The sequence below is a fragment of the Achromobacter sp. ACM03 genome, from assembly GCF_014851665.1.
Taxonomy (GTDB): domain Bacteria; phylum Pseudomonadota; class Gammaproteobacteria; order Burkholderiales; family Burkholderiaceae_B; genus Achromobacter; species Achromobacter aegrifaciens.
Genome location: NZ_JACVAD010000008.1, coordinates 1 through 56,470 on the forward strand (window position 1 = coordinate 1; position 56,470 = coordinate 56,470).

At 64.4% G+C, this 56,470-nt stretch carries 53 protein-coding genes and 1 pseudogene (1 of these 54 cut by a window edge); 24 read left to right on the top strand and 30 right to left on the bottom strand.

Annotated features, from left to right (window positions below):
- Positions 1-106: pseudogene (locus IB257_RS26520) on the bottom strand (branched-chain amino acid ABC transporter permease); the annotation flags it as partial.
- Positions 107-277: 171 nt separating this feature from the next.
- Here IB257_RS26520 and IB257_RS26525 point away from each other — a divergent pair.
- From IB257_RS26525 to IB257_RS26535, 3 genes are all read left to right on the top strand, one after another.
- Complete coding sequence (locus IB257_RS26525; RefSeq protein ID WP_054455566.1) at positions 278-907, top strand: LysE family translocator; 630 nt, start codon at positions 278-280, stop codon at positions 905-907.
- Between the two features lie 111 nt (positions 908-1,018).
- Complete coding sequence (locus IB257_RS26530) at positions 1,019-2,626, top strand: peptide chain release factor 3 (RefSeq protein WP_054455568.1); 1,608 nt, start codon at positions 1,019-1,021, stop codon at positions 2,624-2,626.
- Between the two features lie 24 nt (positions 2,627-2,650).
- Complete coding sequence (locus tag IB257_RS26535) at positions 2,651-3,337, top strand: hypothetical protein (protein WP_175164340.1); 687 nt, start codon at positions 2,651-2,653, stop codon at positions 3,335-3,337.
- Between the two features lie 80 nt (positions 3,338-3,417).
- Here the strand turns inward: IB257_RS26535 and bfr are convergent, their stop codons facing one another.
- On the bottom strand, positions 3,418-3,894 hold the full coding sequence (gene bfr, locus IB257_RS26540; protein WP_013390908.1) for a bacterioferritin: 477 nt from the start codon (positions 3,892-3,894) through the stop codon (positions 3,418-3,420).
- A gap of 366 nt (positions 3,895-4,260) precedes the next feature.
- Positions 4,261-5,175: a DMT family transporter gene (locus IB257_RS26545; protein WP_054455572.1), complete on the bottom strand. Its 915-nt coding sequence runs from the start codon at positions 5,173-5,175 to the stop codon at positions 4,261-4,263.
- Between the two features lie 128 nt (positions 5,176-5,303).
- Here IB257_RS26545 and IB257_RS26550 point away from each other — a divergent pair, with 128 nt between their 5' ends.
- Positions 5,304-6,161: a LysR substrate-binding domain-containing protein gene (locus IB257_RS26550; RefSeq protein ID WP_054455574.1), complete on the top strand. Its 858-nt coding sequence runs from the start codon at positions 5,304-5,306 to the stop codon at positions 6,159-6,161.
- Between the two features lie 30 nt (positions 6,162-6,191).
- Here the strand turns inward: IB257_RS26550 and IB257_RS26555 are convergent, their stop codons facing one another.
- Both IB257_RS26555 and rpoN read right to left on the bottom strand, forming a co-directional pair.
- Positions 6,192-6,473 (bottom strand): bacterioferritin-associated ferredoxin, encoded by a 282-nt coding sequence (locus IB257_RS26555; RefSeq protein ID WP_054455575.1) that lies wholly within the window; start codon positions 6,471-6,473, stop codon positions 6,192-6,194.
- 133 nt (positions 6,474-6,606) lie between these two features.
- On the bottom strand, positions 6,607-8,052 hold the full coding sequence (gene rpoN / locus IB257_RS26560) for an RNA polymerase factor sigma-54 (protein ID WP_054455577.1): 1,446 nt from the start codon (positions 8,050-8,052) through the stop codon (positions 6,607-6,609).
- Here rpoN and IB257_RS26565 point away from each other — a divergent pair.
- Positions 8,051-8,668 (top strand): hypothetical protein, encoded by a 618-nt coding sequence (locus tag IB257_RS26565; RefSeq protein ID WP_054455579.1) that lies wholly within the window; start codon positions 8,051-8,053, stop codon positions 8,666-8,668. The genes rpoN and IB257_RS26565 overlap by 2 nt on opposite strands.
- Positions 8,669-9,196: 528 nt before the next feature.
- On the top strand, positions 9,197-10,909 hold the full coding sequence (gene leuA, locus IB257_RS26570; protein WP_054455581.1) for a 2-isopropylmalate synthase: 1,713 nt from the start codon (positions 9,197-9,199) through the stop codon (positions 10,907-10,909).
- Between the two features lie 66 nt (positions 10,910-10,975).
- On the opposite strand, the gene IB257_RS26575 is transcribed toward leuA, so the two are convergent.
- Positions 10,976-12,304: an amidase gene (locus IB257_RS26575; RefSeq protein ID WP_054455583.1), complete on the bottom strand. Its 1,329-nt coding sequence runs from the start codon at positions 12,302-12,304 to the stop codon at positions 10,976-10,978.
- A gap of 315 nt (positions 12,305-12,619) precedes the next feature.
- Here IB257_RS26575 and IB257_RS26580 point away from each other — a divergent pair, with 315 nt between their 5' ends.
- The 6 genes from IB257_RS26580 to IB257_RS26605 all read left to right on the top strand — a co-directional run bounded on the left by IB257_RS26580 (position 12,620) and on the right by IB257_RS26605 (position 18,651).
- Positions 12,620-13,633, top strand: coding sequence for a LacI family DNA-binding transcriptional regulator (locus IB257_RS26580; protein WP_088143668.1), 1,014 nt, complete (start codon positions 12,620-12,622; stop codon positions 13,631-13,633).
- Between the two features lie 38 nt (positions 13,634-13,671).
- A complete protein-coding gene (locus IB257_RS26585; protein WP_054455587.1) occupies positions 13,672-14,469 on the top strand; it encodes a phosphodiesterase in 798 nt (265 codons plus the stop codon).
- 116 nt (positions 14,470-14,585) lie between these two features.
- Entirely contained in the window at positions 14,586-15,641 is a 1,056-nt protein-coding gene (locus IB257_RS26590) for an ABC transporter ATP-binding protein (protein WP_175181658.1), read from the top strand.
- Between the two features lie 27 nt (positions 15,642-15,668).
- Positions 15,669-16,964 (top strand): ABC transporter substrate-binding protein, encoded by a 1,296-nt coding sequence (locus IB257_RS26595; RefSeq protein WP_054455591.1) that lies wholly within the window; start codon positions 15,669-15,671, stop codon positions 16,962-16,964.
- 14 nt (positions 16,965-16,978) lie between these two features.
- The gene (locus IB257_RS26600; protein ID WP_054455593.1) at positions 16,979-17,854 is read left to right on the top strand and encodes a carbohydrate ABC transporter permease; all 876 of its coding nucleotides are present in this window, start codon (positions 16,979-16,981) and stop codon (positions 17,852-17,854) included.
- Positions 17,851-18,651 (top strand): carbohydrate ABC transporter permease, encoded by an 801-nt coding sequence (locus IB257_RS26605; protein ID WP_042795754.1) that lies wholly within the window; start codon positions 17,851-17,853, stop codon positions 18,649-18,651. Before IB257_RS26600 ends, IB257_RS26605 begins: the two co-directional genes overlap by 4 nt.
- 75 nt (positions 18,652-18,726) lie before the next feature.
- On the opposite strand, the gene IB257_RS26610 is transcribed toward IB257_RS26605, so the two are convergent.
- Both IB257_RS26610 and IB257_RS26615 read right to left on the bottom strand, forming a co-directional pair.
- The gene (locus IB257_RS26610; RefSeq protein WP_054455595.1) at positions 18,727-19,044 is read right to left on the bottom strand and encodes a hypothetical protein; all 318 of its coding nucleotides are present in this window, start codon (positions 19,042-19,044) and stop codon (positions 18,727-18,729) included.
- A gap of 89 nt (positions 19,045-19,133) precedes the next feature.
- Positions 19,134-19,481, bottom strand: coding sequence for a DUF1840 domain-containing protein (locus IB257_RS26615; RefSeq protein WP_054455597.1), 348 nt, complete (start codon positions 19,479-19,481; stop codon positions 19,134-19,136).
- A gap of 321 nt (positions 19,482-19,802) precedes the next feature.
- On the opposite strand from IB257_RS26615, the gene argS reads away from it, so the two are divergent.
- The 5 genes from argS (at position 19,803) to IB257_RS26640 (ending at position 25,262) form a co-directional block, all read left to right on the top strand.
- Positions 19,803-21,485, top strand: a complete 1,683-nt coding sequence (argS, locus tag IB257_RS26620; protein WP_192493066.1) for an arginine--tRNA ligase — start codon at positions 19,803-19,805, stop codon at positions 21,483-21,485.
- Positions 21,486-21,494: 9 nt separating this feature from the next.
- Complete coding sequence (locus IB257_RS26625; RefSeq protein WP_175181656.1) at positions 21,495-22,247, top strand: SPOR domain-containing protein; 753 nt, start codon at positions 21,495-21,497, stop codon at positions 22,245-22,247.
- 81 nt (positions 22,248-22,328) lie between these two features.
- A complete protein-coding gene (locus IB257_RS26630) occupies positions 22,329-22,958 on the top strand; it encodes a thiol:disulfide interchange protein DsbA/DsbL (RefSeq protein WP_054455603.1) in 630 nt (209 codons plus the stop codon).
- Positions 22,959-23,094: 136 nt separating this feature from the next.
- Complete coding sequence (locus IB257_RS26635; protein ID WP_119449842.1) at positions 23,095-24,306, top strand: ABC transporter substrate-binding protein; 1,212 nt, start codon at positions 23,095-23,097, stop codon at positions 24,304-24,306.
- Positions 24,285-25,262: an alpha/beta fold hydrolase gene (locus tag IB257_RS26640; protein ID WP_192493067.1), complete on the top strand. Its 978-nt coding sequence runs from the start codon at positions 24,285-24,287 to the stop codon at positions 25,260-25,262. Before IB257_RS26635 ends, IB257_RS26640 begins: the two co-directional genes overlap by 22 nt.
- A 21-nt stretch (positions 25,263-25,283) precedes the next feature.
- Here the strand turns inward: IB257_RS26640 and metC are convergent, their stop codons facing one another.
- Both metC and IB257_RS26650 read right to left on the bottom strand, forming a co-directional pair.
- On the bottom strand, positions 25,284-26,477 hold the full coding sequence (gene metC / locus IB257_RS26645) for a cystathionine beta-lyase (RefSeq protein WP_054455607.1): 1,194 nt from the start codon (positions 26,475-26,477) through the stop codon (positions 25,284-25,286).
- An 82-nt stretch (positions 26,478-26,559) separates the two neighbouring features.
- Positions 26,560-27,285 (bottom strand): nitroreductase, encoded by a 726-nt coding sequence (locus tag IB257_RS26650; RefSeq protein WP_119449839.1) that lies wholly within the window; start codon positions 27,283-27,285, stop codon positions 26,560-26,562.
- Between the two features lie 134 nt (positions 27,286-27,419).
- Between IB257_RS26650 and IB257_RS26655 the strand changes: the two genes are divergently transcribed.
- Both IB257_RS26655 and IB257_RS26660 read left to right on the top strand, forming a co-directional pair.
- Positions 27,420-28,046, top strand: coding sequence for a LysE family translocator (locus tag IB257_RS26655; RefSeq protein ID WP_054455611.1), 627 nt, complete (start codon positions 27,420-27,422; stop codon positions 28,044-28,046).
- Positions 28,047-28,228: 182 nt separating this feature from the next.
- Entirely contained in the window at positions 28,229-29,257 is a 1,029-nt protein-coding gene (locus IB257_RS26660; RefSeq protein ID WP_192493068.1) for a tripartite tricarboxylate transporter substrate binding protein, read from the top strand.
- 104 nt (positions 29,258-29,361) lie between these two features.
- Here the strand turns inward: IB257_RS26660 and IB257_RS26665 are convergent, their stop codons facing one another.
- Genes IB257_RS26665 through IB257_RS26685 form a run of 5 tightly spaced genes read right to left on the bottom strand, consistent with a single transcriptional unit; the run spans position 29,362 to position 35,202 of the window.
- Positions 29,362-30,333, bottom strand: coding sequence for a tripartite tricarboxylate transporter substrate binding protein (locus tag IB257_RS26665; protein WP_192493069.1), 972 nt, complete (start codon positions 30,331-30,333; stop codon positions 29,362-29,364).
- A gap of 12 nt (positions 30,334-30,345) precedes the next feature.
- The gene (locus tag IB257_RS26670) at positions 30,346-31,824 is read right to left on the bottom strand and encodes an aldehyde dehydrogenase family protein (RefSeq protein WP_225589252.1); all 1,479 of its coding nucleotides are present in this window, start codon (positions 31,822-31,824) and stop codon (positions 30,346-30,348) included.
- Positions 31,779-32,771: a 2Fe-2S iron-sulfur cluster-binding protein gene (locus IB257_RS26675; RefSeq protein WP_370540129.1), complete on the bottom strand. Its 993-nt coding sequence runs from the start codon at positions 32,769-32,771 to the stop codon at positions 31,779-31,781. The genes IB257_RS26670 and IB257_RS26675 overlap by 46 nt, the downstream gene beginning before the upstream one ends.
- Positions 32,768-34,057, bottom strand: coding sequence for a cytochrome P450 (locus IB257_RS26680; RefSeq protein ID WP_175212865.1), 1,290 nt, complete (start codon positions 34,055-34,057; stop codon positions 32,768-32,770). The genes IB257_RS26675 and IB257_RS26680 overlap by 4 nt, the downstream gene beginning before the upstream one ends.
- A gap of 41 nt (positions 34,058-34,098) precedes the next feature.
- On the bottom strand, positions 34,099-35,202 hold the full coding sequence (locus tag IB257_RS26685; protein ID WP_192493070.1) for an NAD(P)-dependent alcohol dehydrogenase: 1,104 nt from the start codon (positions 35,200-35,202) through the stop codon (positions 34,099-34,101).
- A 384-nt stretch (positions 35,203-35,586) separates the two neighbouring features.
- Here IB257_RS26685 and IB257_RS26690 point away from each other — a divergent pair, with 384 nt between their 5' ends.
- From IB257_RS26690 to IB257_RS26705, 4 genes are all read left to right on the top strand, one after another.
- A complete protein-coding gene (locus IB257_RS26690; RefSeq protein ID WP_370528716.1) occupies positions 35,587-36,582 on the top strand; it encodes a tripartite tricarboxylate transporter substrate binding protein in 996 nt (331 codons plus the stop codon).
- 89 nt (positions 36,583-36,671) lie between these two features.
- On the top strand, positions 36,672-38,843 hold the full coding sequence (locus tag IB257_RS26695; protein ID WP_192493071.1) for an acetate--CoA ligase family protein: 2,172 nt from the start codon (positions 36,672-36,674) through the stop codon (positions 38,841-38,843).
- A gap of 6 nt (positions 38,844-38,849) precedes the next feature.
- On the top strand, positions 38,850-39,626 hold the full coding sequence (locus tag IB257_RS26700) for an enoyl-CoA hydratase/isomerase family protein (RefSeq protein ID WP_175212869.1): 777 nt from the start codon (positions 38,850-38,852) through the stop codon (positions 39,624-39,626).
- An 82-nt stretch (positions 39,627-39,708) separates the two neighbouring features.
- Complete coding sequence (locus IB257_RS26705; RefSeq protein ID WP_225589253.1) at positions 39,709-40,737, top strand: tripartite tricarboxylate transporter substrate binding protein; 1,029 nt, start codon at positions 39,709-39,711, stop codon at positions 40,735-40,737.
- A 48-nt stretch (positions 40,738-40,785) separates the two neighbouring features.
- On the opposite strand, the gene IB257_RS26710 is transcribed toward IB257_RS26705, so the two are convergent.
- From IB257_RS26710 to IB257_RS26745, 8 genes are all read right to left on the bottom strand, one after another.
- Positions 40,786-41,055 (bottom strand): CoA transferase, encoded by a 270-nt coding sequence (locus IB257_RS26710; protein WP_370540130.1) that lies wholly within the window; start codon positions 41,053-41,055, stop codon positions 40,786-40,788.
- Between the two features lie 48 nt (positions 41,056-41,103).
- Positions 41,104-42,663, bottom strand: coding sequence for an acyl-CoA synthetase (locus tag IB257_RS26715; RefSeq protein ID WP_192493072.1), 1,560 nt, complete (start codon positions 42,661-42,663; stop codon positions 41,104-41,106).
- Positions 42,664-42,803: 140 nt separating this feature from the next.
- A complete protein-coding gene (locus IB257_RS26720) occupies positions 42,804-43,949 on the bottom strand; it encodes a thiolase (RefSeq protein WP_192330636.1) in 1,146 nt (381 codons plus the stop codon).
- Positions 43,946-44,386, bottom strand: a complete 441-nt coding sequence (locus tag IB257_RS26725; RefSeq protein WP_192493073.1) for a Zn-ribbon domain-containing OB-fold protein — start codon at positions 44,384-44,386, stop codon at positions 43,946-43,948. Before IB257_RS26725 ends, IB257_RS26720 begins: the two co-directional genes overlap by 4 nt.
- Positions 44,383-45,246, bottom strand: a complete 864-nt coding sequence (locus IB257_RS26730) for a MaoC family dehydratase (RefSeq protein ID WP_192493074.1) — start codon at positions 45,244-45,246, stop codon at positions 44,383-44,385. Before IB257_RS26730 ends, IB257_RS26725 begins: the two co-directional genes overlap by 4 nt.
- A 3-nt stretch (positions 45,247-45,249) precedes the next feature.
- On the bottom strand, positions 45,250-46,191 hold the full coding sequence (locus IB257_RS26735) for an SDR family oxidoreductase (RefSeq protein WP_175213163.1): 942 nt from the start codon (positions 46,189-46,191) through the stop codon (positions 45,250-45,252).
- Positions 46,192-46,259: 68 nt separating this feature from the next.
- Entirely contained in the window at positions 46,260-47,117 is an 858-nt protein-coding gene (locus IB257_RS26740) for a MaoC/PaaZ C-terminal domain-containing protein (RefSeq protein WP_192493075.1), read from the bottom strand.
- A gap of 12 nt (positions 47,118-47,129) precedes the next feature.
- On the bottom strand, positions 47,130-48,056 hold the full coding sequence (locus IB257_RS26745) for an SDR family NAD(P)-dependent oxidoreductase (RefSeq protein ID WP_175213164.1): 927 nt from the start codon (positions 48,054-48,056) through the stop codon (positions 47,130-47,132).
- A 240-nt stretch (positions 48,057-48,296) separates the two neighbouring features.
- Here IB257_RS26745 and gcvA point away from each other — a divergent pair, with 240 nt between their 5' ends.
- Positions 48,297-49,193 carry a transcriptional regulator GcvA gene (gene gcvA, locus IB257_RS26750; protein ID WP_192330643.1) on the top strand — a complete coding sequence of 299 codons (897 nt, stop codon included), beginning with the start codon at positions 48,297-48,299 and terminating at the stop codon, positions 49,191-49,193.
- Positions 49,194-49,223: 30 nt separating this feature from the next.
- Here gcvA and IB257_RS26755 read toward each other — a convergent pair whose 3' ends face one another.
- The 7 genes from IB257_RS26755 to IB257_RS26785 all read right to left on the bottom strand — a co-directional run.
- A complete protein-coding gene (locus IB257_RS26755) occupies positions 49,224-50,387 on the bottom strand; it encodes an acyl-CoA dehydrogenase family protein (RefSeq protein ID WP_192493076.1) in 1,164 nt (387 codons plus the stop codon).
- Positions 50,384-51,547 carry an acyl-CoA dehydrogenase family protein gene (locus IB257_RS26760; RefSeq protein ID WP_192493077.1) on the bottom strand — a complete coding sequence of 388 codons (1,164 nt, stop codon included), beginning with the start codon at positions 51,545-51,547 and terminating at the stop codon, positions 50,384-50,386. The genes IB257_RS26755 and IB257_RS26760 overlap by 4 nt, the downstream gene beginning before the upstream one ends.
- A gap of 63 nt (positions 51,548-51,610) precedes the next feature.
- Positions 51,611-52,759: an acetyl-CoA acetyltransferase gene (locus IB257_RS26765; RefSeq protein ID WP_192493125.1), complete on the bottom strand. Its 1,149-nt coding sequence runs from the start codon at positions 52,757-52,759 to the stop codon at positions 51,611-51,613.
- Positions 52,759-53,151: a Zn-ribbon domain-containing OB-fold protein gene (locus tag IB257_RS26770; RefSeq protein WP_192493078.1), complete on the bottom strand. Its 393-nt coding sequence runs from the start codon at positions 53,149-53,151 to the stop codon at positions 52,759-52,761. Before IB257_RS26770 ends, IB257_RS26765 begins: the two co-directional genes overlap by 1 nt.
- A 45-nt stretch (positions 53,152-53,196) precedes the next feature.
- A complete protein-coding gene (locus tag IB257_RS26775) occupies positions 53,197-53,856 on the bottom strand; it encodes an alpha/beta fold hydrolase (RefSeq protein ID WP_225589255.1) in 660 nt (219 codons plus the stop codon).
- Positions 53,853-55,949 (bottom strand): acetate--CoA ligase family protein, encoded by a 2,097-nt coding sequence (locus IB257_RS26780; RefSeq protein WP_370540131.1) that lies wholly within the window; start codon positions 55,947-55,949, stop codon positions 53,853-53,855. The genes IB257_RS26775 and IB257_RS26780 overlap by 4 nt, the downstream gene beginning before the upstream one ends.
- Before the next feature lie 53 nt (positions 55,950-56,002).
- On the bottom strand, positions 56,003-56,470 hold the final stretch of the coding sequence (locus tag IB257_RS26785; RefSeq protein ID WP_192493080.1) for an acyl-CoA dehydrogenase family protein. 690 nt of this gene lie beyond the right edge of the window; 468 of the gene's 1,158 nt are visible here — the last part of the coding sequence; the start codon falls outside the window, past its right edge; the stop codon is at positions 56,003-56,005.

Genomic DNA, 56,470 nt, shown 5'->3' on the forward strand with positions numbered 1-56,470 from the left:
CCACCCCGCCGCGCCAATAGCGGAACACCACCAGCACCAGCAGCGCCAGCACTACCGCCACCCAGAAGCCGTAGAACACCTTGGGCGCGACGGCAAGCCCGCCGACCGTCCGGCCCACGCCGGCCGCAACGAAGGCCGTCCGCAGCAGAATCATCGCCGTCCGGAGGGCTCCGGCCGCCCGGCAGGCAATGGCGGTTCCGGACGCCCCTCGGGCGCGCCGCGCGCCGCGTTGCTGAGCAAGTAATATCACCGCAACCGCTACCCACGGACCCGCGCCATGCCCTTATCTACCTGGTTGACGTTCTTCCTGGCCTCCTGGGCCATTTCGTTCTCGCCTGGCGCGGGCGCGATCTCGGCGATGTCCTCCGGCCTGAAGTACGGCTTTGCGCGCGGCTACTGGAACACGGCTGGCCTGATCATGGGCATCCTGTTCCAGTTCGTGGTGGTGGCCGTGGGGCTGGGCGCGGTGCTGGCCACCTCCGAGGTGGCCTTCAACGTGGTCAAGTATCTGGGCGTGGCCTACCTGATCTACCTGGGCGTGCGCCAGATCCGCACGGATGCGGCGCCCGTCACAGTGGATTCCGGCGATCCCAAGCGCGCCACGATCCGGGAACTGGTGCTGCGCGGCTTCCTGATCAACACCATGAACCCCAAGGGCACGGTGTTCCTGCTGGCCGTGGTGCCGCAGTTCGTGGATACCGCGCTGCCGCTGACGCAGCAGTATGCGGCGATCGCCGCCACGCTGGCGTTCACCGACCTGGTGGCCATGGGCGTGTACACGCTGCTGGCGGCGCGCGTGCTGCGCCTGCTGCGCAGCGCCAAGCATATCCGCTGGATGAACCGGACCTTCGGTTCGCTCTTCATCCTGGCCGGCGTGTTCCTGGCTTCGTTCCGCCGCCATTCCTGAACCCCATGCGCGGGGCATGCGTTGGCGACGGCGCATGCCCCGCGCGTTTTTCATGCCCGATACCGGACCGCGCCGGGCCCAAAAGCGGCGCCAAGTAAAATCCTTCCGATCATGAACATCCCTCACGAAGTAGCGCGGCGCCGTACGTTCGCCATCATTTCCCACCCCGACGCGGGCAAGACGACACTGACCGAAAAGCTGTTGCTGTTCGCAGGCGCGATCCAGATCGCCGGCAGCGTCAAGGCGCGCAAGGCTTCGCGCCATGCATCGTCCGACTGGATGGAAATCGAGAAGCAGCGCGGCATTTCCGTGGCGTCCTCGGTGATGCAGATGGAATACCGCGATTGCGTCATCAACCTGCTCGACACCCCGGGCCACGCGGACTTCTCCGAAGACACGTACCGGGTGCTGACGGCCGTGGACGCCGCACTCATGGTGATCGACGCCGCCAACGGCGTGGAGCCGCAAACCATCCGCCTCTTGCAGGTCTGCCGCGCGCGCAACACGCCCATCATTACGTTCATCAACAAGATGGACCGCGAAGTGCGCGAACCTTTGGAACTGCTGTCCGAAATCGAAGGCCACCTGGGCATGGACGCGGTGCCGTTCTCCTGGCCGGTCGGCATGGGCAAGGCCTTCGGCGGCGTATTCGACATCCGCCAGGACCGCATGCGCGTGTTCCGCCCCGGCCAGGAGCGCCGCTCGGACAAGGACGACTTCATCGAAGGCCTGAGCAATCCCGAAATCGCCCGGCGCTTCGGCTCGGCGTTCGAGCAGGCCAGCGGCGAGATCGAACTCATCAACGAAGCCGCGCCCGCCTTCGACCGCGAACAATTCCTGGCCGGCAAGCAGACGCCTGTGTTCTTCGGCTCCGCCATCAACAACTTCGGCGTGCAGGAAGTGCTGGACGCGCTGGTCGAACAGGCGCCGCCCCCGGGCCCGCGCGAGTCCATGCAGCGCCTGGTGCAGCCCGTGGAACCCAAGTTCACCGGCGTGGTGTTCAAGGTGCAGGCCAACATGGATCCGGCCCACCGCGACCGCGTCGCGTTCGTGCGCGTAAGCTCCGGCCGCTTCGAACGCGGCATGCGCCTGAAGGTCGCGCGCACCAACAAGGAAATGCGCCCCAACAACGTGGTGTCCTTCCTGTCGCAGCGCCGCGAGCTGCTGGACGAGGCCTATGCCGGCGACGTGATCGGCATTCCCAACCACGGCGTGCTGCAGTTGGGCGACGTGCTGACCGAAGGAGAGACGCTGCAGTTCACCGGGCTGCCGTTCTTCGCCCCCGAGCTGTTCCAGGCCGTGGAAGTGAAGGATCCGCTGCGCACCAAGCAGTTGCGCACCGGTCTCACCCAATTGGGCGAGGAAGGGGCCATCCAGGTGTTCCGTCCCGAGGCTGCCGGCGGCTCGCTGCTGCTGGGCGCGGTCGGACAACTGCAGTTCGAAGTGGTCGCCCATCGCCTGAAGACCGAGTACGGCGTGGACGCGCGGATGCTGCCTTCCCGCTACACAATGGCACGTTGGATTACGTCTGAAAACCCCAAGGCGCTGCGCAAGTTCATGGATGCCAATGCCGCCCATATCGCCTATGATGTTGTGGATGCGGCGGCGTTTTTGATCGGTTCTCCCGCGCAATTGCGCGTGGCCGAGGAACTGTATCCCGATGTGAAATTCCATGCCATGCGCGAGCACGGCGGCAAGGTTTTCGGAGACAAAGCGTAGACCCGTTCGGGTTCCGCACGGCAGATGAGGGTAGCAATGTCTTGGCGTTTCTTATTCGCAACGCTCCTGATCGCGCTTGGCGCGTCGGCCTGGGGCGGTATTCAACTGGGTGATTGGCTGGTGGCGCATGCGCCGGTGGCCGCGCCCGCTCCTGGCCAGGATGCCGCGGCATCCCAGCAGCCCGTACTGGATGCCAACGGCCGTCCTTACGTGGCCCAGCCTCCGCAGCCGCGCATCGACGGTACCTTGGGCGTGCCCGACAAGCCCGCCGACCGCGAATGGCAGGTCAACACCGTTTCGCTGTTCGACAGCGTCAGCGACCCTGCGGTGAAGATCTCGCGCGAACGCATCAGCCCGGACCAGGCCCGCGAAATCGCGGCAGCTTCGCAAGTGCCGCTGCCTTCGGGCACTTCGGACGTCAGCACCCTGGATCTGCAGGCTCCCGGCACGTCCACCGCCATCAACGGCGGCCAGGTCCAGGCAGGCGGCTACGGCACTCCGCAGATGGTGCAGGCGCCCCCGCCGCCCCCGAACACCGCGCAGGCGCCCGGCGCCCTGGGCTGGCAGGACGCGCTCAAGCGCGAACTCGCGCATTGCGCCACGCAAGGCTTCTTCGAACGCCCCTCGTGTTCCTGGGCCGCGCGCAACAAGTACTGCGGACCCAACCGCGCCTGGGGCACCATGGCCGAGTGCCCGGCTCGCCCGAACTGAAATATCGGCGCGCGGCATGCGCCGCATGACACCGACAAAAAAATGGCGCCCCTTAGGGCGCCATTTTTATGACCGGAACATTACTCCGGCACGGACATCTGGCTTTGCAGATAATTCTGGATACCGACCTTGTCGATCAGGTCGATCTGCGTTTCCAGGTAGTCGATGTGCTCTTCGGTGTCGTCCAGGATGTCCTGGAACAGATCGCGCGAGACATAGTCGCGCACCGATTCGCAATGCGCGATCGCTTCCTTCACGGTCGCCTGCGCGCCTTGCTCCAGCTTCAGGTCACAGGCCAGCAATTCCGGCACGTCTTCACCGATCAGCAGCTTATGCAGGTCCTGCAGGTTGGGCAGGCCGTCCAGCATGAAGATGCGCGCGATCAGGCGATCCGCATGCTTCATTTCGCCGATGGACTCTTCGTACTCGTGCTTGCCCAGCTTGTCGAAGCCCCAATGGTTCAGCATGCGGGCATGCAGGAAATATTGGTTGATGGCCGTCAGTTCGTTGGTCAGTTGCTTGTTCAGAAACTGGATGACGGTTTTGTCGCCTTTCATGATGGACTCCTTGCAGTCAGGCGCGACGCAGATGCATCGCGACAAAGGAGCGCACGATGCCGCGCGTACGCAACCCCGGCAGACTACCACCTGGCGCGGGGCCGCGCCTAGCCTTGCGCTGCATTTGGTAAACCGCTTTAGGAGCGCTACAAGAAAGCGACACGCCAATGAGAATGAGTATGCGTGCGTGATGCCTTGCATGCCGGCATCAGCAATGATGCGGCCTGACGGCGCGCGATGTCGCCGAATCCGCCGCGCGATCCACGCGATCGCTGGCAACGATGCGTCCCTCGACCGCGTGAAACGCGCCGGCTCGTGGCCGGCGGCATTTCGTTGCGGATCGGCAACCTCGGCTGGGGCTGCGCGTTACTCGGCGCGCCGCGTGGCCAGCCAGATGCCCAACGCGATCGGGACGATGCCCAGCAGATCCAGCCACGATACGTGCTCGCCCAGCACCAGCCACCCGAACAGCAGGCCCAGCGGCGGCATCAGGAAGTGCAGCGCGCTTGCCGCAGTAGCGCTGGCGCGGCCGAGAATCATGAACCACAGGTAGTAGCCGCCCATCGACACCGCGACAATCATGTAGGCCATGCTCCAGAACAGGCTGGCCGTCATGCGCGCATCGCCGATGTTCTCGTGCATCAACGCGAAGGGCAGCAAGGCTACGGCGCCGGCCAGGGACTGTATGCCCGTGGACGTCCACAGGCCGGAGGACGGCTTCAAACGCTTGTAGAGCAGCGTGCCGGCCACCAGCGCCACCAGGCCGCCCGTCACCAACAGCGTGCCATGCAGGTCCTCCTGCATGCCCGACAAGCGTGAACGCAGCACCAGGGCCACGCCCGCCAATCCCAGGCACAGGCCCAGCAGTTTGCGCCATCCCAGCCGTTCGCCCAGCACCGGGCCGGCCAGCACGCCGATGAGCAGCGGGTTGGTGCTGATCAGCACCGCGGTAAACGCCGACGACACCGTCGTCATGCCCGACCAGCTCAGGCCGAGGTACAGCGCGTTGTTCAGCACCCCCAACAGGATCAGCGCGGCCAGATCGCGCGCGCTTGGCATCTTCCAGCGGCCGCTCGCCGCCGCCAGGCCCAGCATCAAGGCTCCCGCGATCACGAAACGGATGGTCAGCAAGGTCAGCGGCGGACAGTCCCGCACGGCGATCTTGGCCGCAGCGAACGCCGAGCTCCACAGAAAGCAAAAAGCTGCGATGGGCGCCCAGCTGATGCCCGGCGAGGCTTGAGCTGGAATGGCGGCGGCGGAAAGGGTCGAGGTGGCCTTCATGATGAGTCCGGAAGGTGGCGCTAAGCCGCAATGGCGGCGGATGGACGAATTCTGCGCGGCCGCCCATCCATTGACAAACTCTTTATTCGGATCGAAAGTATTTAAAAAATGAATGCATGGAGCCGGCGATGCCTGACCTCGATCTTTTGCACAGCTTCGTGTCCGTCGTGGATGCCGGCGGCTTCACGGCGGCGGGCGAACGCGTACACCGCAGCCAATCCACGGTCAGCCAGCAGATCCGCAAGCTGGAGGAATCCCTGGAATGCGCGCTCTTCATCCGCGAAGGCCGCCAAGTCTTGCTGACCGAGGACGGCGAGCGTCTCCTGGGCTATGCCCGGCGGATGCTGGCCTTGTCGACCGAGGTCCGTGAAGCCGTCAGCGGGCGCAAGCGCGTGGACGTGATCCGGCTGGGCATCCCGGACGACTTCGCGGCTGACGCGCTGACCATTCTGGTGTCGGAATTTGCGCGGACCCGCCCAGGCGTGCGGCTATCGGTCCGCTGCGACCTGACTTCCGCGCTCACGCGCGCACTGGAGCGGGGCGACCTGGACGTGGCGCTGCTCAAACGCGAGCCCGGCGCGGGTGCCGCGTTGGCCGCCTGGCCCGAACACTTGCATTGGATCGGTGCACCCGGAATGGAACTCGCGTCCGCCGAGCCGGTGCCGCTGGTCGCGTTTCCGCAAGGCTGCATCTACCGCAATCGCGCCATCCATGCCCTGGAAGCTTCGGGCCGGCACTGGCGCATCGCCTACGAAAGCCCGAATCTGATGGGCCTGCAAGCGGCATTGACGGGAGGGTTGGGCGTGGCGCTGCTGGAGCGGCGTTGCCTCTTGCCGGACCATCGGATCATCGACGCAGGGCTGCCGTCCGTGCCGTCGACCGAATTGGCGTTATGCCTGGCCGATACGCTGCGCGAACCTGCGCGCCAACTGGCGATGACTATCCGGGAATTTTGCGAGAAAGAAGCAACGCGGCCCGCTGCGTGACGGCAGCGAGCCGGTAAGAGACGACCATCCTCAGGCGATGGCGACCAGGGGAATCGGGAAGCTGCTGTTGGCAGCAGGCGCGCCCGACTCGACCAGAGCGGCCGGAGGATTGACCGGAACGGCTATGGAACGCACGTCGCATACGCTGGAACAGCGTCCACCCGGCAGGTATTCGGTCGCGGTAGCCGCGCAGCAGCCGCAGCACGTGGCCACGCCCAGCTCGAATTGCAGGTCGGAAAGCGTCGTCGCGCCCGCGTCCACGCTGGCGCGGACTTGGCGTTCGGTGATGGCATTACATACGCAAATGTACATGAGAATAATTATCGAAAATTATTCCGCTACTGACAAGCCCCGCATGCAAATAAATTTGCAACCAAAGTGTCACGCAAGTCTTTGAAATTAGGGACGAATTTTCATAACCCCGTCCCTCATTTCATGACCCGGGTCAGCGGGCTGCCGCCTGCGCCTTGCGCAACGCCGCCGGGGCTATCCGCAGCGCTTCGCGGTACTTTGCCACCGTCCTTCGGGCGATGACTATCCCCTGATCGGCCAGCTTTTGCATGATCTGGCTGTCAGACAAAGGCTTGGCCCGGTTCTCTTCGGCCACCATCTGGCGGATGAAAGTCTGCACTGCCGTGGCCGAGGTGGCATCCCCGCCGTCCGTCGAAACCCCGGTGCCGAAGAAGCGCTTGAGTTCCAGCGTGCCAAACGGAGTGAGCATGTACTTCTGTGTTGTGGCCCGTGAAATGGTGGATTCATGCAAACCGAGCTCGCCGGCGATGTCCTTCAGGATGAGCGGCCGCATGGCGGCCGGCCCCTGGCTGAAGAAGGCCGTCTGGTGCTGCACGATGGCCTGGGCCACCCGCAGGATGGTGTCGAAGCGCTGTTCCACGTTGCGGATCATCCAACGGGCCTGCTGCAGCTGCGATTGCAGGCCCGCATGCGCGGATTCCTTCTGGTTGCCCAGCATCTGGGCGTACAGCCCGTTGATCTGCAGCTTGGGCACGGCGGCGCTGTTGAGGGTGACCTGCCAGCCGCCGCGCGTCTTGCGTACGATGACGTCCGGCACCGCGTAATCGGCCGCGGGCACGGTCCAGGCACGCCCCGGGCGGGGCTCCAGGCGCAGGATCAGGGCATGGGCGGAGCGGAACGTGGCTTCGTCGCAGCCCACGGCCGCGCACAGGCGCGCGGCGTTGCCCGTCGCCAGCAAGGCCAGGTGCTGCGCGCAGATCTGGCGCGCGCAAGCCAGGACCGCGGCATTCGCGGCTTCAGGCAGTCGATCCAGATCCGGGTTGCGTAGCTGCAACAGCAGGCATTCCGCCATGTCGCGCGCGCCTATGCCGGGCGGATCGAAAGACTGCAAAAGCGACAAGGCCGCCTTCAGCTCGTCGATGTCTGGTTCCAGTTCGGGCGGCAACCAGTCCAGGATTTCCTCCAGCGGTGATCCCAGGTAGCCGTTTTCGTCCAGCTCGTCGATCAGAAGACCGGCGAGCGCGGCGTCGCGCGGCGCGGCGCGCGTCAACATCAGTTGGCCCAGCAGGTGCTCGCGCAGCGTATCCGGCCGAGCGGCCTCGGGCCGGCTGGAGTCTTCGTCGGGGTAGACCCCGCCCGAACCCGGCATTTCATCCACCGGCGAGTCGCGTTCGGCGGCGGGCTCGTCATCCTGCACCGAGGACTCGCGGTCGGACTCGGCCGGCGCCTCGGCCGACGGCGCTTCGTCCTGCCGCTCCAAGAGCGGGTTCTCCGCCAGCACTTGCGAAATCTCGGCTTCGAGGTCGAGCGTGGACAGCTGCAACAATCGGATCGATTGCTGCAGTTGTGGCGTCAGCGTCAAATGCTGACCTGGTCGCAGTTCTAAAATTGGACGGGTCATAGGTACAATATTTTGCATGATGAATCTGACTTCGCCCGCAAGCGTCCGCCAGGACTGCCGCCTCATTGGCCAGACCCTGCTCAAACTGGCGCTTCCCCGACTCGTAATGCGTGCGATCGTCATCGCCGTCGCTGTGGTCATCTGGTATCTCGCCGCCAACTGGATACTGAATTTCGGCCGCACCGTGAACTACGAGTTCCTGCATTCCCTGGGGCAGCCGACCGTGGACATGGTGCAGAAGGTCAACCCCTACATCTGGTGGGTGGTGGCCGGCATCTGGACCCTGATCGTGTTCTTCACGCTGCGCGCCTGGCTGTCCGCCAGCCTGGCTTCCGGCAGCGCCACCCCGGTCGAAACCAGCGTGCTGGCTGACCTGGCGCCCAACCTGACCGAGGAAACGCTGGGCGTGCTGCGCTGGACCTGGGGCGATCGCCAGGAGCCCTTCACGGTGGGCGATCTGCGCCGCTCCCTGTCTGAAATCCGCCACAACCGCGCCGGCAAGATCGCCATGGTCGCGGAACAGGCCCGCATCCTGGAGTCGTCCGACCGCCAGCCGCGCGATCCGCGCGACGAGGTCCGCCGCGAAGCACGCAGCGAACGCTACGTGGAACCGCGCATCGGCCCGGCCCGGTAAGCCCGTCCGTCCTCCCTCCATTGCCATAGCAGGCCGCCGACAGGCGGCCTGTTTTTTTTGCTTCAACCGTACGCCTGGCCTGGCAACCCCGTAGCGTGCCTCCCGCCCCCCCGTCCAACCTCGTTTTGCCGAATATTCTTCAGCAAAATGCGTTGCCACCAGCGTATATTTCACCCCAACACAAAAGAGTGTTCAGTTGCGCATTCGGCAAAAATGTGTTTGACTAGCAACCTATGGCCGCTCACCGCACCCCCTTCGCGATTGCCACCGGACGCTACGACGCTCCGGTTGCCGGCCTGCGCGCTCGTTTCTCCTCCTACGCGCTATCGCTATACCTACCGATCGGTTGCCGGGCCTAGTGTCCCCGTGGTAGCTCGGCAACCACGCTTGCCACACGCGATTTCCCCCTTTTATCTCTGAATCCTGCCGGTCAATCACGGCAAATCCTGGCGCAAGACCGCAATCCGGTCGCGCAGCCGCCTAGGGAAGCATTCCCGGGATTCAAAAGAAACCGATCGAGGTGTAGTAATGATGCTTGCCAACCCCGCCACCAAATACGTCCCCTTCGCGCCCTTTACCCGCGACTTTTCCGAACGCACCTGGCCCAGCCGCCGCATCACCAAGGCGCCGATCTGGATGAGCACGGACCTGCGTGACGGCAACCAGGCCCTGATCGAACCGATGAGCGTCGAGCGCAAGCTCCGCTTCTTCGAACAGCTGGTGAAGATCGGCTTCAAGGAAATCGAAGTGGGCTTCCCGTCCGCTTCGCAGACCGACTTCGATTTCGTGCGCAAGCTCATCGACGAAAAGCGCATTCCTGACGACGTCACCATCATCGTGCTGACCCAGTCGCGCGAAGACCTGATCAGCCGCACGGTGGAATCCGCCGCCGGCGCCAAGCAAGCCATCGTCCACCTGTACAACGCCTGCGCCCCGGCGTTCCGCAAGGTCGTGTTCAACATGAGCAAGGACGAAATCAAGAACATCGCCACCACCGGCACGCGCCTGGTGAAGCAGTACATGGCGCAGCACCCGGAAACGCAATGGCGCTACCAGTACTCGCCCGAAGTCTTCAGCACCACCGAACCCGAGTTCGCGCTGGAAGTCTCCAACGCCGTGGCCGACGTATGGCAGCCCACGCCCGAGTGCAAGATGGTGCTGAACCTGCCCGCCACCATCGAGGCCACCAGCCCCAATCTGTACGCCGACCAGATCGAATGGATGCACAAGAACCTGGCGCGCCGCGACAGCATCGTGCTCAGCGTGCACCCGCACAATGACCGCGGCACCGCCGTGGCCGCTGCCGAATTCGCCGTGATGGCCGGCGCCGACCGCATCGAAGGCTGCCTCTTCGGCAGCGGCGAGCGCACCGGCAACGTCGACCTCGTCACCCTGGCCTTGAACCTCTACACGCAGGGCGTGCATCCGGGGCTGGACTTCTCGGACATCGACGAAGTGCGCCGCTGCGCCGAGTACTGCAACCAGTTGCCCGTTCACCCGCGCCACCCGTACGCGGGCGACCTGGTCTTCACCGCGTTCTCGGGCTCGCACCAGGATGCCATCAAGAAGGGCTTTGCCCAGCAACAGGCCGACGCCGTCTGGGAAGTGCCTTACTTGCCGATCGACCCGGCCGACCTCGGCCGCAGCTACGACGCCGTCATCCGCGTGAACAGCCAGTCGGGCAAGGGCGGCGTGTCGTACCTGCTGGAACAGGAACACGGCCTGGTGTTGCCGCGCCGCCTGCAGATCGAATTCAGCCGCGCCATCCAGCGCGTCACCGACGAAACCGGCCGCGAAGTCACGGCCGACGACGTGCACACCATCTTCAACCGCGAATACCTCGAGCAGAAGTCGCCGTGGAAGCTGGTGCGCCACCGCATCGACGGCAATCCGTCGGCAGGCGAAGGCCAGCACTTCAGCATCGAAGCTGAATTGGAATACAACGGCGAACGCCGCATCGTGACGGGCAAGGGCGACGGCGCCATCTCGGCCTTCGTGGCCGCGCTGGACGTGCCCGTGCGCATCATGGACTACCACGAGCACGCCATCGGCACCGGCACCGACACGCGCGCCGCTTCCTATGTCGAACTGCGCGTCGGCGAATCCAGCACGGGCTTTGGCGTGGGCATCGATCGCGACATCGTGACGGCTTCCTTCCAGGCCGTGCTGAGCGCCGTCAACCGCCACATCAATGCCGGCGCTGTGACCGCAACCGAGCAAGAAACCGCCGAAACCGCGTGATCCGCAATCCGGCGTAAAAAAAGCCAGCCTTATCGGGCTGGCTTTTTCTTTGGACGCGCGCCGCGCTTATCCGCGTGGCCAGATGTCGGCCGCGCCGATATCTGGCGCGGTGGCCGCAAGGAGCCGCTGATGGACCCAAGCGGCGATTGCCAGCGTGCGGTGGTCGCTATAGCGCGCGCCGACCAGCTGCAACCCGACGGGCAAGCCCTGCGGGCCGGTGGCGAAGGGCAGGCTGAGGGAAGGATGGCCGAATACCGTCCACGCGCGCGAGAACTGCGGATCGCCCGTACCCAGGTCCGCGAACGGCGCCTCGCCGCTGGCGCTGGGCGCAAGCAGCACGTCGTATTTGTCGAACCACGTGTCCACGCGCGCGCGCGACTCGGCGACGCGCATCAGGTTCTTCTGGTGTTCTTCAGCAGTGATGCGCGAGCCCGCTTCCAGGATGGCCTGGATCTTGGGGCTGAGCTGCGCCGCATGCTCCAGGCGCTCGTAGGCCAGCGCCTGCGAAGCTTCAAACGCCATGATGTCCGCATGCAGCTGCACCAGAACGCAATGCTCGGGCGGCAGCGGCAGTTCTTCGACCACGGCGCCGGCGCGCGACAGGATGGCCGCGGCCTGCGCGTAGGCTTCCTTGGTTTCGGGCAGCGCATGCCGCCATTGCAGGCTGCGGTACATGCCGATACGCGGCTTGCCGTCATAGGCCAGATCAAGCATGCGCGGATCGCGCATCAGGACGGAAGCAAACAATGCCACGTCCGGCACCGAACGCGCGAAACCGCCGATGGTGTCCAGGGACTCCGCCAGGCTTTTGACGCCCGCGCGGGAAATGCTGCCAAAGGTGGGTTTGAAGCCCACGATGCCGCAATAGGAAGCAGGGCGGATGATGGAAGCCGCGGTCTGCGTACCCAATGCGAAGGGCACCATGTCGTCGGCCACCGCCGCGGCCGAACCGCTGGACGAACCGCCGGGCGAGTAGGCTTCGTTGCGAGGATTGCGCGTGGGGCCTGCCAAATAGGTGGCGAATTCAGTCGTCACGGTCTTGCCGACGACGATCGCGCCTGCGCCCCGGCACAGCGCCACCGAGGCCGCGTCCAGGCCCGGATGGTGGCGTTCATAGATGGGCGAGCCATAGCGCGTGGGCAGGTCGACAGTGTCGAACAGGTCCTTCACGCCCATGGGCAGGCCATGCAGCACCCCGCGCAGCGCGCCGCGGTCCAATTCCTGCGCGCGATCCAGCGCGGCCTGCTTTTGCAGCGCGGTCCAGGCGTGGATGGTGCTTTCGCGTTGCTCGATGCGCGCAAAGCATGCGCGCACCAATTGCTCTGCGGTCAATTCGCGCCGTTGCAGCTTGCGCGCGGCTTCCAGCGCGCCAAGTCTGTTCAAGGCAGTAGACATGGTCCTTTCCTCTTTACCGGTACCGCGCGTGTCGCACGGCAGCTAAATACGCACCCGGTCCCCTTTGACCGAGGATCCGCCTTTATGCGCGGCATATTGCCGCGCAGTTCGGATGGACCGACTCCAGCCATTGTGCGCGCTGCGTCAATTGGGATAAACACCGAAAAAGCCGCTTTTTCCCGGGAAAATCGCATGCCGCGCCATGGCAATTTATTGTTGCGTCGGCATCAGCATAGCGCAAACCCGTGCAATACAAAGGTCATATTTGTCGAGTAATATGAAATCGTTTTCACGAATCCCGGCAGCACTCCCGCCATGGCCTCGCGCTCGTCGCCCCGCTTTTCCATCATTGAAGTGGCCCGCAAGGCCGGGGTCTCCCCGGCAACGGTTTCGCGCGCGTTCAACCAGCCCGAGATCGTCCATCCCGACACGCTCGCGCATATCCGCAACGTCGCCAAGCGCGCGGGCTTCCGGCCCAATCGCGTGGGCCGCAGCCTGCGTTCAGGCAGCACGCGCACCATCGGCCTGATACTGCCCACGCTGTCCAATCCCGTGTTCGCCGAGTGCTTCGAAGGCGCGGAACGGCGCGCGCGGGAATCGGGCTACAGCGTCATGCTGACCGCCACAGGCTACGATCCTGCGGTGGAATCCGCCGCGGTCCAGGGCCTGATGGACCATCAGGTCGACGGCCTGATCCTGACGGTCGCCGACGCCGCCAAAAGCGCCACGCTGGATGACCTGGACCATGCCGGCATACCCTACGTGCTGGTCTACAACGAGTCCGGTGCCCATCCCTTCGCGTCGGTCGACAATCGCGCCGCCGCCAGCGACATGGTGGCCCACCTGGCAGCGCTGGGCCATCGCCGCATCGCGCTGGTCACGGGTCCGCTGACTGCATCGGACCGCGCCCGCCGCCGGCTGACGGGCGCGCGCGCCTGCGCCAAGCGCCTGGGCCTGGACGACATCCAGCACATCTCCATGAGTTCGCACACAGGCAGCGACCTGGATGCCCTGAAGGCTGCGCTGCGCGGCAAGCAGGCGCCCACCGCCTTGTTCTGTTCCAACGACCTGCTGGCCACGGCCGTCATCGCGGACCTGGTGGGCCTGGGGCTGTCCGTGCCCGCCGATATCTCGGTGTGCGGCTTCGACGGCATGCGCTTTGGCGCCTTGCTGACGCCGCCCCTGACCACCGTAGCCCAGCCCAGCGACGGCATTGGCGAGACGGCCTGCTCGAACCTGCTGGCGCAGATCCAGGGCCAACCGCCGCATTCGGACCGCCTGCCGCACTGCATCGTCGTAGGCGGCACCGCCGCGCCGGTGCGCCGCTGAGGTCTTTTCCTACAACACTATTCTTCGGTACATGCGTCATGCTCATCGCACAAATCACCGACCTGCACATGCGCACCCCGGGCGACAAGGCCTACGGCATCATCGATCCGGCGGCGTTCCTGGCGCCCGCGGTGCGCGCGCTCAATGCCCTGACCCCGCGCCCCGACTGCGTCCTTATCACGGGCGATCTGACTGACCTGGGCCGCCCGCACGAATACCAAGTTCTGCGCGACCACTTGCAGGCGCTGGAGATTCCGTATTTCCTGCTGCCCGGCAACCACGACGACCGCGCCCAGCTGCGCGCGGCCTTCCCCGACCACGGCTATCTGCAAGGCGAAAGCCCGTTCATCCAATACACCATCGAGACCTATCCGTTGCGCATGCTGGCGCTGGACACGGTGGTGCCCATGAAGAGCCATGGCGAACTCTGCCAGGACCGCCTGGACTGGCTGGCCGCGCGCCTGGCCGAACAGCCCGAGCGGCCCACGTTGGTTCTGATGCACCATCCGCCTTTCCTGACGGGCATCGAACATATGGACGCCATTGGCCTGCTGGCTGGCGCGCCCGAGCTCGAACGCATCGTGGCGCGCTTTCCCAACGTGGAGCGCGTGCTTTGCGGCCACCTGCACCGCACGATCTTCCAGCGCTTCGGCGGCACCATCGCGTCCACCTGTCCAGGCACCGCGCATCAGCTTGCGCTGGAACTGGGGCCGCGGCCGACGCTGCAATACATCATGGAACCGCCGGGTTATCAGTTGCATTGGTGGCAAGGCAAGAACCTGGTCACGCACCACGCGGTCATTGGGGAATACCCCGGCCCGTACCCCTTTGCCTGAGGCCCTAGACTACGAAAGTTTGTCCTGCCATACATCCGTCATGTTTGCGCTGCACAATGAAAAGGTTTTCATAACAGGCAACAATGCGGATCTAACTATTAGATCTTCGAGACAGCATGTCATCCATCGTTCTGGATAACCTCACCAAACAATATGGCAACGCCGCCGCGATCCATGGGGTGAGCTTCACGGTTCCCGCCGGCAGCTTCACGGTCCTGCTTGGCCCGTCCGGCTGCGGCAAATCCACCACCTTGCGCATGATTGCCGGGCTGGACACGCCGACCTCTGGCACCATCCACATCGGCGACCGCGACGTCACCCAGCTGCCGCCTGCCAAGCGCCGCATCTCGATGGTGTTCCAGTCGTACGCCCTGTTTCCGCACCTGTCGGTGCGCGAGAACATCCTGTTCGGTCTCAAGGTGCGCAAGGAGCCGGCGCGCGACTACGACCGCCGCCTGCAACGCGTGGCTGGCCTCTTGGGCCTGAACCATCTGCTGGACCGCAAGCCCTCGCAATTGTCGGGCGGCCAGCAGCAGCGCGTGGCGCTGGGCCGCGCCGTGATCTCCGAAGCGCCGGTGTGCCTGATGGACGAACCGCTGTCCAACCTGGACGCGCAGCTGCGCCATGAAATGCGCCGCGAGATCCGCGCCTTGCAGCAAGACCTGGGCATCACCATGGTCTACGTGACGCACGACCAGACCGAAGCCATGAGCATGGCCGATCAGGTAGTGCTGCTGCGCGGCGGCAAGATTGAACAGCACGACACGCCCGACGGCCTGTATGCGCGGCCCGCCACCGAATTCGCCGCGCGCTTCATCGGCACGCCGCCCATGAACCTGATCGGCCTGAGCTCCGCGCAGGGCGCCACCATCATCGCCGGCACGCAGAGCCGCGCCATCGCCGGCGCCCCCGCGGGCGCCGTGAAGCTGGGCGTGCGTCCCGAACACATCCGCATCGACGCCAACGGCGTTCCCGCCACCGTGGAAAGCGTGGAGTACTTCGGCGCGGACTCCATCGTGGTCTGCCGCGTGGGCGACACCAGCGGCGTGGCCGTGCGCGTGGGCGGTCACTTGCGCGCCGGCACGGGCGAAACACTGGGCCTGTCCTGGCAGGACGGCCAGCAGCACTTCTTTGCCGCCGATTCGGCGGTCATCAACTCCGCTGGCCGCTAGGGCCCGTACACAGGAAAGGAAACCAACATGCGTCGCATCGTACTGAAAACCCTGGCCGCCAGCCTGGCCGCCGCCTGCCTGTCGCTGCCTGCGCAGGCGCAGAACAAGCCCGTCGAGGTGGAGTTCTATTACCCCGTCGCGGTCGGCGGCCCGATCACCAAGATCGTCGACGACATGGTTGCGGATTTCCAGAAGGAGAATCCCGACATCAAGATCAAGCCGATCTACGCCGGCTCCTACCAGGACTCCATCGCCAAGGCGCTGACCGCGCTCAAGGGCGGCACGCCGCCGCAGCTGGCGGTGCTGCTGTCCACCGACATGTTCACGCTGATCGACGAGGACGCCATCGTTCCGATCGACAGCCTGGCCAAGAGCGACGCCGACAAGAAGTGGCTGGGCGGCTTCTATGACGCCTTCATGCAGAACAGCCGCACCGGCGGCCATACCTGGGGCGTGCCGTTCCAGCGTTCGACCATCGTCATGTACTACAACAAGGACCTGTTCAAGGCCGCGGGGCTGGATCCCGAGCGCGCGCCGGCGACCTGGGCCGAACTGGTCGAATACGGCAAGAAGCTGACCAAGCAGGACGCCTCCGGCAATACCACGCAGTGGGGCATCGAGATCCCTTCGGGCGGCGCCTTCGCCTACTGGCTGTTCCAGGCGCTGACCACGCCCAACGGCGCGATCCTGATGAACGAGGCCGGCAACGAGGTCTACCTGGACAAGCCCGCGGTGGTGGAAGCCGCGCAATTCTGGCGCGACCTCTCGGCCAAGCACAAGATCATGCCGACCGGCACCATCGACTGGGGCACCACGCCCAAGGACTTCCTGGAAAAGAAGGCCGCCATGGTCTGGACCACGACGGGCAACCTGACCAACATCCGCAAGAACGCGGACTTCCCGTTCGGCGTGGCCATGATGCCGCAGCAAAAGCGCGGCGGCAGCCCGACCGGCGGCGGCAACTTCTATATCTTCAAGAGCGGCACGCCGGCGCAGCAGCAGGCCGCGCTGAAGTTCGCGCAATGGGTCACCACGCCCGAGCGCGCCGCCGACTGGAGCATCGCCACGGGCTACGTGGCCGTGACCCCGGCCGCCTGGCAGACCGAAAAGATGAAGAAGTACGCGCAGGAAGTGCCGGCCGCCGCGGTCGCGCGCGACCAGCTGGAAGTCAGCGTGGCGGAGTTCTCCACGCATGAAAACCAGCGCGTCACCAAGACCCTGAACGACGCCCTGCAGGCGGCCCTGACCGGTTCCAAGACGCCGCAACAGGCCCTGACCGACGCGCAACGCGAGGCCGACCGCATACTGCGTCCCTACAAGTAAAGCCGACAAGCACGATGAGCCGCTCTTTAAACGCGCTTTATGGCTGGCTGCTGTTGCTGCCAGCCATCGTGCTGCTCGCCGCCTTCACGCACTACCCGGCGGTGGCGACGCTATGGCACAGCTTTTTCTCCACCCCCAAGGGCGCGCGCCCCGCGCGCTTCGTGGGGCTGGACAATTACGCCGTCATGCTCGACGACCCGGTGTTCTGGCAGTCGCTGTGGAACAACCTGTGGTTCGCGCTGGGCACCATCCCCACGTCCATCGGCATCGCGCTGATCATGGCGCTATGGGTCAACCGCAACCTGAGCGGTCGCGGTTTCCTGCGCATGGCCTACTTCACGCCCACGGTGCTGCCCATGGTCGCGGTGGCCAACATCTGGCTGTTCTTCTACACGCCGCAGTACGGGCTGATCGCCCAGGTGATGCAGCTGTTCGGCTCGCCAGGCCCCAACTGGCTGGGCAACCGCGAGACCGCGCTGCCCGCGCTGATGCTGGTGACGGTCTGGAAGGAGTCCGGCTTCTTCATGATCTTCTACCTGGCCGCCCTGCAGACAGTATCGCCGTCGCTGCGCGAGGCCGCGATGCTGGAAGGCGCGTCGCGCTGGCAGTACTTCCGCCGCATCCTGTGGCCGCTGCTGATGCCCACCACCCTCTTCGTGCTGATCAATGCCCTGATCAACGCGTTCCGGCTGGTGGACCACGTCGTGGTCATGACGCGCGGCGGGCCGGATAACGCCAGCACGCTGCTGCTGTACTACATCTACCAGGTGGGTTTCAGTTTCTGGGACACGGCTTACGCCGCCACGCTGACCGTCGTGTTGCTGGTGGTGCTGGCGCTGACCGCGCTGGTCAAGTTCCGCTGGCTGGACCGCAGGACGCACTATCAATGAAAGACAAGCTCGATACCCTGGGCGCCTGGGCGCTCGGCCTGCTGTGGATCCTGCCCCTGGCCTATGCCATGTGGGCGGCGTTCCATCCGCCCGCCTACGCAACCCGCTTCGACCTGTTCGCCCCGCTGACGCTGGACAACTTCGTGCGCGCCTGGCACGCGGCGCCGTTCCCGCGTTATTTCCTCAATACCTTCCTGCTGGTCACCATGGTGCTGGCGGCGCAACTGGTGCTGTCGACGCTGGCCGGCTACGCCTTCGCGCGCTTCGAGTTCCGCGGCCGTGATTTCGTCTTCATGCTGGTGCTGCTGCAGCTGATGATCATGCCGGACGTGCTGCTGGTGGAAAACTACCGCTCCATGAGCCAGCTGGGCATCCGCGACACGGTGTTCGCCATCGGCCTGCCTTACTTTGCATCCGCCTTCGGCATCTTCCTGCTGCGCCAGACCTTCAAGACGGTGCCTCGGGAACTGGAAGAAGCCGCGCGCATGGAAGGCGCCAACGCGCTTCAGGTGCTTTGGAAGGTTTATGTGCCGCTGGCCAAGCCGATCTACGTGGCCTACGGGCTGGTATCGGTCAGCCACCACTGGAACAACTTCCTGTGGCCGCTGATCATCACCAACTCGGTCGAATCGCGGCCGCTGACGGTGGGTCTGCAGGTGTTCTCGTCCACCGACCAGGGCATCGACTGGTCGGTCATCACGGCCGCAACGCTGATGTCGGCGGCGCCGCTCCTGATCGCCTTCCTGCTGTTCCAACGGCAGTTCGTGCAATCTTTCATGCGGGCTGGCATCCGCTAGTCCCGCCTGCGGGACCGGCTCAAATGAAAACTGCCCCTACGGGGGCAGTTTTGCTTGGAGATGAGGCCGGGTCGCTCAGTAACCTACCGTCAGCCCCGGCAAATCCACCGTGATGCGCGGGCGTTCCAGCGCCAGCGCCAGGTGCTCCGCGAACTCGCGAGCCTCTTTTTCGTCGGTGGACAGGGTGTCGTAGCCCAGCGCGTCGGCCACGCCCAGCACCTTGTCCAGCAGCAGGACCTTGCCGCTGGGACGCAGCGGTTCGCAACCCAGCGTTTCCCAGGCGCTGTCGAACCAGTCGCGCGCATCGCTCTGGCGCTGCGGCGAGGGCTCGACGCTGGCCGAGAGGTCAAGCGAACGGCGGGAGTCGAAAACGATGGTGATGTCGCTGCGCATGTCAGGGTTCCTTGGGGTGGCGTCAGGCGAGTAGGGTAGGCAAAAAACGCCGGGCAGATTGTCCGCCCGGCGACATTGGGCTCGCCGGCTTACCAGCCGCGCGACACCTCCCAGGTGACTTCGGCGTTTGCCGCCAAGGACTGGCGCATCATGTCCAGCAGGGGAAAGGCGCGTTCCTTCAGGCCCACCATGCGGGCCATGGGCGAGGCCGGGGCCTTGTCCTCGTCTTCTTCCTCGGAGCCGTCATGGGCGCTCTGGTATTCGTCGATCGCGCGCTCGATGCCGCTGATGGCCGGCCCCAGCTGCTCGACGGTGAAAACGCCGCGCTCCGGGATCTTGTCCTTGAAGGACTTGCCGGCCGCCAGCAGCAGCGCGCCGGCATGGTCGGTCAGCATCAGAACCTCGGCCACGACCTTGGAATGAAAGGTGATCAGCATATTCCAGTCTCCCACATTGATTACTTACATACACTACCGCAACACCAGGGGGCTGCCAACTGGCCCGGGGCAGCAGGCCCGATGGACCGGCCCCATCCGTCCCCCCGGACCTGCCGCCGCCGCGTCCGCGCCCCTGGCGCAGGCCGGTCCGATGGCCAAATCAAGCTATGATTCAGGAGATTCCCGTGACAGCGGGACCTGACGCGGCCATGAATCCGGCGCGCGCGGTCCGCCCGGCTACGCCGCCCCTGTCCGCTCCGCCCGACAGGTCCGGCCTGTGCGGGCGCGTCCGTCACTAACTCAGAACTTCTCCAGACGCCCATGCTCCTCGAGCAACAAAAACAGCTTATCTCCCTGATCCAGGCCGCCGTCGCGCAAAGCCTGCCCGACGCCGTGGCAAACGTGCTGCTGGAGCGCCCCAAGGTCGCCGCCCACGGCGACGTCGCCACCAACGTGGCCATGCAGCTGGCCAAGCCGGCCCGCCGCAATCCGCGCGAACTGGCCCAGGCCATCGTCGACGCCCTGATGGCGCAACCCGGCGCCGCCAGCCTGATCGAGTCCGCTGAAATCGCCGGCCCCGGTTTCATCAACCTGCGCATCACCGCCGCCGCGCGCCAGGCCGTCATCGCCGCCGTGGCCGAGCAGGGCGCCGCCTTCGGCCGCGCGCCGCGCAACGGCGAGAAGATCCTGGTCGAATTCGTGTCGGCCAACCCCACCGGCCCGCTGCACGTGGGCCATGCCCGCCAGGCCGCACTGGGCGATGCCATCTGCCGTCTGTATGACGCCATCGGCTGGGACGTCACCCGCGAGTTCTATTACAACGACGCCGGCAACCAGATCCAGAACCTGGCCATCAGCGTGCAGGCCCGCGCCCGCGGCCTGACGACCGATTCCCCCGAGTGGCCCGCCGACGGCTACAAGGGCGACTACATCGCCGACATCGCGCGCGACTTCCAGGCCGGCGCGACCGTCCACTCCGATGGCGTGGACGTCACCGCCACGGGCAACGTCGACAACCTGGACGACATCCGCGTCTTCGCCGTGGCCTATCTGCGCCGCGAACAGGACCTGGACCTGCAGGCCTTCGGCCTGGCATTCGACAATTACTACCTGGAAAGCTCGCTCTACACCTCCGGCCGCGTCGAAGCGACCGTCAAGGCGCTGATCGCCGGCGGCCACACCTACGAGGAAGGTGGCGCGCTGTGGCTGCGCACCACCGAACTGGGCACGGGTGACGACAAAGACCGCGTCATGCGCAAAAGCGAAGGCGGCTACACCTATTTCGTGCCGGACGTGGCCTACCACAAGGCCAAATGGGAGCGGGGCTTCCATCGCGCCGTAAACATCCAGGGCAGCGACCACCACGGCACCGTGGCGCGCGTGCGCGCCGGCCTGCAGGCGCTGGAAGAGGGCATTCCCAAGGAGTACCCGGCCTACGTGCTGCACAAGATGGTCAAGGTCATGCGCGGCGGCGAAGAGGTCAAGATCTCCAAGCGCGCCGGCAGCTACGTGACCATGCGCGACCTGATCGACTGGGTGGGCCGCGACGCGGTGCGCTACTTCCTGATCCAGCGCCGCGCCGACACGGAATTCGTGTTCGACGTGGATCTGGCGCTGTCCAAGAGCGACGAGAACCCCGTTTATTACATCCAGTACGCGCACGCCCGCATCTGCTCGGTCATCAACAACGCCGCCATGCCGGCCGCCGACGTGGCCCAGGCCGACGCGGCGCTGCTGACCGCGCCGACCGAATTCGCGCTGATACAGCGCCTGGCCGAATTCCCCAACGTGGTGACGCTGGCGGCGCAGGAACTGTCGCCGCACCACATCGCCTTCTGGCTGCGCGACTGCGCCTCGGATTTCCACGCCTGGTACAACGCCGAGCGCGTGCTGGTCGACGACACGGCCCTGAAGCTGGCCCGCCTGCGCCTGGCCTCGACCACGCGCCAGGTGCTGGCCAACGGGCTGGAGCTGATGGGCGTATCGGCGCCCGAGCGGATGTAACATCGGTTCATGGCAACCAAGCGCAAAACCACCCGCCGTTCCTCCGGCGAAAGCGGCAGCACCCTGTACGGCGCGCTGGCCGGCTTGCTCATCGGCCTGATCGTGGCCGCCGTCGTCGCCTTCTACGTCACCAAGGCGCCAGTGCCCTTCGTCGACCGGGCCAGCCGCCAGGGCGACAACGGCAAGCTGCCGGATCCGCGCCAGGCGCCGGACCCCAACGCCGGCCTGTACGGCCGCGACGGCGGCGCCGGCACGCCGTCCACCGGCCCGACCGCCACAGCGCCCGCGCCGCTGCCTGGAGCCGGTACCGGCCAGACCACGGGTCCCACCGCCTCCAAGGGCGACGACACCCCCGCCAAGCTGGACGACCTGGGCGCGCTGATCGCCACCCTGCCTACGTCCAAGGCGCCCGCCGCGGCTTCGGCCGCGCCGTCCGCCGCCCCCAGCCAGGCGCCCACGCCTATCTCCAAGGCCGCCCCCGCCGCTGCGCCCGCGCCGGCTCCCAAGCCGGCCGCCACCGCCTCCGCGGCCAACGGCACGTATTACCTGCAGGCCGGCGCCTTCCGGGGCGAGAACGACGCGGAGTCCCTCAAGGCCCGCATCATCCTGCTGGGCCTGCCGGTGGCGGTGCAAAAGGCCGAAGTGAACGGCAAGCCCATCAATCGGGTCAGGGTGGGGCCCTTTGCCCGCCTGGACGACATGAACCGGGCGCGCGGCCGTCTGGGCGAGAACAAGATCGAAACCGCGGTGGTGCGCCAGTAATGTGGGCCGCCGCGCGCGCAAGCATTGAACTTATCCGGCCCCGGGCCTGTCTGTAACTTTTTACTCAGGAACCTCTCATCCATGCTGTCCCCCAAGATAATCCGCATCCTGGCCGCGGCCGCGCTGACCGCCACGGCATTCTTCAGCCCGGCAAGCCACGCGCAAGGCACGCAGCAGTCCATCGCCATCAATCCGCCGCTGCCGTCGGACACCCCGGGCAAGATCGAGGTCCTGGAATTCTTCGCCTACACCTGCCCGCACTGCGCCGCCATGGAGCCCATGGTTGAAGACTGGGCCAAGACCGCGCCGCCGGACGTGGTGCTCAAGCAGGTTCCGATCGCGTTCAACGCCGGCATGAAGCCGTTGCAGCAGCTCTATTACACGCTGCTGGCCCTGGACCGCCCGGATCTGCACCCCAAGGTCTTTGCCGCCATCCACGGCGAGCACAAGCGCCTGTTCGACAAGAAGGCGATGGGCGAATGGATCGCCACGCAGGGCGTGGACCGCGAGAAGTTCGACTCGGTCTTCGATTCGTTCAGCGTGCAGACGCAGGTGCAGCGCGCCACCCAGCTGGCCGACGCCTACCGCATCGACGGCACTCCGTCGTTCGCCGTCGGCGGCAAGTTCATGACCTCGCCGGTCATGGCGGGCAACAGCTACGAAGGCGCGCTGAAGGAAGTGACCCGCTTGATCCCGCTGGCGCGCAACTGATACTTTCCAGCCGGAATCCCGAACGCCCCGAGCCTGCCGGCCGGGGCGTTTTTCTTTGCGGTTCCCGCCCGAGCCCGCGCTACACTTTCCGCACAACAAATCGCCGCAACAGCGGCACACAATGGGTGGAAGACAAATGAAGCAGCGATTCCCGCGCAAACGCGCGATGCTGGGCCTGTGCCTGGCGCTGGCCGCCGGCCTGGCGCAAGCCAACGAAACCGACGGCGTGAAGATCGGCGTACTCACGGACATGGCGGGCGTCACCGCCGACGCCACCGGCCGCGGCTCGGTCGAAGCCGCCCGCCTGGCCATCGAGGAAATGGGCGGCACCCTGCTGGGCAAGCCGATTTCGCTGGTCTCGGGCGACCACCAGCACCGGCCCGACATCGGCAGCGGCATGGCGCGCAAGTGGTACGACACCGACGGCGTGGACGTGATCGTGGACGTGCCCAACTCGTCGGTCGCGCTGGCGGTGCAGGGCATCGCGCGCGACAAGAAGAAACTGGTGCTGTTCTCCAGTCCTGGCACCACCGCGCTGACCCAGGCGCAGTGCTCGCCCTACGGCGTGCAATGGACCTACACCACCTACGCGTTGTCGCGCGGCACCGCGACCGCCGTGGTCAACGAGGGCAACAAGCGCTGGTTCATCCTGGCGTCCGACTACGCCTTTGGCAAGCAGCTGGCGGCCGACACCGAGGCCGTGGTCAAGGCCAACGGCGGCGAGGTCGTCGGCACCGTCTACCACCCGCTGAACGCGTCGGACTTCGCATCCTTCCTGTTGCAGGCGCAGGCCTCCAAGGCGCAGATCATCGCCATCGCCAACGCGGGCGGCGACACCATCTCGGCCATCAAGCAGGCCGCGGAATTCGGCATCGGCGGCGCGCAGCAGCTGGCGGCCATGCTGCTGCTGATCACCGACGTGCACAGCCTGGGCCTGCAAGCCGCGCAGAAAACCTACCTGACCGTGCCGTCCTACTGGGACATGAACGACGGCACGCGCGCCTTCGCCAAGAAGTTCGAGGCCCGCGTGGGGCGTCCGCCCACCTTCCTGCAGGCAGGCGTCTACGGCTCGGTGCGCCATTACCTGCAAGCCGTGAAGGCGGCAGGCACGGTGGACGCCGATGCCGTCATGGCAAAGATGAAATCGCTGCCCATCGACGACCCGTTCAGCCTGAACGCGCGCATCCGCGAAGACGGCCTGGTGGTGCGCGACATGATGCTGGCACAGGTCAAGACGCCGGCGCAGTCCAAGGCGCCCTGGGACTACTACAACATCGTGCGCAACATTCCTGGCGCGGCGCTGGCCTGGCCCTTGTCGGAAAGCCAATGTCCTCTGGTCAAGCCATGACGCAAGCGCCGCCCGAGGCAGTGGCCCTGGCCGACTTCGGCAGCTTCTACGCGGGCGGGCGGCAGGTGCGTATCGACGGCCTGCCGCAGCGCGAGATCGACTTCACGCAGAGCGCATCGCTGGCGTATGACCCCAACGGCCTGTATCACTTCGAGCAGGCCTACGTGCAGTACTTCATCCCGGCGCGCCTGGCGCATCCGCTGCCCATCGTGCTGCTGCATGGCGGCGGCATGACGGGCGCGATGTGGGAGCAGACGCCCGACGGCAGGCCCGGCTGGATGCAGCACTTTCTTCGGCAGGGACATGCGGTGTACGTCGTGGACAACGTCGAGCGTGGCCGCGCAGGCTGGGTCCCGTTCACACAGGTTTGGCCCGAGCCGCCCATCATCCGCAATGCCGAGGAAAGCTGGACGCTGTTCCGCTTCGGCCGCGCCGAAGACTACGCGGCGCGACGCGCGTTCGAAGGGCAGCGCTTTCCGGTCGCCGCGTTCGACGAATTCATCCGCCACGCGGTACCGCGCTGGCTGGGCAATAACGATGCGGCCCTACGGGGATTTTGCGCGGTGCTCGACCGCGTCGGACCGTGCCTGGTGATGGCGCACAGCCACGGCGGCGAAGTCGCCTACCGCGCCCTGCATGCGCGGCCGGACCTGGTGCGCGGCGTCATCGGCATCGAACCCTCGGGCTACTCGTCCGAGGTGACGGCCCAAGCCGTGGCGGACAAGCCCTTTCTGTTCGTCTATGGCGACTACCTGGACGCGACGCCGCTATGGGAAAAGCTGTGCGCCACCGGCCAGGCCTATGCCGATGAGCTGGCGCGCCAAGGCGCCCGCGTGCAAACCTGGCGCCTGGCCGACATGGGCATTGCCGGCAATTCGCACATGCCCATGATGGACGACAACAGCGACGACATCGCCGCGCGCATCGGCGCGTGGATACGTAGCGCGGCCGCCTGAGGCCGCCGCGCCTTGCGTCGTTCAGCCCTGGACGGCCGCGGCTTTTTCCAGCGCCTGGGTCAGGTCGGCAATGATGTCGTCCGGCGATTCCAGGCCGATATGCAGCCGCACCAGGGCGTTGTCGCCTTCGCCCCAGTAGCGGTGCTTGGCCAGGTCCTTGCCCGACACCAGCTGCACCAGGCTTTCGTAGCCGCCCCAGGAAAAGCCGATGCCGAAAAGCGTCAGTGAATCCACGAACACGCGCGCCGCCGCCGGCGACAGGCGCAGCTCGACGGACAGCATGCCATTGGAGCCGGTGCAATCGCGCTGCCACAGGGCGTGGCCGGGATCCTGCGGCCAGGCCGGGTGGAACAGGCGCACGGTCTCGGGACGGCTCTTGAAGAACTCGCACACCTGCAAGGCATGGCGCGCATGCTGGGCCATGCGGATGGGCATGGTGCGCACGCCGCGCAAGGCCAGCCAGGCGTCGTCCGCGCTGATCGAATAGCCCATGGCGTACTGCGTGCGGTTGAGCTTGCGGGCTATCTGTTCGTCATTGGTGACGACGGCGCCCAGCATCAGGTCCGAATGCCCGCCCACGTACTTGGTGCCGGCGATGACAGACACCTGCGCGCCCAGCGTCAGCGGACGGTAGATGTAGCCCGAACCCCAGGTGTTGTCGGTGGCCAGCACCAGCCCGTGGCTCTGCGCGAAAGCGGCCATGGCGCCCATGTCCAGCATCTCGAACAACAGCGATCCCGGCGACTCCACGTACAGCAGCTTGGTGTTGGGACGCACCAGCGCTTCGAGATCCTCGCCAGCCGCGAAGTAGGTGATCTCGATGTTCATGCGCTTGAGCACCGCGTCGTCGAGTTCGCGCATCGGACCATAGACGCAGTCCGAGATCAGTGCGTGGTCGCCGGCCGAGCACAGGGCCATCATGACCATGGTCATCGCCGACAGGCCCGAGGACGCCAGGTAGCAATGCGTACCGCCTTCGAGCTGGGTGAAGACTTCTTCCAGCGCCGCATGCGTGTCCATGCCCATGCGCCCGTAGGTGGAGGCGCGGCCGCCTGCCGCCTTGTCGCGCTGGGCCTTTTCAAGCGCGGCGAGGTTCTCGAAGCGCACCGTGCTGGCCCGCATCGGCGGCAGGGGCACCGGCGCCGTGCCGGTTTCAGGGTTGAACGGGGCGGTGCCTGCGTGCTGCAGAAGCGTATCGATGTGTTTGGTGGGCATCTTCAGTGGACTGCTTGCGTATGGACAGGGGCGGAATAAAAGCGATCAGGATGAACCATATCAGGCCAGGCGCAGCCTGTCCCTATTCGCCGATCCAGGTAACGGTTTCGGATTGCGGGGCGCGGCTGGTGCGATAGCTGTTGGCGGGGTGCGCCGTGTCGGCATAACCGAAGGAAATGCCGCAGACCACGCGGCGGCCCGCGGCGATGCCGAGTTCCTCGCGCAGCACTTCCGGGTACATGGCCAGGGATGCCTGGGCGACGGTCGCCACGCCATTGGCCTGGGCCGCCAGCAGGAAATTGGCCACATAGCCGCCGCAATCCATCGCGCCGTATTCGCCCAGCGCCTCGTCGGTGGTGATGATGGCCACGTGCGGCGCGTCGAACAGTTGGAAATTGCGCATTTCCTGGCGGCGGTATGCCTCGCGGTCGCCGCGCGCCACGCCGACCGCGCCATACAGCTGGAAGCCTGATTCGCGCCGACGGGCCAGGTACTCGCCCTGATACTCGCGCGGAAACGGAAAATCCGGCGTAAAGCCAGACTGCTCCGCGCGGCGTTGCAGCGCGTCGCGCAGGCGTTCCGTACCCGCGCCTTCGGTGATCGTCACCTGCCAGGGCTGGCAGTTGCACCAGGACGCGGCGCGCTGCGCCAGATCCAGGATGCGCTCGATGGTGCCGCGCCCGACCGGTTCGGGCAGGAAGGCGCGGCAGCTGTGGCGCGCATGCAGCCACGCCTCGAGCGCGGCATCGGGGCGTGCGTCGGCGGCCTGCAAGGGCTGCGGGGAATGCGGCATGGCGGATGGTGGCATGGCGGTTGTCTCTCCTGATCGGGTCGCACACGCCCCGCCAGGGACGCATGCGGCATGCATGATGGGCACGTCTTTCCCTTTATGATGCCACTTCCGGCCTTCCGAAGCCGGTCGAACCGTTCCAGGCGACCCCCATGCTGCCCATCGACACCCTGATCGCATTCTTCGGCATTGCCGTCCTGCTGGCCCTGACTCCAGGGCCGGACAACCTGTTCGTGCTGATGCAATCCGCCATCTGGGGACGCAAGGCCGGCATGTTCGTGGTGCTGGGGCTGTGCACGGGGCTGCTGGGGCATACGGCCGCCGTGGCCGTTGGGCTGGCGGCCGTGTTCGCGGCCTCGCCCATGGCCTTCACCGTGCTGAAGCTTGCGGGCGCCGCCTACCTGGCCTATCTGGCATGGCAGATCCTGCGCGCGCCGGTCGAACCCGAGGACGGCAAGCGCCCCGAACCCATGAAGCCCGGTGCGCTGTATCGCCGCGGCATCGTGATGAACCTGACCAATCCCAAGGTCCTGCTGTTCTTCTTCGCCTTCCTGCCGCAGTTCACCTCACCGGCGCTGGGCCGCGTGGGCTTGCAGACCATGCAGCTGGGCGCGGTGTTCATGGTGTCCACGCTGCTGGTGTTCGGCGCCATCGCGTTCTTCTCGGGCGCGTTCGGGGAACTGCTGCAGCGTTCGGTGACGGCCAAGCGCTGGTTGAACCGGATCGCCGCGCTGGTGTTTGTCGGGTTGGCCGTGCGGCTGGCGACCGCCTCGCGTTGAAGAGGCGGCGAAAACCCTTCCCGACCCACCTGCGCTGCGCGCGCCCTGTGTATTTCCCATATGTACATGCGGAATTTGCAGTTTGCGGACCGGCGCCCACAGTCCAAGATTGCCGCACCGCCCCAACACAGGCCTAGGCATGGACGCCGATAGCCACCTCTTGCGGCGCAAGGAGAGTGGCCATGAAGCAAAACAAACATTTGTACTGGAAACCCGCTGCCCAAGCGCTGGCGGCGGTTGCCACACGGGTCGGATTGCTTGCCGCCGCGCTGGCTATCCTGCCCTTGTCCGCGCGCGCCCAGACCGGCTATCCAACCAGGCCCTTGCATCTGATCGTGCCTTACCAGGTCGGCGGGCAGGTCGATACCATCGCACGCTCGGTTGCCGAAGGCTTGGGTAAACGGCTCGGCCAGCCCGTGCTCGTGGAGAACAAGCCTGGCGCAAGCGGCATCATCGCGACCAATTACGTCGCCAAATCAGCCCCGGACGGCTACACCCTGCTGTTGACGCTGGCCTCCCCGATCACCGCCAATCTGGTGCTCTTCAAGAAGCTGCCCTACGATCCGCGCACCGAGTTGCGGCCGGTCTCCGATGTCGCCAAGGGTACGGGAGTGATCGTGATCAACAGTGCGTTACCCGTCAGGAACATCGATGAGCTGATCGCGTATGCAAGAAGGGAACCAGGCGCGCTCCGAATGGGATCGTGGGGACCAGGCTCCACACCGCACCTCATTCAGCACTACATGAACAAGACCTACGGCATCGACATCCTGAACGTACCCTACAAGGGCGAGCTGCCGATCATGACGGCGTTGCTTGGCGGCCAGATCGACGTTGCCCTGGCCTCCGTGTTCACGCTCAAGCAGCCCCTTGCCACCGGCAAGATACGGGCCCTCGCCGTGCTCGGCAGCAAGCGGATCAGCAGCCTGCCGGACGTCCCAAGCATGGCCGAGTCGGGCTACAACGATGACGCTTACCGGGCCATTGCACCGACGACGCTGCTGGCCCCGGCCCAAACGCCCGCACACGTCGTCGAGCGGCTGGGTCGCGAGGTCAGCGCTACGGTGCAGAGCCCCGAGGTCCGCGACAGGCTGCTCGCGATGGACCTGGAACCGATCGGGAACCTGCCCGACGAAGCCCTGGCCGAGTACCAGACCTATCTTCCGATCATCCTCAAGCTGAACGCCGACACGGGCGTAACGCTGGACTGAGACGGCGCTCAGGCAGCCGAAAACCGACGATGCCGCATGAAGAGCTTCCGTATGTGCATCGTCGCATTCCCGTTCTATGCGCGCCGACGCTTGTTGCCGGCGGCCTACTGCGGTTCGATACCGGCCGCCCGAATCTTTGCCCCCCAGACCTCGAACTGATCCCTGACGAATTCATCAGTCTTCTGGAGAGGCAGGTAATCGACTTCGCTGCCATGACGTGCAAGTTGCCTTTTCATGGCGGGCTGGGCCAACGCCCTCTCAAGCGAGGCGCTTTGCCGCTGAACAATCTCGTCGGGAGTACCGGCGGGCGCGAAGACCGCCGCCCAGGCAACAGTCTCCGCGTCCGGAAATCCCGCCTCGACGATGGACGGGATATCGGGCAGCAACGCCGACCGGGCGCGTGATGTGACCGCAAGCGCCCGCACACGCTTGGAATCCAGAAACGGGCGCACGGCCGCGACACTAGCAAAGGCAAAGGCCACTTCGCCGACGACGACGTCTGTAATCGCAGCGGCCTCGCCCTTGTACGGGACCGCAGTCATAGGCACGTTCGCCTGCTTGGCAAAGAACGCCCCAGCCACCTGAGCCGTGCTATTGCTATAGGCGTAGTTTGCGGCCGCTGGGTTCTGTTTCATAAAGGCGACCAGTTCGCCAAGCGTATTCATGCTGCCGTCGCCGCGCACGACCAGCACGAAGGGCGTTCTGGCGACCAGCGCGACGGCGCGGAAGGCCTTGGCGGGATCGAATGGAAGCTGCTTGAACAGTGCCGGCGCGGCGGCATTCGTGGTGTTCGTTCCAAACAGCAGCGTGTAGCCGTCTGGCGCGGCCGTCGCCACGGCTTCGGTTCCAATCAGGCCATTTGCACCACCGCGGTTTTCCACCATCACCGCCACCCCCAGGTCCTTCCGCATTTCCTCGGCCAGCAACCGGCCGACGATATCCGCCGCGCCTCCGGCGGCGAACGGTACGACGATCCGAACGGGACGGACAGGATACGGCTGGGCGAGGGCAGAGCTTGCGCTCCAGGTTGCCAACAGCGCCAGAACCGGCATGAAGAGCATCCGCATGCGCATCATTGCATTCCCGTTTCATGCGCGCCGAGGTTTCATGGATATCGTCTGCGCCAACGTGTACTCCAACAACCCCTCGATGCCGTTCTCCACACCCAGGCCCGACTGCTTATGCCCTGCCATTGGCCTGGAAGGAGAGAGCGCCAGCGTGCCGTTAACCGATACCGTGCCGGCGTGAAGCCGGCAGGCGATAGCCAGCGCCTGCTCCTCGTTAGGTCCCCACACGGAGCCGCCTAACCCAAATTCGCAATCATTGGCGCGCGCCACGGCCTCATCCACGTCCTTGAATTTGAGCAACGGCAAGATCGGACCGAACGGCTCCTCTTGGACCACGCGGGCGGTGTCCGGAGGGTTGTCGACCAGCGTCACCGGAAAAAAATACCCTTTGCCCGCCGGGATCTCGCCGCCCGCGAGAATTCGGCAACCTTGGGCGCGGGTCTCGGCAAGCAATCCCTTCAAATGCTCGAACTGCTGCCTGTTCTGCACGGGACCGAGCTTCACCGCGGCGTCCATGCCATGGCCCATCGGCGTCTGGCTGGCAATGCGTGCCAGCGCCCCGGCCATGCGTTCGTAAATGTCCTCGTGGATGTAGAGCCGTTTGATCGCAACGCAGACCTGCCCGCTATTGATAAACGCTCCCCAAAACAGCGTCGACGCAATCTCCTCGACATCGCAGCCCGGCAACACGATGGCCGCGTCATTGCCGCCGAGTTCAAGGGTCAGCCGCTTGAGGTTGATGGCCGCGCTTTCCATGACCCTACGGCCGGTACGCGTGGAGCCCGTGAAGCTGATCTTGTCGATGCCAGGATGAGAAGACATCCACGGTCCGAGCGCATCGCCGCCACTGATTACATTGAGCACTCCCGGCGGCAGCACGTCACGCAGCAACTCACCGAGCTTCAACGTGGCCAACGGCGTAAAGGGCGATGGCTTCAGCACCATCGTGTTGCCCGCCAACAATGCTGGCGCAATTTTCCAGAGCGCGAGCAACAGCGGAACATTCCACGGCACGATTCCGCCAACGACTCCGATCGGGACGCGCCGCACCTGCACCAGCATGTCCGGGGTGTCCTCTAGCGTTTGCACCGGCAGATCAAGCTTGGCGAATTCGGCGCACCAGTATGCTGAGCGTGCGACTTCCTTGCGCGCATTCTCAAGCGGCTTGCCTTGCTCCCGCGTCAGCAACTGCGCCAAAATCTCCTGGTTGGCGACCAGAGTCTGCCCGATCCTGACCAGAAAATCCTGACGCTGGGCAATAGGCGTGCCAGACCATTTCGAAAACGCCTTGCGCGCGCTTTCCACGGCCTGGTCGAGCTGCGCACGCGTAGCGTCCGGCGCGACGGCAACAATCTCTTCCGTTGCCGGGTCTACGACATCCAGGGTGGCGAACGAAGGAATCGCGGCGCCACTGACAGTCATGCTGAATGGATCTTCGATATTCATGGCGTTCCTCAGATATCCAATATCAGCAAAGGCGATTTCGCGCGCGAGCAGCATGGCGTGAACTGGTCGCCCGCCGCGTGTTCATCATCCGTGAGGAACACATCGCGGTGATCCGGAACGCCTTCCACGATCCGTGTCACGCAGGTGCCGCACGAGCCCTCGCCGCAGGACGTGTAGATATCGATGCCAGCCTCCTGGAGCACCGCTGCGGCGCTGCGGTCAGCAGGGATGCGCAATAGCTGGCCGGTGCTGGCGATCTTGATGTCGAAGGCTTGGTCGTTGGCCGAGTCGATTTCTTTGCCGCCGAAGTACTCGAAGTGGATTTGCTCTCGAGCGAGACCTGCCTCGGCCGCCTCTCGACACACCCAATCGATGAATCCAGCAGGGCCGCAAACGTAAACATGCGTGCCCGCATCGGGTTGCGAAAGCAACCTGGCAAGATCGAGTTTCTGATCCACGCTACCGTCGTCGTAGTGGCATTGCACCTGCCGAGAGAACGCGGCTTGCTCGATTCGTCCACGAAAGGCAGTCTTGCCAACGCTGCGGGCGCAGTAGTGGAGTTCGAAATTTCCTCCGGCAGCGTGCAGCGCTTCCGCCATGCTCAACAGCGGAGTAATGCCGATGCCGCCGCCGATCAGGATGCTGCGCCTTGCCTCTTGCAACGGAAAATGATTGCGGGGCTCGCCAATCTGGATCATCGCACCCTCGAGGCAGCGATCGTGGATCCATTCGGAACCGCCGCGCGACGAGGCCTCACGCAGTATCCCGATGATGTAGCGGTCGCGCTCCTGCGGCGCGCCGCAGAGGGAATACTGACGAACCAGGCCCGTTCCCGCGTGCACATCGATGTGGGCGCCCGCCGAAAATACGGGTAGCAAGCCTCCTGCGGGATCTCGCAATTCCAGGCTGACGATGTCCTCGGTTTCCTGCGTGCGCCGCGTGACGCGCACCTGAAGTGTCTTTGTCGTACTCATGCCGATGCCGCCCTTGTCTGAATTCAATGCAGCTTGTAGCGGATCGGCAGCCGCTTCGGCCCGCTGACAAAATTCGAGGCGACCAGTTCAAGCGGGCCGGCAGGCTCAACCGATTGGAGCCGCGGAATCATCGTCTCGAACAACACTCGCATTTCCATCCTGGCCAGGTGTTGCCCGAGGCATACGTGGGCGCCGATGCCAAAGGCTAGGTGGCGGTTGGGCTTGCGATCGATGCGGAAGGAGAATGGGTCTTCGAATATCTCTTCGTCGCGGTTTGCCGAGCCATAGCACAGCATCACCCAGTCCCCCTTTCTGATGGTCCGGCCGCGGATCTCGACGTCCGCGGTCGCACAGCGCATGAAATGACGGACCGGAGAGGCAAAGCGCACGGCCTCCTCGATAAAGGCCGGTATGAGAGTGTTATCGGCCTTCAACCGCGCCAACAATTCGGGAGATTGGGTCAGCGCCCACATGGCGGTGGCCGTCGACGACGAAGTCGTATCATGGCCGGCCGTGGCGATGATGACGTAGTAGCCCAGGCGATGCATGTCGCTCAGTGGCAACCCATCGATTTCAGCGTTGGCCAGCAGGCTGGCCACGTCATTGCGCGGATTGGCCCGGCGGTCGGCAGTGAGGGTGTCGAAGTACTGCCGGAAGTCGGCGATTACCGCCTTTTTCGCCTCGGCCTTGGCCTTCAAATCCATGGAGGAGCCCTTATTGCGACTGAGTTCGGGGTCATCTCCGCCAAACAGCTCCTGCGTCAACGTCAGCATGCGCGCCTCGTCCTCGGACGGCACGCCCAGAATGTCCATGATGATATGCAGGGGATAATGCACCGCCACGTCACGCGCGAAATCAACGACCTCGCCGCTCTGCACAGCCATTTTGTCGACCGTAGCTTTGGCGAGCGCCCGCATCCGCTCGTCGAGCTTCAGGATGCTGTTGGGCATGAACCATGCCTGAGTCAGCGCACGCAGCTTTTTGTGCTCGGGATCATCGAGCCGGATCAGTGATTTGGTGAGATCGCGATTGCCCGTCGTGGCGATCATGTGCTCGATGGTCGCCCGCGGCAAGCAGACGACGGGAAGATCCGCATTGTGGAAGGTCTGGCTATCGCGCCCGATCAGCGAGACGTCGGCATGCTTGGTCACGACCCAAAAGGGATCATAGCCTTCTACCTGCGCCCGGCCCAACGGGTTGTTCGCACGCGCCCAGGCGTAGGCGGCATGCAGCCGCTCCAGGTCGGCATGGACCTTGGGATCGATGATTGCATCCGCTATATGCTGCGGCAAGATTGCGTCGGGAAGACTCATGGTTTCCGGTTCCTGGGAATAGAGAAGTGCGGCGCCCGCATTCAGGGCAGCAGTACGGGCTTGGTGCAAAGGCCTTGTTGCTGCTCGGCAATCGCACGGTTGATCTCGGCCAACGGGTAGGTCTTGATCAGCTTGTCGAAGGGGAATCGACCTTGAAGATGGAGCTCCATCAATTCTGGAATGAACTGATCCGGGTCGCTGTCGCCTTCGATGATGCCCCGGTACGTGTATCCGTTCCCCATCGCCGTCAAGAGAGTTCCGGGCAGCCCCAGCTCTCGCGCCGCCGCGGGCGGTACGCCGACGAAGCCGAATGTGCCGCGCGGCGCCAGACACGCCGGCACCGCGCCGACGACGGCCGGAACGCCGCTGGTATCGAGCACGTAGTCGGCCCCGTGCGGGGAGATCGATCTGACCGCCATCCCCAGATCGGGCGCCCCTGCGGGATCAATCGTGTGGGTCGCACCCAGCGTAAGCGCGAGGTCCCGCCGTAGCGCATTGGGTTCGACGACGATAATGGTCTGACAGCTCTGGACTACCGCGCCCATGACTGCGCTGAGCCCGACCGCCCCGCCGCCGAAAACAAGCAGCGTCGAGCCGGGCCGGCATGCCATCGAACGCATGACGGCGCCGGTTTGTACTCCGCACCCCAGCACACCGGCGATATGCAAAGGCATCTCTTGCGGGACTTTGACGACATTGCGCTCCAGGGCAATGGCGTGAGTCGCAAATGACGACTGGCCGAAGAAGCTCCCCGAGATCGCCCCATTGCCATCGCACAGGGTTGCGGAGCCGTCAGCGCGCGCGCCCCGATAGTTCAGGGTACGCCTGGCGTGGCAATAGGCTGGCTCATGCCGCTCGCAAGTTGGACACCGCCCACAGGACAGGAATGTGATCGCGACGCGGTCTCCGGGCTGGACCTTGCGCACCTCGGTCCCAACCGCTTCAACGATACCGGCGCCTTCATGTCCGAAGACGGCGGGCATCGCCATGGGGAACGAACCCGCTTGCGCAACCAGGTCGGTATGACAAATCCCGGCGCCGACTATGCGGATCAAAATCTCATCCGCACGCGGGGCATCCAGTTCGATCTGCTCAAGCGTGAACGGGGCGTTGGGCGCCCGCGTGACCGCTGCCACGATCTGCATCTATGTCTCCTGCTCCTTGGAACTCGTCCTGCGCGATCTGCCGTGCCGCCCGTGACGGCGCATCGGGCAATCTGGATTGACCCGCGCGGACCATCGAATTTTTTACGAAGCTCATGATGAACCTGGATGTCCTCGCGCAACACTTCACGTTGCTCCGGAAGACATTCCATAAATACATAGCTTCCGGATCGCAGGCATCCCGCAGGATCGCCCGACTCTGCCGAAGTACGAGCTTGATGCTCCGGACCGTGCGGCAGAAATCGCCGCAAACGCGCCGCAGCGTTCACAGCCATGCGTTTTCCTCAACTTTTCCATGCGCAATGCGAAGTTTTCAGGCCTGAATCGACAGTCCAACATTTCCCAATCAACCAGGGGAACATAGGCATGAACATCGATAGCCGCCACTTGCGGCGCGTAATTTCCACCTTGGCCACGGCATCTCTTGCGGTCGTGGCATGGTTCGCCACAGGTACTGCAAACGGCGCCAATTACCCTGATCACGCCATCCGGATGGTCGTGCCATTTCCGCCAGGAGGCGCCACCGATACGGTCGCTCGCATACTGGCAAAAAGCATGTCCGAGGAGCTCGGCCAGAGCATCGTGATCGAGAATCGCGCCGGCGCAGGCGGCATCATCGGCGCCGAAGCGGTAGCCAAGGCCGCGCCGGATGGCTACACCATCCTCGCCAGTACCGCCGGCGTGCATGTCGTCAACCCCGCAATCTACGCAAAGCTTCCTTATGACCCCGTAACCAGCTGGGCGCCGGTCAGTCTCGTCATCCTGGCGCCAATGACGATCACGGTACGGACGGAATCGCGCTTCAAGACGCTGCGGGAACTGGCCGCCTATGCGAAGAATCACCCTGGCAAGCTGACCTATGCCTCTCCCGGCAGCGGTACGTCCCCGCATCAGGCGGGCGAAGCGCTCAAGCACGCGGCGGGGATCGACATCCTGCACGTGCCGTACAAGGGCGCGGGGCCGGCCACCACGGACTTTCTCGGCGGACGAATCGACATGATGCTTTCCTACGTCGGTTCGGCCTATCCGTCCATGCGCGACGGCAAGTTGCGCATACTGGCCGTCGGCAGTCGCGAACGCATGCCGCTTCTGCCCGGGGTACCCACGATGGGCGAAGAGCTGGGGCAGCCAGACTATGTCTCCGACACCTGGACGGGCATCGTCGCGCCTGCCGGCACGCCGCCCGCCGTCATCCAGCGCCTGAACCGGGCGGCGGCCTTTGCCCTGGAAGCGAATCGCGCCCAGCTGCTGGCATCGGGCTACCAGGTCCTGGGCGGCACGCCTGAAGCGATGCGCCAACGCCTGGAGCAGGAACACCGGACCATTACGCCGCTGCTCGCCAAGATCATGAATCGCAACTGACACGCCCGCGACGGATACCCGCAGCACGGGCGACTCTCAACGACAGCCCCATTTCCCATAAGCCAACCAAGAACAGGATGATTCGCGCCTTGAACAGCCTCTCCTCTCTCTTCTCCCCGAAGCACGTGGCGGTCGTCGGCGCCTCGGAAGACACCAACAAGATCCGTGGGCGCCTGCTAAAACTGCTGCGCACGGGCGGCTTCGCCGGGGCGATCTATCCCGTGAATCCGAGCAGCTCCACCATTCAGGGGCTGCAGGCCTACCCGAACGTGCTGGCCCTGCCCGAAGCCGTGGACCTCGCCTTGATCGCCGTCGCGGCCCCTCAGGTCATGGAGGTGCTCGAACAATGCGCCGGACGCGGCATCAAGGCTGCCGCCATTTTCTCCGCAGGGGCCAGCAACGCCAGCCACGGCGAGCGGCTGCAAGATCGGGTCGCCGCTTTCGCGCGGCGCACCGGCATGCGTATTCTTGGGCCCAACGCGGAAGGCTTCATCGATATCGAATCCGGCATGACCGCCACGTTCAGCCCGACGCTGGAGGCCATGCCGGCGCCGCCTCACGGTTCGCTGCCCTTGCGCAGCCCCGTCAGCATCGTCTCGCAATCGGGCGCCATGGCGTTCGCGCTGTATAGCCGCGCTTGCCGTGAGCATATCCCGATCGGCCGCCTCGTCTCCACCGGCAATGAGGCCGACGTCGAAATGCTGGAGGTCGTTGATCACTTGATCGCGCAAGGGACATCCAAAGCCATCCTGTTGTTCCTGGAAAGCTTTCGCGATCCGGAACGGTTTGCCCAGGTCGCCGCGCGCGCCGCCGACGCCGGCATCGTCCTGGTGGTGGCCAAGGTGGGACAGTCCATGGCGGGCCAACGTGCAGCAGTCTCGCACACCGCTCATCTCACCGGCGCAGACACCGCCTATGAGGCCGCTTTCCGGCGTTATGGGGTCATCCGCGTCGACAACCCCGAGCAGATGCTCGCCATCGCAGCAGCCGTCAGCGTTGGCGCCCAGCCCCAAGGCAAGCGCGTCGGCATCATAACCACCTCGGGCGGCGCTGGCGGTTGGGCCGCCGACATCTGCGAACGTGCGGGGCTCGACGTTCCCGAGCTGACCCCGGCCCTGAAGCAAGAACTGGCAGCCATCGTGCCGGACTACGGCTCCAGCGAGAACCCCGTCGACGTCACAGCTCATGTCGTCGAGGACGGCGGCGCGACGCTGATGCGCATACTCGAACTGCTGGAACGCGCGCCTGACCTCGATGTGGGATTGATCATTGTGTCGCTGGTCAGTTCACGCCGCATTCCGGATATGCAGGCCCAGTTGGCTCCGCTCCTGGCCAAATCCACCCGGCCGCTCGTGTTCCATTCTCCGGGCGTTCCGGCGCCTTCTGGCCTGGAGACCCTGGCCCGCCTTGGCGGCTTGCACCTGGACCTGGAGGGCTTCGCCTATGCGATGACGAAGCTGGACGACTATCGGCTGTTTCGCGACCAATGGCTCTCCCGCCGCGCCGCCGAGTCGGCCATTCCCAGCGTGGCGACCCCGCGCGTAACGCTACCCGGCGCGGGCGGCTCACTGGACGCCGCTCAAGCACGGGCGTTGCTTTCAGCCTATGGCGTTCCCATGGCGCCCGAAGCGCTCGCCACCAGCGCATCTCAAGCCGTGGCGGAAGCGGAGCGCATCGGTTGGCCGGTTGTGCTCAAGGTCGTCTCCGCCGACATTCCGCACAAGACCGAGGCGGGCGGCGTAGCGCTGAACCTGACTGGCGCCGCGGAGGTAGAGGCGGCCTATGCGGGCATCATCGCCAACGCCAGGCGCTATGCGCCCAAGGCCCGTATCGAAGGCGTACAGATCCAGAAGATGATGCCCCCAGGACGAGAAATGGTGGTGGGTACCGTCAACGATCCCGATTTCGGCCCCCTGGTGATGTTGGGCTTTGGCGGCATCTACGTCGAGGTTCTGCGCGACGTCGTATTCGCTGCCGCGCCGTTGGATCTCACCATTGCGCGCGACATGATTTCGCGTCTGCAGGGCAGTGCGATCCTGGAAGGCGTGCGAGGTGAGGCTGCCTCGGATCTGGACGCGCTCGCGCAAGTTCTGGTGGCGGTCTCGGACCTGCTTGCCGCGCATCCGGGGCGCATCGACGAGATCGACCTGAATCCGGTCCTGCTTTACCCGCAAGGCCAGGGTGCCGTCGCGGTCGATGCCCTGTTGGTATTGACCGAAGAAACTGCGCCATCCGCCGCTGAATCGGAAATTGGGAGATAAGCAATCATGGCCGAGATCGAATATCAAAAAGCAGGGGCGGTCGCACGCATCACCCTCAATCGGCCCGAGCGCAAGAATGCGCTCGCCAACAACATGCGTCAGGACCTGGCCGACGCTTTCACCAATGCCAACCGCGACGACGAAGTGCGGGTCGTCGTTCTCACCGGCGCGGGCGACAGCTTTTGCGCTGGCGCCGACGTCGCGAAACTGGCAGTGCGCGATGTCAAGGGGTCGCGCAACAACCTTCAACACAATGCGCACGCGCTCATCCGCAATCTCTACACCATAGAAAAACCCGTGATCGCTGCCGTGCGCGGTTCAGCCGTGGGCATCGGTTTGAGCATGATGCTGGCCTGCGACCTGGTGATCGCGTCCGAGACGGCCAGCTTCTCCTGCATTTTCGCGCGCCGCGGCCTGGCGCCCGATTCCGGCGCGGTGTTCTTCCTGTCACGCCTGATCGGGCTGGCGCGCGCGCGCGAGCTCGTATTCACCGCAAGCTCCTTCTCAGCCCAAGAGGCTGCCGAGATGGATCTGATCACGCGCGTAGTGCCGGACGGCGAACTTGAATCCGCCGCGGACCAACTGGCGCAAACGCTGGCGACTCAGCCTACCTACGCATTGGCGATGGCAAAGAAGATGTTCCACTTTTCGCTATCGCCCAGCCTGGACCAATTCCTCGATCTCGAAGCCATGATCCAGCCGCAGATTCACCAAACGCAGGACTTCAAGGAAGGCATCGCCGCTTTCAACGAAAAGAGGCCGCCTCGTTTCATCGGACGCTAGAGACTGCGCATTGCAGTCTTGGCAACGTATTGCAGGAAAAACCAATACTGCGCCGGCTCTGACCGGCGCGAGGAGACAAACCATGCTTTATCGCACTTCCTGGCGTCGGAAGGCCGCCATGCCTATGCTGGCCATGAAGGCCAAACGGATCGGATGGACTGCCGCCGCCTTGGCAATTCTGCCCTTTTCCCTGTACGCCCAGACCGATTATCCGTCCAGGCCGCTGCGGATGATCGTGCCCTATCAGGCTGGCGGACAGATCGATAATGTCGCGCGCGCGGTTGCCGAAGGTCTGGGCAAGCGCCTTGGGCAGCCTGTACTCGTCGAGAACAAGCCTGGCGCAGGCGGAATCATCGGCACCAATACCGCCGCCAAGTCCGCTCCGGACGGATACACCTTGCTGCTGACCATCGCAACCCCGCTCAGTGCGAACTTGGTTCTTTACAAAAAGCTGCCCTACGACCCTCGCACCGAGTTGCAGCAGATCTCCGATGTCTCCAAGAGCTCGGCCGTGATCGTTGTCCACAAGTCGCTGCCGGTAAATACCATCGACGAGCTGATAGCCTACGCAAAGAAGCACCCTGGTACGCTGCGAATAGGGTCGTGGGGGCCGGGGTCCTCGCCACAGATCATTCAGCACTATATGAACAAGACATATGGCATCGACATCCTGAACGTGCCGTACAAGGGCGAATTGCCTATCGTGACGGATTTGCTTGCCGGTCAGATCAACATTGCCGTCGCTTCGGTTTCCTCGCTCAAGCAGCACATCGCTTCCGGCCAGATTCGGGCCCTTGCCATCCTCGGCAGCAAAAGAATCGGCGCGTTCTCGGATGTCCCCACCGTGGCAGAGGAGGGTTATGACAGCACGGCTTTCCACGTCTCCACGCCAACCACGGTGCTTGCTCCAGCCAAAACGCCTCCGGAGATCATCGAGCGCCTGGGCCGTGAAGTCAGCGCTGCGGTGAAGACTCCAGAGGTCAGGCAACGACTGCTTGGGATGGACCTGGAACCCATCGGAAACCTGCCCCATGAGGCCCAGGCCGAGTACAACGCCTATCTCCCTATCGTCCTCAAGCTGACGGCCGAGACTGGAGTAACGGTGGAATGATTCTTGGCGGCCAACGGCGGGCATAAGCGGGCCGTTGGCCGTCGGGGGTCACGACAGCGTGCGCCAGACGTTGAGGGCTGCGGCGCCCTCCAACACGGCAAGAATCACCTCGCCATGCTCGCCACGGGCCGTCTCGGGCCCCTCTGACGTCTTCAGGTCAGCCACAATGGACCGTTTGCCCCGATTGAGCAGCTTGGCCACAGCGGCAGAGCCGCTTTCCCCAGCCGCCTCGGCGCCTTCGACGGCGATTACCTCAGCCCCCAGGACTGCGCCGGCCTGGTGCGAAAGCGGGCGAGTATTTCGGACCCTGATCTTCACGTACCAGTCTGCCAGACGCTCACGTACTGCGGCTTCCCTGGGACACCGCTAATTGGCGGAGGGCTTTGGCCAATACTTCTCACGCAGGGCTTGCTTGTATAGCTTCCCGGTAGGCAGGCGCGGCAATTTCTCAACGAATTCGACCGACCTCGGCACCATGTAGCGCGCCACTTTTTGGCGGCATAGTGCAAGCAGCTCATCGACCAGCATTTCCGACGGCGCTACGCCGGCGGCCGGTTCAATAATGGCCTTGACCTCTTCGCCCATCTCCGGATTCGGCACACCGATCACTGCGACATCGCCAACGCTGGGGTGCATCTGCAACGCGTCTTCTATGGCCTGTGGATAGATGTTGACGCCTCCGGAGATGATCATGAAGGCCTTGCGGTCCGTGAGATACAGGTAGCCGTCGGCATCCACATGCCCGATGTCGCCGATAGCCGTCCAGGTCGGATGGCGCGGATGCTGCGCGGCGCGCGTCTTTTCAGGATCGTTGTGGTAACGGAAAGGCAGCTCGTCCCGCTCGAAGTAGACCAGGCCGGTTTCTCCGACCGGCAGCTCATTGCCAGTCTCGTCACAGATATGAAGGACTCCTGTTGCCGCCCGGCCCACCGAACCAGGATGGGTCAGCCATTCCTCGCTATCAATCGACGTGGTGCCGTTGCCTTCTGTCGCCCCGTAGTACTCGTTCAGAATGGGCCCCCACCACGCGATCATCTGACGCTTTACCTCGACGGGACACGGTGCGGCGGCATGGATTGCCACGCGGTGGCTCGACAGATCGAACGCCTGGCGCTCCGCTTCGGGCAGCTTCAACATGCGGATGAACATGGTCGGCACCCACTGACTGTGTGTGACCCGGTGCCGCGCTATCAGAGCGAGCGCCTCTTTCTCGTCGAACTTTTCCATGAATACCACGGTGCCGCCCTCGAACTGAACGTTGAGCGCAAACCCCAGTGGAGCGGCATGGTAGAGCGGCGCGGGCGACAAGTAGACGGTTTCGCAGGAGTAGCCGTAGCGCTTGGTCTGACTGCTACGCTGCGGCGTAGGTTCATCGTTGACTTTGCGTTCGAGCAAATTACGCAGGATGCCCTTGGGCCGCCCCGTCGTCCCTGAGCTGTAGAGCATGGTGGCGCCCAGCCACTCTTCCTCGAGCCGCTGCGCCGGGAAGGGCGCCACAGCTGCCTCGTAACCGTCCCAGCCTTCGATAACGCCATCGATCATCAGGCGCGCACGGCAGCCCGGCATACGCTCGGTCAGCGCCCCAGCCAATTCGCTCATGGCGAGCGAGCTGACGACGACCTGCGCTTCGCAATCGGCAATCAGATAGACAGCCTCGTCAACGCTCAGGAATCGATTGATCGGCGTGATCAGCAGGCCCGAACGCAACGCCGCCCAGCAGATCTCGAAACAACGGGCGTTGTTCTCGAGCAGCATCGCGATGTGATCTCCGCGCCGCAGGCCCAAGGCGTACAGGTACTGCGCGAAGCGATTTGAACGTTCATCGAGCTCCCGAAAACTCAGCACCTCGCCGGTGGTCCCGTTGATGACGGCCGGCTTGTCCGGCGTCAAAGCGGCGTGATCGCCGAGATAGCGCGGATTCTCCATACTGATCTGTCTCCTTGGCAACTGCCTTGCCTAAACTGGTGATGTCGGGCGCCGCGATTCTCGAAGCGGCCCAGGACCATGTCCCGCCAGCTATGCATCACGGCCTGCGGGACTCATAAAGATTTCAAATATCTTGGTCCTCAAGGCGACTGGTTGGACAGCACCAACGTAGCCGCCGCGGTGAACATGCCACCCACGCCCTGGACCACGCTGGTCCGCACCTTGTCCAACTGACGGAACGCCTCGCCTCGCAATTGCCTGACCGCCTCCTGGATCGCGAACATGCCGTACATGCCAGTGTGCGTGTACAGGATGCCGCCGCCGTTCGTGTTCAGCGGCAGACGCCCGCCAGGCCGAGTATTGCCTTCCGCAATGAAGGCGCCTGCTTCACCACGGCCGACGAATCCCATGTCTTCCAGGCCATACAGGGGCAAGTGCGCGAACGCGTCATAAATCATCAGGTGATCGACGTCAGCATGGCTGATGCCGGCCTCGGCAAAGGCCGCGCGGCTGGAGATCCGAAATCCCTTCGACGAAGTCATGTCATCCATCATCGACACCAAGGGACTGTCGCAAGCCTCGCCCGAACCGAGCAGATAGACCGGGGAATCAGCGCGACGCAAATTGCGCGCGCGCTCAGCCGTGGTCACCACCAACGCGCCGCCGCCGTCGGTCACCACGCAGCATTCGAGCTTGTGGAAAGGATAGGCGATCATGGGCGAGGCCATCACGTCTTCGACCGTCAACAGCTTGTTCCGGCTTGCGCGCGGGTTACCGTTGGCCCAGTGACTTTGCGCCACCACAACTTCCGCCAATTGCTCGTGCGTAGTGCCGGTTTCATGCATGAAACGCAACGCAGGCAAGGTGAACATATTGGGCGGCGCCGATACACCGTAAGGCAGTTCGAACTGCCCGTTCATCGAATACGGAGGACGCCGGTTCAGTGCTTTCCCTACGCGCGAACGTCCCGATTCTCCGTGCAATACCAGCACGGTCGAGCAATAACCGGCGCGAATGGCAGCCGCCGCATGCCGCAGGTGGATCAGGAAGGAACATCCCCCCACAGACGTGCCGTCGTACCACTTGGGCGTCACGCCCAGGTAATGCGCGACTTCAATCGGCGAGTCGCCCGCGCTGGTGATCCCGTCGACGTCGGCCAGCGTCAGGCCGGCATCCGCCAGCGCTCGATGGGCAGCATCCGCCCGCAGGTCCAGTTCGGAAAGTTGCGGCAAGGCGCCGAGTTCAGTCTCGGCGGCGCCGGCAATGGCGATTACGGGGCCCGTCATGACGCGCCTCCTTTGGTATTGGTCGGTCGGAAAAAGGGAAGGACCTCTTCCCCGCGGGTCTCGAACACAACTTCGAGCGGCATATCCAGAGGCAGCGCCTGAGGGTCGGCGGGCACGCCCACGAGATTCGACAGCATCCTGGGCCCCTCTTCCAGCTTCACGACGGCGATCACGTAGGGGACCTCGTTTTCCCAACCCGGCGCAGCCAGGTGGCTGATGACGTAGGAGTGCAGGCTGCCCCGACCGCTTGCGCGGACCCAGGTCAGTGCGTCAGCGCCGCAAGCGGGGCAGCGCGTGCGTGGATAAAGATGGTGGGCATGGCAGCTGCCGCAACGCTGCAGCCGCAGCTCTCCTGCCCTCGTTCCTTCCCAAAAGGGCAGGGTGGTCGGCGTGGGAACGGGCGCTGCCTTGGGCCGCGATGAATTCTTTGTGTTCATTGCTGCGCCTCCTGGCGGACCTTCATCAGGCCATGGTCGATCACGATCTCCCCGGCCCCGTCAAACGTACGGAAACGGACGTCCCCAGCCTCCTGCCAGGCGTGCACCAACAACGTCTCTCCGGGCATGACGGGGCGCGTGAAGCGTGCCGACATCGAACGCATCCGGTCCGGGTCGCTGCCGCAGAACGCATGGAGCAGCAGTCTTCCGGTGATTCCGTAGGTGCACAGGCCGTGCAGGATTGGGCGGGGGAATCCTCCCTTGGCGGCAAACGTTGGATCGCTGTGCAAAGGATTGCGGTCTCCGCTGAGACGGTACAGCAGCGCCTGATCGGGTCGGGTGCCAGCCGTGAGCACGGCATCCGCAACCCGCTCGGGCATCGGGGAGGACTGGGCAGATTTACGTTCGCCGCCGAAGCCGCCTTCGCCACGCAGGAAGGCTGCCGAGGCGCAGGTGATGAGCAATTCGCCCGAGACCGCATCGACGGCCTGGGCTTCATTACGAACCAGCGCGCCGGAACCTTTGTCCTCGATGGCCGTCACCCGATTGGTGACGCGCACCCGTCCCTCCACAGGCAGGGGACGATGCACCTCGAAGGCCTGTTCGGCATGGACCACCTTGGTACGGTCGATCGCTCCCAGATCCGGCCTGAGACCGGCGTTCTGCACAATCACTACGGCATAGGTCGGAAGCAGGCGCTGGGACACGCCTGCCGAGTTCTCCGTGGTGAATGCAAGCTCTTGTAGCGCGTCGTCTTGGCCCGCGCCCACGCCAATTGCATAGAGCAGGGCGTCGCGGTGGGTCCAACTCACTTCCGCCGTACCGCCAGAACGCCCCACTGCATTGAGGTCTAGCGCCATGACTTAGACTCCTTCAGGCGGGGCGGGAATCTCGCCAGTGGTGAGGGCATTGGGCGCGGCGCGACGGACCAGGTCAGGAATCAGCGCTCCCAGTTCCTCCGTATGCCAGCGACCTTCCTTTTCGATGCGCGGGCCGGCGCGCCAACCTTCAGCCACCGTGATGCGCCCGCCGCGCACGCCGAACACCCGTCCCGTAATGCCGCTGGATTCCGTGCTGCCCAGCCACGCAATCAACGGCGCCACGTTGGCGGCGTCGAGCGGATCGAACTCGCCGGCCGCCTTCACCGCGCCCGCGCCCAGCTTTTTTGCAAAGATGTCTTCGGTCAGCCGGCTCATCGCAGTCGGGTAGATGACGTTGACCGTCACGCCGTAGCGCTCGAGCTCGCGAGACGCAATCACCGACATCGACGTGATGCCCGCCTTGGCCGCGCCGTAGTTGCTTTGACCAGGATTGCAATACAGGCCCGAGGACGAGCTGGTATTGATCATGCGTGCGACGCGCGGGCGTCCCGCCTTGGATTCGTCGCGCCAGTAGGCGGCCGCATGACGCGCCGGAGCAAAGGTGCCGCGTAGGTGAACGCGGATCACGGCGTCCCAGTCTTGTTCTTCCATGTTGGCGAGGGTCTTGTCGCGTAGGATGCCTGCGTTGTTGACCAGAACGTCCAGCCCGCCAAACTCGCGTATCGCCGTGTCGATCAGGCGACGCGCGCCCTCCCAGTCCGCAACATCGTCCGTATTCGCCACCGCGACACCACCAAACGCGCGAATCTCGGCCACTACCTCCTCGGCCGGTCCCGTGGCGCCGCCATTACCGTCGCGGGCAGAACCGAGATCGTTCACCACGACCTTGGCGCCCTGACGCGCGAACTCGAGCGCGTACTGGCGGCCAAGACCGCGCCCTGCGCCAGTGATAACCACAATCCGACCCTCGCATTGCTTTTGCATCGTCATCTCCTTGTTTTTGGGAATCATCGGCTTGCGACAGCTCCAAGTCCTGGAGTGCCAGCCATTGTTCAATTGAGCACGGCGCACCCATGCTCCAGTACGCGCTTGCCCCGATCGCGAGAAAAAGCCTGAAAGCTCACGACGTTGTCGTGTCGCCAGAACTCGAAGCCCAGTGTTTCTCCGGGAAAGACCACGGAAGAAAACCTGGCCTCGAAGGATTTCACTCGCTCTACTTCGTAGCGCAGCGGCCCTTTCAGCAACGCGCGCATTGCCATGCCGTAGGTGCACAGGCCGTGCAGGATGGGGCGATCGAATCCCGCCCTGCGCGCAACGGCGGGATCAACATGCAGCGGATTGCGATCGACATTGAGGCGGTAGAGCAGCGCGGCGTTGGGTGCGGTAGCCAAATCCACCACCATGTCGGGGCTGCGCTGCGGGACAGCATGCGGCGCAACCGGGCTGCCATACGACGCACCGAAGCCGCCGTCCGCACGGCAGTAGGAACTATGCAGAATGGTCGCCAGCTCCTGGCCCGTGGCTTGGTCCACCAGCGTGCGCTGGACATGAACGAGAGCGCCCTTGTCGGCGCCTTTGTCTTCGATGCCGACAACGCGCGCTTGCGCGCTTAACGCTCCATGGCTGGGCAAGGGCGCGTGGAACTCGATGCGTTGCGCGCCATGCACGATCTTCTCGCGCGTCATGCCGGTGCGCGGGTCGCTTGCCCATGGACCCAGGTGGCACAGCACGGCCGCCATGGTAGGCACCGCCAGCAGGTCCCGTTCATAAACGAAAGGCAGTTCCTGTTCGTCCAGCGGATCCGTTCCGAATCCCAGGCTAAGCGCGTACAGCATGGTTTCGCGCTGGTCGTAGCGCTGATTCGGTGGCTCGAAGCGCCAATCACGGACGGTCTCGAAGTTCAACGGCATGGGAAGCTCCTGTCAGATTGCTTCCCACCCGAAAACGTCGCGTGTGCGTTCCGGCGGCGTGAAGCTCGAGCGGAAGGCCGGCGTCAGGGTCTGCGCCAGGCGCTCCGGCGTCCAACCGTCCGCCCGATGCAGGGTTCGTACCGGCCGCGGCTGACCATACAGATAGATCTCGTTGCCACGTGCGCCGAATATCTGGCCTGATACCTCCTTGGCAGCCTCTGAGCAGAGGTAGACCGCAAGCGGAGCGATCTGGTCCGCCCGCGTCATGGCGCGGCGCTTGGCGAGATTGCGTTCCTGCTCTTCGGGCGACAGTCCCGGCACGCTTTCGATCATGCGGCTGAATGCGTGGGGCGCGATGCAGTTCGAACGCACGCCATACCTCGCCATGTCCAGCGAGATCGAGCGCGACAGCCCGACGATTCCCATTTTTGCGGCCGCATAGTTTGCCTGCCCGATGGATCCGATCAGACCCGCCGTTGATGTCATGTGAACCAGCGCGCCGCTGCCTTGTTCGCGGAAATGAGCCGCTGCCGCCCGGCTCATGTTGAACGAGCCGAACAGATGCACACGCAGGACCAGCTCGAAGTCTTCGGCGCTCATCTTGTGAAAGATGGAGTCCCTCAGAATGCCGGCGCTGTTCACCACGGCATCGATGCGGCCAAAGGTGGCAACTGCCTTCTCGATGATGGCGGCCGCCGAGTTCCATTCAGCGACGCTGTGTCCGTCTGCCACGGCTTGTCCGCCTTGAGCGCGAATTTCCTCCACCACGGCGCCGGCCGGCGTACCGCCGCCCGCTTCGCCAGAAAGGGAAACGTCGAGGTCGTTGACCACGACCTTGGCACCTTCGCGCGCCATTGCCAACGCCACTTCCTTGCCGATGCCGCCCCCCGCGCCGGTCACGACCACCACCTTGCCTTCCATCAAGCCACTAGCCTTCATTGAATGCTCCAACAATTTGTTCGGTTGGTCATGGACGCGCGGGAAATCCACACAGGAACCGCTGAGAGATTGCGGCGATTTCCTTGCGCACCTTTAATTCATATCTCGCGCTTTTATGGCTGCACGCGGATCAAGAAACTGAGCGATATTCTGCGTCCTCTTTGCAGATCATGCGTACTTCCAATCGCTCGCTGAGCTATGATTTGCGGGAATATCAACGCCCTACAGGGAACTCAAAAAATGGGCCGTCGAATTCCCCCTCTGAATCCGCTACGCACCTTCGAGGCAGTAGCGCGACATGAGAACCTCACGAAGGCTTCCAAAGAGCTGCATGTCACGCAGTCCGCCGTCAGCAGACAGATCGCGCTGATCGAGGACTACCTCGGCGTACCCCTTTTCAACCGCAGCCGGCACGGCGTGCACCTCACCCGCGAAGGCAAGATTTACGCGGACAAGGTGGTACAGGCCTTCGCCACGATCGCAACGGCCACGGAGGAGTTGGTCAGGAAGCGCGAGGGTCAAACCGTGCGCGTGCGCACCTACATGACGTTCGCGGTACGCTGGCTGATTCCGCGTCTTCCGGCGTTCCAGGCCCTGCGCCCCGACATCGAACTTTCCTTGAGCATCGCCGTTCCCGAAGTGAATTTCGATCGGGACGACGTGGATGTGGCCATCCAATTCGGAAACGGCAAATGGCCCAACATGCAGACCGATCTGCTGTTCCTGGACAACGTCGAGCCTGTGTGCTCGCCAAAATTCCTGCAGCAGCACCTGGCGGCCGGGGAGTCCCCCTCCAAGCTGTTGACGCAGCGCCTGCTGGTCAGCCACTATCGCCGCACGGACTGGAACGAGTGGCTTGAAAGCACGGGACTGACAACGGCCGCGGAAGGCGCGGAACGCATGACTTTCAGCAGTTCGGTGCTGACCTACCAGGCTGCTGTCGATGGCCTGGGAATCGCAGTAGGCCAAACCGCGATGCTTTCACAGGAGCTGCTTACCAAGCAGCTCGTGCGCCCGTTCGCACAGCCTTTCTCGCGGGGGCTGGGCTACTACCTGCTACGCCCCAACCATGCCGAGGACGGCCACCACGTAGCGGCATTCCGCAACTGGCTAATGGAGACTGCCGCGCGCGAATGACGCGTTTTTTCGCGCGATGATTTCATCAATCTAAGCAGGCAGACCGAGCGCACGCCGCGCGAGAATATTGCGTTGCACTTGCGCAGTTCCGCCGAAAATCGTGACGGGCCGCGCGATCATGTAGAGCCATTCCAGGTCTTCCTTGAGGCCGATTCCGGGCGCGGCTCCGATGACTCCGCCATAGTGGCCTGCAAGTTCCTGTATGGACTCCGTGAGGCGTTGCAGAAGCTCGGCGTTGAACAATTTCAACATCATGAAATCATGATCGGAATCATCAGGCTCATTGCCCCGAATGGCGGCCTCGCAACTCAATTCATACAACGCGCATGCATCCGCCACGTCACTCGCGTGACGCCCATGAAGCTCAAGATAGCTTGCCGATGACGACGCGCCGACGGCAGCCGCCGTGTCGCGCAGCACGGTCAATGCGTAGCGGACCAGCTCCGGCGAGCCGTGGCTGAAGCGTTCGAAGCCGAGGAGCGCCTTGGCGACCGACCAGCCTTCATCCACGCGTCCGACGACGTTTTCCGCCGGTACCGCCACGTCCTTGAAAAATACTTCGCAGAAATGCTCGTCTCCAGCCAGCGTGCGGATCGGCCGGATCTCGATACCCGGCGTGTTGAGGTCGGCGAGCAGAAAAGTGATGCCTTGCTGCTTCCTGGGCTGCACGCTGGTCCGCACCAGCATGAAAATCATGTTGGCGTCGGTGGCCAGGGTAGTCCAGATCTTCTGGCCGTTGACCACATAGCGATCGCCCTCAAGAACGGCTGCTGTCTTCAGATTGGCAAGGTCCGAACCCGCGTTCGGCTCCGAGTAGCCCTGGCACCACATGTCCGCGCAAGACAGGATGCGCGGCAGGTAATAAGCCTTCTGCTCCTCGGTGCCATAGCGGATGAGCACCGGCGCAAGAAGTCGCAGACCATGGTCGATGGGACGGGCTACGCCGAAGCGCTCGAGCTCCTCCTGGTAGATCAGCTGTTTGCGCATCGACAATCCCATTCCGCCATATTCGGCGGGCAGGCCCGGAGCGCGCCATCCATCCCGCAACTGGCTTTGCAGCCAGGTCCTGGCGGCCTTGCCGGTCAGGCGCTTCAGCGGATTGCGCAGATCTGACGGATAGTTCTGCGCAATCCAGCTGCGGAATCTTGCTCGAAAGGCCTCGTCGGAAAGCGTGTTGAAGTCGCTTCTGCTCATGCGTCTGCTCCTCGAGCGGCGCTGGCCTGCTCCTGCAACAACAGGCTGACGCGCCGCCGGTGCTGAGCGCCATTACCCAGCCATGCCGAGGCCCTGAGCGCGCTCTTCATGTACAGGCCGATATCCGCCTCCATGGCAAAGCCGATTGCACCGTGTACCTGCACGCCGAACCGGGCCGTGGCTAGCGCCGAATCGGACGCCCGGGCCTTGGCTGCGGAGATGGCGGCGCAGACCGCCGCGGGATGCCGGACTACATCGCCTGCAGCCTCCAGCTTCTGCAACGCTGACAGGTAAGAGGCTGCCGCGAGCCGGTGCTGCACTTTCAGATCCACGGCCGCATGTTGCAGGCTTTGAAAACTGCCGATCTTCTGCCCGAACTGCTCTCTGGTCCGCATGTAGTCAAGCGCTATTTCAAAGGCGGCCAGCGCCATTCCGTCGAGCTGGGCGGCCACGGCGAGCAACGCCTCATCCAGCGCCCTCGCCAATGCCTGGAGCAAGGCCTCGCCTTCAAACAGCACCGCGCCCTGCGCCGGCGCATTCTCCAGGTACACGGTTCCCAGCGACGCCCCATCGCTGGTAGTCACCGTCTCCACACGAACGCCGGGCGCGGATCGCGCCACCGCCACCAGGACCGGTTGACCTTCCAGGCGAGCAGTCACCAGGAAGTCGTCGGCCATTGCCGCTCCGACCACACCGGCTTTGACGCCGCTGATGAGCAGGCCGGCTGGCCCGTTCGCCGCATTGGTGCGTACAGGACAGACATCCAGGGACTGGGGATCCTCCTGCCAGGCCACGGCGATGACCTTCTCGCCATCCGTCAACGCAGCCAGGATGTCGTGCCAGGCTGCGGCCCGATTCGCACTGGCGGCCAGCATGCCAGGCAAAAGCGCGCAGCCAACAAACGGTTCGGGCAACAGGAACTGGCCAAAGACTGCGGCAATGGCTCCCGCATGCCTTGCCTGCAGGCCACTGCCGCCCAGTTGCTCGGGCAGGCGCATGGCCAGCCAGCCCTGCCGCGCCAGCTTGGCCCATACCTGCCGATCATGCGCGGGACGTCCCGGCTTCACCTGCCGCAACCGCTCCATGGCGGACTCCTGCCGCATGAAGGTCTCGACGGAGGCCTTGAGAATGGACTCGGTTTCGTCGCTTTCTGTCAACATCTGCACTCCTCCACCGCTTCATAGGTCGTTCATGCAATGCGGACGCAAGCCGATACGGTCATGTCAAAGCGCGGCAGCCGAACCCAGAATCACCGTGCTCTGGCTCGACAGCACGCCGCCATTGCCATGTGCAAGCGCGATGTCGCAGCCGCTGACTTGACGCGCGCCACATTCTCCGCGGATCTGGCGAGCCGCCTCGATCAACAAAAACAAGCCATACATCCCCGGGTGGCAGTACGACAGGCCGCCGCCGTTGGTATTGGTAGGCAGAACGCCGCCTGGACGCAGCTTGCCATCGGCCACGAAGGGACCGCCTTCACCCTTCGCGCAAAACCCGAGATCCTCGAGAAACAGCAGGGTGGTGATGGTGAAGGCGTCATAGAGTTCGATGACATCTACGTCGCTGGGACCCAGCCCGGCCATCTGATAAGCCTTGGCCCCGGATAGCTTGGCCGCTGTCTCGGTCAGGTTGGCCATATTGGAGATCGACTGATGGCTATGGGCTTCCCCGCAACCAAGGACATACGCGGGCGGCTTGCGCAGATCCCGGGCGCGCGCAGCGGACGTCATCACCAACGCGCCCCCGCCATCGGTCACCAGGCAACTGTCGCGAATAGTCAGCGGATAGCTGACCATGCGCGCATTCAGCACGTCATTGACCGACAGGTCGCCCTGTTCCCACGCCATTGGATTCAGCTGCGCCCATTTCCGGGCCGCGACCGCGATTTCCGCGAGCTGTTCGCGCGTGGTGCCGTAATCATGCATGTGACGCGACGCCGCCATGGCATAGGCGCTGGCCGGCATGAAGGGGCGATACGGCGTTTCGTAGGGATTGGATTCCCGTCCGCCCACATTGCTGCGCCCGGCCGAGCGCTGCGTGCTTCCATAGGTGATGACGGCCACTTCGCACAACCCCGCCTCGATCGCCGCAGCCGCGTGCGCCACGTGCGTCATGAAAGAGGAACCGCCAAGATAGGTCGAATCCCCATAGCGCGGCTGGATGCCCAGGTACTCCTTCAGCGCCAAGGTCACCATCCGGCTCTGGGTGGCCGCGCCGAACAAGCCGTCTACGTCGTTGAGCTGTAGGCCGCAATCATCCAGCGCCCGCGCGATACCTTGCGCCATCAAGTCCAGGGGCGTCATGTCCTGCGCCACGTGACCGAGATCCGATTCCGCCACACCCACGATTGCCGCACTGGCTCGACCCATCATCACGCATCCTCCTTGCGTAGCGCGACAAACACCGGCAGCGGTTCTTCCGCATCGCCTTCTTCGACAAACCTGACTTCGACCCGCAACCCGATCTGAACCTCCATGGGCTCCATGCCGTCGACCCGCGACATCATGCGAAACCCCTCGTCCAGGTCGATCAGGGCGACATTGTGGGACGATCCATCCTTGTTCGACACCGCGGTGGTCGCGTACACGGTTCCTCGGCCAGCGCTGATGCGCCACTCAAGATCCGTCGAGCCGGAATAGGGACAAATCAGCCTAGGGAAAAAGACCGCGCGTGCGGCCTGCGGACTGTATTGATAGGCAAGCTTCCCCTGCTTGAGGTGATGCTTGTAGATCGCCAGAGGCGCTTGCTGCAGCTTGTTCTTCATGCAGATTCTCGATGGGGTGACAGGCGCGTCGCAGACAAGTCGGCGTCAGACCGGATAGCGGCGTTGTCCGGGGCCGAACCAGCTCGCCAGCATGGGATTGATTGTCTGCGCGCACTCGTATTGGACCCAGTGACCCGCGCCGGGCACGACACACCAATCGCCAGCAGCGCAGAGTTCGGCAAGCTGGTGCGCCAGAGTCATGGGGGTTGCGGTGACATCGTGTTCGCCCCAGATCAACAAGACGGGCTGGCTGAAGGCGGCCAGAGCTTCTGGCAATTGACGGGTCCGCGACAGCAGCCGGCTCTTGAATCGAGTGCGCAGACAGGAATGCTCATGCACCGCCAGCGCCAGCGACGCTCCAGCGCCGAGTAGCTGGTCCAGCGAAGCAATCAACGCATCGACAATCTGCATCAGCCGCTCCTGCTCGCCCGCGCGACTCGGCGGATCGCCGGAATCGCCGTATCCGGGCATATCGGGAATCAACAGAGTATGGTCCTGCGACAAGGCCTCTATGTTGCGGACCCAATGCAGCCAACTGCCGTGGCCGCCATGCAAGAGCACTAGCGGTGCACCGCTGCCAAACTCACGCCACGCAATCTTGCCGTGGCGTCCGTCCACATGATGCAATCGCGCCGCAGCGTCCAGGCGTGCGATCTCGGCTTGCGCGGCCTGCGCCAGGTCTGGTACGAACCCCGCGTCGTTCATGAGCGCAATACCAGCGCGTCCACCGCAATGACCCCACGGCCGTCTGGCATCACAAGCAGCGGATTGACCTCGGCCTCGCTGATTCCCAATTCAGGATGCAAGGCAAGCTGTGACAACTGCACGATGGCTTGCGCCAGCGCTTCGAGGTCCCCGCGCGCCTTGCCGCGCAGGCCCGACACGGTCTTCAACACCTTGAGTTCGCCGATCATCTCGCGCGCGCCCTCCAGGCCGACGGGCGCGAGCCGGACACTGCGGTCGCGGATGACTTCGGCCCAGACGCCTCCTGCCGCCAGCAGCACGATCGGGCCCGCATCAGGATCCACGCGATAGCCCAACAGAACCTCGGCAAGCCCCGCGCACATCGGCTGCACGAGGGCGAGATCGCAGGCCACGTCTGGCGCATGCCGGGCAAGATTCGAGCGCAGCTTGGCCAAAGCTTGCGTTAGCGATGCCGGGCTGTCGATCGACAGGACCACGCCGCCCACCTCGGTCTTGTGAGGAATCAGCTCGGAGCAGACCTTGGCCACAACGGGAAAATCAAAGGGCAGCACAGGTGCGGGCCCGGCCAGCGGCACCGTAACGAACGGCCCATGCGGCACTTCCAGTTTGTCCAGCACGGTATAGGCTTGCGCCTCGCTGAGCGCGCGCGGCGCAGCGCCTGCCGACGCGGGCGGGGCCTGGACCGTTGCCGTCATGGCGGGACGGCGCCGCGCAAAGACCGATGCAATGACATCGGCACAGTTTTCCGGAGAGCGGAAGCAGGGCACGTCCGCCGCGCTCAGCGCCGCCAGGGCCTCGGGAGCATCCGGCACGAGCATGGCGGCCAGGGGTTTGCCGCAGCCCATGCTGTCGATGATCGGCCTGACTGCGAGCTGGGGCTGGTGGCGCGCCGAGGAGCCCACCACGGCCACCACGAGATCGAACTCGGGAGCATCCAGCATGACGTCGAGACTTTTCTTCATCACCTCATAGCGCGTGCCGGCCAGCGTCAAGTCCAGCACGCGTCCGGCCGAAGCGGGAACGCCTTGCTCCCGCAAACGCTCCAGCGTCTGGGCAGATAGCGGTTCGACCACGACATCGCGTATGCCCAGCTGGTCCACCACCATGGCCGCGCCACCGCCCGTTGTAGTCACCACGCCCACACGCCGGGGCTTGGCGGCGTCATGCATCAGGGCGAAGCGCCGGGCCAGCGGCAAACCTTCCAGCAAGGCATCGAAGATGCCTATCCTGGCGATCCCGCAATCTTTGAGGAAAGCATCGGCGATATCGTCCTCGCCGGCCAATGCGCCCGTATGGGTAGCTGCCATTTCCGCCGCGGCGTCGGAGCGGCCCAGCTTGTACGCGATCACGGGCTTGCCGCGCTTGGCAGCCTCCATGGCAAAGGCGCGTAGCTCAGCGCCATGACGCAGGCTTTCGAGGAACAACAGATAGCCATCGATGGCGGGATCGTCAAGCGTGGCGGCGCAGATTTCACCGATGCTGAGATCGGCTTCGCTGCCTACCGACACCAGCCCGGCAAAGCCCACGCCGCGCGCTTTTCCGCGCGAGACCAGGGCGCCGATCATGCTGCCGCTGTGCGACGCCACGAATGTTCGGCCGGAAGGCAGGTCCGGCTCGGCAAACGCCGCGTTGGCGGTCAGGCGCAGGCCCGTCTCCGCATTGACCACGCCGAGACTGCTAGGACCCAGCAACCGCACCCCGGAGCGCTTTGCGAGCGCGCGCAAGGCCTGCTCCCGTTCCGCACCTTCCGCGCCCGCCTCGGAGTAGCCACTGGCAAGTATCGTTGCGACCTTGGCGCCGACCGCGGCGCATTGCTCCAGCGCCGCCTGGACGCCGTCCGTCGGCGTGAGTATGAAGACATGCTCGGGCACTTCCGGCAGGGATGCCAGATCCGGCCAGGCTCGTTCACCCTGCACGGTGCCGCGCCTGGGATTCACGGGATAGATCCTGCCGCCATAGCCGGCACGTCGCAGGAACTTCAGGGGTCTGCCGCTGGTCTTGCTGGCATCGTCGGAGATGCCGATCAGGGCAATACTGGCCGGATTGAGCAAGGCGGCGGCCAGCGCCGCCCCCGAGACTGACTCTGTATTCATCGAGAGGGACTTGGTGTTCATCGTTGAGAATCGCACTCGATAGGCGCCTTATCTCATTTGGCCAGGGGCGCGCGTTGCGAGAACTGGCGTTCGAACACGCCCTCGGCGATCCGGTTCTTGAGCATTTCTATCGATCCGCCCGCGATCATCCATCCGCGTATGCGGCGCACGCAGTATTCGACCAGCGATTCCTGGCTGTACCCCATGCCGCCCATTACCTGCAGGGCCTCGTTTGCGACGTCCCAGCCGGCCGTGTTGCAAGCCAGTTTCGCCAACGCTGTGTTGTGCGCCGAGGGCAGGCCATGTTCGCCCTCGAGCGCGGCGCGATACAGCATCAATTGCGCGGATTCGAGCTTCAACGCCATATCGGCGAATTTCCACTGAATCCCTTGGAATTCGCATAGTTCGCGGCCAAATTGCTTACGCAACCCGGCATGTTCGCGCGCCAGGTTAAAGGCGTGCCGCCCAAGCGCAAGCGAACGCGAGGAATTGCCCAGCCGCTCGACGTTAAAACCCGCAAT

What these genes read in the sequence shown, in the direction of transcription:
- IB257_RS26525 (WP_054455566.1), top strand. Translation starts at nt 278, where the DNA reads ATGCCCTTATCTACCTGGTTGACGTTCTTCCTGGCCTCCTGGGCCATT.
- IB257_RS26530 (WP_054455568.1), top strand. Translation starts at nt 1,019, where the DNA reads ATGAACATCCCTCACGAAGTAGCGCGGCGCCGTACGTTCGCCATCATT.
- IB257_RS26535 (WP_175164340.1), top strand. Translation starts at nt 2,651, where the DNA reads ATGAGGGTAGCAATGTCTTGGCGTTTCTTATTCGCAACGCTCCTGATC.
- bfr (WP_013390908.1), bottom strand. Translation starts at nt 3,894, where the DNA reads ATGAAAGGCGACAAAACCGTCATCCAGTTTCTGAACAAGCAACTGACC.
- IB257_RS26545 (WP_054455572.1), bottom strand. Translation starts at nt 5,175, where the DNA reads ATGAAGGCCACCTCGACCCTTTCCGCCGCCGCCATTCCAGCTCAAGCC.
- IB257_RS26550 (WP_054455574.1), top strand. Translation starts at nt 5,304, where the DNA reads ATGCCTGACCTCGATCTTTTGCACAGCTTCGTGTCCGTCGTGGATGCC.
- IB257_RS26555 (WP_054455575.1), bottom strand. Translation starts at nt 6,473, where the DNA reads ATGTACATTTGCGTATGTAATGCCATCACCGAACGCCAAGTCCGCGCC.
- IB257_RS26565 (WP_054455579.1), top strand. Translation starts at nt 8,051, where the DNA reads ATGATGAATCTGACTTCGCCCGCAAGCGTCCGCCAGGACTGCCGCCTC.
- rpoN (WP_054455577.1), bottom strand. Translation starts at nt 8,052, where the DNA reads ATGCAAAATATTGTACCTATGACCCGTCCAATTTTAGAACTGCGACCA.
- leuA (WP_054455581.1), top strand. Translation starts at nt 9,197, where the DNA reads ATGATGCTTGCCAACCCCGCCACCAAATACGTCCCCTTCGCGCCCTTT.
- IB257_RS26575 (WP_054455583.1), bottom strand. Translation starts at nt 12,304, where the DNA reads ATGTCTACTGCCTTGAACAGACTTGGCGCGCTGGAAGCCGCGCGCAAG.
- IB257_RS26580 (WP_088143668.1), top strand. Translation starts at nt 12,620, where the DNA reads ATGGCCTCGCGCTCGTCGCCCCGCTTTTCCATCATTGAAGTGGCCCGC.
- IB257_RS26585 (WP_054455587.1), top strand. Translation starts at nt 13,672, where the DNA reads ATGCTCATCGCACAAATCACCGACCTGCACATGCGCACCCCGGGCGAC.
- IB257_RS26590 (WP_175181658.1), top strand. Translation starts at nt 14,586, where the DNA reads ATGTCATCCATCGTTCTGGATAACCTCACCAAACAATATGGCAACGCC.
- IB257_RS26595 (WP_054455591.1), top strand. Translation starts at nt 15,669, where the DNA reads ATGCGTCGCATCGTACTGAAAACCCTGGCCGCCAGCCTGGCCGCCGCC.
- IB257_RS26600 (WP_054455593.1), top strand. Translation starts at nt 16,979, where the DNA reads ATGAGCCGCTCTTTAAACGCGCTTTATGGCTGGCTGCTGTTGCTGCCA.
- IB257_RS26605 (WP_042795754.1), top strand. Translation starts at nt 17,851, where the DNA reads ATGAAAGACAAGCTCGATACCCTGGGCGCCTGGGCGCTCGGCCTGCTG.
- IB257_RS26610 (WP_054455595.1), bottom strand. Translation starts at nt 19,044, where the DNA reads ATGCGCAGCGACATCACCATCGTTTTCGACTCCCGCCGTTCGCTTGAC.
- IB257_RS26615 (WP_054455597.1), bottom strand. Translation starts at nt 19,481, where the DNA reads ATGCTGATCACCTTTCATTCCAAGGTCGTGGCCGAGGTTCTGATGCTG.
- argS (WP_192493066.1), top strand. Translation starts at nt 19,803, where the DNA reads ATGCTCCTCGAGCAACAAAAACAGCTTATCTCCCTGATCCAGGCCGCC.
- IB257_RS26625 (WP_175181656.1), top strand. Translation starts at nt 21,495, where the DNA reads ATGGCAACCAAGCGCAAAACCACCCGCCGTTCCTCCGGCGAAAGCGGC.
- IB257_RS26630 (WP_054455603.1), top strand. Translation starts at nt 22,329, where the DNA reads ATGCTGTCCCCCAAGATAATCCGCATCCTGGCCGCGGCCGCGCTGACC.
- IB257_RS26635 (WP_119449842.1), top strand. Translation starts at nt 23,095, where the DNA reads ATGAAGCAGCGATTCCCGCGCAAACGCGCGATGCTGGGCCTGTGCCTG.
- IB257_RS26640 (WP_192493067.1), top strand. Translation starts at nt 24,285, where the DNA reads ATGTCCTCTGGTCAAGCCATGACGCAAGCGCCGCCCGAGGCAGTGGCC.
- metC (WP_054455607.1), bottom strand. Translation starts at nt 26,477, where the DNA reads ATGCCCACCAAACACATCGATACGCTTCTGCAGCACGCAGGCACCGCC.
- IB257_RS26650 (WP_119449839.1), bottom strand. Translation starts at nt 27,285, where the DNA reads ATGCCACCATCCGCCATGCCGCATTCCCCGCAGCCCTTGCAGGCCGCC.
- IB257_RS26655 (WP_054455611.1), top strand. Translation starts at nt 27,420, where the DNA reads ATGCTGCCCATCGACACCCTGATCGCATTCTTCGGCATTGCCGTCCTG.
- IB257_RS26660 (WP_192493068.1), top strand. Translation starts at nt 28,229, where the DNA reads ATGAAGCAAAACAAACATTTGTACTGGAAACCCGCTGCCCAAGCGCTG.
- IB257_RS26665 (WP_192493069.1), bottom strand. Translation starts at nt 30,333, where the DNA reads ATGATGCGCATGCGGATGCTCTTCATGCCGGTTCTGGCGCTGTTGGCA.
- IB257_RS26670 (WP_225589252.1), bottom strand. Translation starts at nt 31,824, where the DNA reads ATGCTGCTCGCGCGCGAAATCGCCTTTGCTGATATTGGATATCTGAGG.
- IB257_RS26680 (WP_175212865.1), bottom strand. Translation starts at nt 34,057, where the DNA reads ATGAGTCTTCCCGACGCAATCTTGCCGCAGCATATAGCGGATGCAATC.
- IB257_RS26685 (WP_192493070.1), bottom strand. Translation starts at nt 35,202, where the DNA reads ATGCAGATCGTGGCAGCGGTCACGCGGGCGCCCAACGCCCCGTTCACG.
- IB257_RS26690 (WP_370528716.1), top strand. Translation starts at nt 35,587, where the DNA reads ATGAACATCGATAGCCGCCACTTGCGGCGCGTAATTTCCACCTTGGCC.
- IB257_RS26700 (WP_175212869.1), top strand. Translation starts at nt 38,850, where the DNA reads ATGGCCGAGATCGAATATCAAAAAGCAGGGGCGGTCGCACGCATCACC.
- IB257_RS26705 (WP_225589253.1), top strand. Translation starts at nt 39,709, where the DNA reads ATGCTTTATCGCACTTCCTGGCGTCGGAAGGCCGCCATGCCTATGCTG.
- IB257_RS26715 (WP_192493072.1), bottom strand. Translation starts at nt 42,663, where the DNA reads ATGGAGAATCCGCGCTATCTCGGCGATCACGCCGCTTTGACGCCGGAC.
- IB257_RS26720 (WP_192330636.1), bottom strand. Translation starts at nt 43,949, where the DNA reads ATGACGGGCCCCGTAATCGCCATTGCCGGCGCCGCCGAGACTGAACTC.
- IB257_RS26725 (WP_192493073.1), bottom strand. Translation starts at nt 44,386, where the DNA reads ATGAACACAAAGAATTCATCGCGGCCCAAGGCAGCGCCCGTTCCCACG.
- IB257_RS26730 (WP_192493074.1), bottom strand. Translation starts at nt 45,246, where the DNA reads ATGGCGCTAGACCTCAATGCAGTGGGGCGTTCTGGCGGTACGGCGGAA.
- IB257_RS26735 (WP_175213163.1), bottom strand. Translation starts at nt 46,191, where the DNA reads ATGCAAAAGCAATGCGAGGGTCGGATTGTGGTTATCACTGGCGCAGGG.
- IB257_RS26740 (WP_192493075.1), bottom strand. Translation starts at nt 47,117, where the DNA reads ATGCCGTTGAACTTCGAGACCGTCCGTGATTGGCGCTTCGAGCCACCG.
- IB257_RS26745 (WP_175213164.1), bottom strand. Translation starts at nt 48,056, where the DNA reads ATGAAGGCTAGTGGCTTGATGGAAGGCAAGGTGGTGGTCGTGACCGGC.
- gcvA (WP_192330643.1), top strand. Translation starts at nt 48,297, where the DNA reads ATGGGCCGTCGAATTCCCCCTCTGAATCCGCTACGCACCTTCGAGGCA.
- IB257_RS26755 (WP_192493076.1), bottom strand. Translation starts at nt 50,387, where the DNA reads ATGAGCAGAAGCGACTTCAACACGCTTTCCGACGAGGCCTTTCGAGCA.
- IB257_RS26760 (WP_192493077.1), bottom strand. Translation starts at nt 51,547, where the DNA reads ATGTTGACAGAAAGCGACGAAACCGAGTCCATTCTCAAGGCCTCCGTC.
- IB257_RS26765 (WP_192493125.1), bottom strand. Translation starts at nt 52,759, where the DNA reads ATGATGGGTCGAGCCAGTGCGGCAATCGTGGGTGTGGCGGAATCGGAT.
- IB257_RS26770 (WP_192493078.1), bottom strand. Translation starts at nt 53,151, where the DNA reads ATGAAGAACAAGCTGCAGCAAGCGCCTCTGGCGATCTACAAGCATCAC.
- IB257_RS26775 (WP_225589255.1), bottom strand. Translation starts at nt 53,856, where the DNA reads ATGAACGACGCGGGGTTCGTACCAGACCTGGCGCAGGCCGCGCAAGCC.
- IB257_RS26780 (WP_370540131.1), bottom strand. Translation starts at nt 55,949, where the DNA reads ATGAATACAGAGTCAGTCTCGGGGGCGGCGCTGGCCGCCGCCTTGCTC.